Here is a 57393-nt window from a genome sequence, read left to right on the forward strand (position 1 = left end):
TGATGTTGCGCGACGCCACCTCCTTGGCCAGCGACTTGGTGAAGCCGATGATGCCCGCTTTCGCCGCCGCATAGTTGGCTACGCCGGGACCGCCCATCTGTCCCATCACCGAGGTCATGTTGATGATCCGTCCGTAGCGCGCCCGAAGCATGTAAGGCAGCACCGCCTGGGTACACAGCAAGACGCTCGTCAGGTTCGTCGCAATCACATCGTCCCAATCCTCTCGCTTCATTCGCAGGACCAGGGCATCGCGGGTGATGCCGGCGTTGTTCACCAGAATATCAATGTGGCCGAAGGTCTCCAGCGTTCGACTCACCGCCGCCTTGATCTGTTCGGCGTCTGTGACATCGGTCGGGGCGACGAGGGCCTGACGCCCCATCTGTCGAATCTCATCGGCGACCGCTTCGAGTTTCTCCCGGTTTCGCGCCAGCAGGGAGACATTGGCTCCCGCCATCGCCAGCGCCCGCGCGCACTCCCGCCCGATGCCCTGCGAGGCTCCCGTGACAATCGCCACGCGACCATCGAGAGTGATCATTGCCCTAACCTCGCGAGCGTTTCCCGCAAACTCGCCGGATCCTCGACCGACAGCGTTTCAACCGTCCGATCAATGTTTTTGACCAGGCCGGTGAGAACCCGACCGGGACCCACTTCGACAAACGTGGTGACTCCTTCGGCTACCAGCCGACGAATGGAGTCCTCCCAGCGAACGGGCCGGGAGACCTGACGTATCAGCGCATCACGCGCCCGCTCGCCAGAAGTGATGATCTCCGCATCAACATTCGTGACCAGAGGGATCTGCAAATCCCGGAGAGGAAGACGACGGAGATCATCGGCCAATCTCTCTTCGGCGGGTTTCATGAGGGCGCAGTGAAAAGGGGCACTGACCGATAACATAACAACCCGTCGTGCTCCCCGCTCGCGCAGACGCTCGGCCGCCCGCTGCACGGCTTCCGCATGACCGGCGATGACGATCTGCTGCGGCGAATTGAAATTGGCCGGGGAACACACCCAGTCCGGATGGTCACGGCAGACTTCTCGACAGGCTTCCTCGACGACGTCTCGCGGAGCACCGAGGATGGCCGCCATCGCTCCCACGCCGACTTCCACCGCTTCCTGCATGTAGCGACCGCGATTCCGAACAGTCCTCACGGCGTCCTCCAGCGAGAGGGCTCGCGCGGCGACCAACGCCGAATATTCGCCGAGGCTGTGCCCGGCGACGAAATCCGGCTTCAGCCCGGCTTCCTCCAGGACTCGATGACAGGCCACCGACACGGCCAGCAGCGCCGGTTGCGTGTTCACCGTGAGCGTCAGCTCCTCGGCGGGGCCTTCAAAACAGAGTCGGCTGAGCGGCAGCCCCAGGACCTCATCAGCACGGGCGAAGACATCCGCCGCACTCGCGTAAGCTTCAGCCATCAATTTCCCCATCCCCGGTTGCTGAGACCCTTGACCGGGAAAAATGAAGGCGATCTTGCCCATGGCCACCGACTCACCTTTCACCAGCGAAGGACTGCCGCTCCGTAGGTCACACCGGCACCAAAGCTCGTCATCATGATCACGTCCCCGCCCTTAATCCGACCCGACCGGACGCATTCGTCCAGCGCGATCGGGATCGAAGCCGACGACGTGTTCCCCACTCGATCAATGTTCGAATAGACCTTGGCCGCCGGGATTCCCAGGCGATCGGCCACCGCATCGGTGATCCGCTGATTGGCCTGATGCGGGATGAGAAGATCAATATCACTGGGCGACATGCGCAGATCATCGAGAACGCGACGGGAAATCTCCTCCATGCTCCGCACGGCAACTTTGAACAGCTCGTTCCCCCTCATCTTGATGTAATGAAGACGATTGGCCACCGTCTCCGGTGATGCCGGGAATCGCGTGCCCCCGCCGGGAATGTAGAGGTAATCGGCATACTCTCCGTCACTTTGAATCCTCACGCCGAGAATTCCTCGACGGTCATCCACCGGTTGAAGGATCGCCGCCCCCGCCCCATCCCCGAAGAGGACGCAGGTGGCGCGGTCCGTATAGTCCACGTAGCGGGTCAGCAGTTCCGCGCCGATGAGAAGCACGGTTTGTGCTCGACCTGTCGCGATGGCTCCCTCAGCCAGCGCGAGGCCGTAAATAAATCCCGAACAAGCTGCCGCCATATCGAAAGCGGCGGCCCTCTTGGCTCCCAGCATCGCCTGAATCAAGCAGGCCGTCGAGGGCAACGCCATATCGGGGCAAACCGTCGCACAGATGATCAGATCAATGTCGGTAGCCTCAACACCCGCCATCGCCATCGCCTGACGGGCGGCCTGGCAGGCAATTGTCGAGGTGAACTCTTCCGGGCCCGCCTTGCGACGCTGGCGAATGCCGGTGCGCGTCGAGATCCACTCATCGCTTGTATCAACCATCTGTTCCAGGTCCGGATTGGTGATCACCCCGGAAGGTAAAGCGTGGCCTGTTCCCGTGATGCCGACGTTCACTTTCCCCATCGTTCCCCCCTTCGCATGGATGTTCCTTGAGCCATGGCAGAGCTCTCTTGTACGCCAGGAGCCATATTCAATGAGCGGCCTTCACCTGCTGCCGCTCAAATTTGGCGACTTCTTGTTCGATCTTTTCCACCACGCGGCGCTCGCACAGCTCCTTCGCCACGCGAATCGCATTGCGAATGGCGCGAGCGTTCGATCGTCCGTGACAGATGACACACACCTCCTTGACCCCGAGCAGAGGCGCCCCTCCAAATTCCGACCAATCAAACCGACGACGAAAGTTCTCGAACGCCGGCCGAGAGAGAAACGCCCCCACTTTCGTCTGGACCGAACGCATCAACTCCTGGCGGATGCCAGCGACGAGCATCTCGAAGACCCCCTCGCTCGTTTTCAAAATGACATTTCCGGTGAACCCATCGCAGACGATGACATCCACTTCGCCGGTGTAGATGTTCCGGCCCTCAATATTGCCGACGAAATTGAGATCGGAGCGCTCCAGCAGCTTATAGGCTTCGCGAGTGAGATCATTCCCCTTGACTTCTTCCTCGCCGATGGACATGAGAGCGACCCGGGGAGATCGAAGCCCGAGGATCGTGCGAGCATAGAGATTACCCATGATGGCGAACTGCAAGAGGTGAATCGGGCGGCACTCGGCGTTGGCCCCCACATCAACCAGGACAACTCCTCGACCGGTGAGCGTGGGTAGAATCGTCGCCAGCGCCGGACGGTCAATGGAGGGAGGCGTTTTGAGGATCATCTTGGCCGCCGCCATCACCGCTCCCGTATTGCCCGCGCTAACGAACGCTTGAGCGTTCCCCTCCTGAACATACCGCAGTCCCACGACGATGCTCGAGTTGCGTTTGCGGCGGATCGCCGGAATGACCGGATCATCCATCGTGATCACCTCCGGCGCATGAAGGACGTCAATTCGTCGGTTCGACCGCTGGCCTCGACGCCGCAACTCCTCCCGGATCCGCGACTCCGGTCCGATTAACGTCAGCTCCACATCCAGTTCGGAAACAGCCAGAAGCGCTCCGTCAATTTCAGTGAGCGGAGCCCGATCACCACCCATCACGTCGAGGGCAATTCGGATCATAAGAGCCGAGGCTACTCCTTCACCGGAAGGACCTCACGTCCTTTATAATAGCCGCACTTGGGACAGGCCCGATGCATGGCCATCGGCTCCCGACACTGCGGACAGGTTGTCAACGACGGCAACGCCAGCGCATCGTGCGCCCGACGACGTCCCCGTCGCGATTTCGAATGTCGGCGTTTGGGATTCGGCATCGTCTCATCCTCCCACATCGGTCAGGTGCTTCCTCAGTTCGGCCAAAGCGGCCCACCGCGCATCAATCTCCTCGCTGCGACAGCCGCAGTCACCTTCGTTCAAGTCGGCTCCACAGCGCGGACATAATCCCCGGCAGTCCTCACGACACAGAAGACGGAAAGGCAATGCCAGGCGAATCTGCTCGCGAACGAGCCCCGTGAGATCAATGAGGTCGTTCCGGTAAAAGCCAAACGTGAGATCGCGCTCGGTCAGCTCCACTTCCTCCTCCGGGGTCAACACCTCAATCGGAGCATAGAAGACGTCAAAACTCGTTTCCACCGGCAACCGGAAAACGGTCAGACAGCGATCGCAGGAAACCATTAGCTCGGCCGTCACATTCCCCTGAACGCGAATCTCTCGCCCCAGCCTTCGGAGGTGAAAGAAAACATGAGGAGGTTCACTGACCATGAGCTGGTCGTCAGCCATATCAAACTGGTCCGGCAGATAGTGATGCTCCAGACGCAGTTCCTCTTCCGTCCATTGTGTGAGATCAACGAACATTTCAAAGTTGCACAATTATACGGTCGTTCATCGCCTTGTCAACGCGAGCGAAGTTGCCTCTCGCCCATGGCACGTTTTTCAGATCATTCGCCTCCGACAGCCGGCCTTGGGGATCGCTGCATGATCCGTCCGCCCCGGCGGCTCCCCGAATGATCGTCGTTCGTTGAGGAGTCACCCACCTCCCTGCGTGATTTGCTGCTGTGACCAAGCATCCCGTCGAGACAGCCGTAAAGGTAGCAGAAAATCGGTCTGACTTCAACATGCTGAAATGCTGAGGTTGACCATGCCCAAGGGGGACTCGTAAGATTACCGCTCGATGAAACTGGTCATTCGCTCAGGACTGATAGTTGATCCCTCGCAATCCATTGAATCTGTCGGTGACCTCCTGATCACCGATGGGACGGTCACAGACATCGCTCCCCGCATTGAGGTTCCCGATGCGCTTGTGCTCGAGGCCAAGGGCTGCATCGTCGCCCCTGGTTTCATTGACCTGCACACTCATTTGCGGGAGCCCGGCGGCGAAGATGCCGAAACAATTGAGACGGGAACACGAGCTGCTGCCGCCGGAGGTTTCACCTCTGTCTGCGCCATGGCCAACACCAACCCAGTGAACGATAATGCCGCCGTCACCCGGTTTGTGCTGGACCGCGCCCGGAGCCGTGGCGTCGTTAACGTCTTCCCCATCGGAGCCGTCACTCAAGGTCTGCGCGGCGAAACTCTGGCGGAAATTGGAGAAATGCGCGAGGCGGGCATCGTCGCCATCAGCGATGATGGACAGCCGGTCATGAACGGTCAGATTATGCGCCGGGCCATGGAATACGCCAAGCAATTCGGTCTTCCCGTGATTGACCACTGCGAGGACAAGAACATCTCAGCCGCCGGAGTGATGAACGAGGGATACTGGTCAACCCTTCTCGGGTTGAGAGGAATAAGCTGGGTCGCCGAGGCCGTTCACGTCGCTCGGGACATCCTGCTGGCCGAACTGACCGACGCCCACATCCACATCGCCCACGTGAGTACCGCCGCCTCGGTTCACCTCATTCGACAGGCCAAGCGTCGGGGAATTCGCATCACCTGCGAGGTCACCCCTCACCACTTCACCCTCACCGAGGAAGCAGTTCGGACGTACAATCCCAATACGAAAATGAATCCCCCGCTGCGTACCCCAGAGGACGTGGCTGCCCTGCTCGAAGGATTGGCCGACGGGACCATAGATGCTATAGCGACCGATCATGCCCCTCACCCCATTGATGAGAAGATGAGGGAGTTCGATCTCGCCCCCTTTGGAGTGGTGGGGCTGGAAACGGCCGTCAGCCTGGCTCTGGATCGGCTCGTTCACTCAGGGCGCATCGGCTGGCGTCGCCTGGTGGAACTTTTCTCGACGACACCAGCATCAATTCTGAATCTCAACCGCGGAACCCTGAGGCCCGGAGCAATCGCTGATATCACGATCCTCGATCCCCATCGCACGGTGGTCGTTGATGCCGGGAAGTTCCAATCAAAAAGCCGGAATACACCGTTCGATGGCTGGCGTCTGACAGGAGCGGTCAAGGCCACGCTCGTGGCAGGGAGGGTGGTGTACCCCCCGGATAGCCTGTCTCTATCGCCGGCGACGTAAGAGCCGTCGGACCTTGAGCCGCGCTTTGTGTAATTGTGATTTGGTTGTCCCGATGGTGATTCCCAGCATCCGCGCAATCTCTTCGTGCCCATACCCTTCAATGTCGTGGAGAACGAGAATCGTTCGATAACCAGCGGGAAGTTGCCGAATGGCGCGTTCCAGAGCGATTCTCTCAACACACAGCGACATGTCAGTATGAGGGTTTTGTTTCTCAAGGTAGTCGCGGAGCTGATCGCTATCCATCGGCTCAAAGGTCGGCCGGCGCTTTCTCAAATGCATCAGGACAAGGTTCACCGTCAGCCGATGAAGCCAAGTGGTGAAGGCCGATTCCCCGCGAAAGCTCGAAATCTTGCGGTAAAGATGAATGAACACCTCCTGAGTCAAATCTTCGGCATCGGTGGCATTGCCGACAAGACGCAGACACAGAGAGTAAACCCGGCGGTAATGCGAGAGATACAATTGCTCGAAAGCCTCTGTGCCTCCAAGCGCTGAGGCGCGAGCCAGATCATAATCAGATGTCAGGTTTTTCACGGCGGCGACCATTTTTTTCCTCCTTCCGGTACGGGTGAGACCGGGCCCGTGGCTGAGCGGGCCCGGTGGGATGGTCTATGAAGAAGCTCTTTGCGCTGAGTTAACTTGACTTACTGGCTGATGCCGGGAATCGGACAAGATCCGCTGGTGATCAGCGGGATCAAGGCCAACAGCGCCAGCAAAAGCACAGCCAGATCGAGTTGCCCATGTTGTGTCCTCATCGTAGCGTCCTCCTTTCTGTGAGTTTAGGGAATTCAAGAGCTTGTGAGCTTACTGGCTGATACCAGGGATGGGGCATGAACCCGATCCCAAAAGTGGAATCAGCACAAGGAATGCGGCAATAAGTGAAGCCAGATCAAGCTGCCCGTTGTGTCGTCGAGTCATCGTACGATCCCTCCTTATCGAGTTAATTAATTGATTTCGCGTAGCTTACTGGCTTATACCGGGGATGGGACAGGAACCCGAGCCAATCGTCTGAAGTGCAGCCAGTAAGGCCAGCACGATTGAAGCAAGATCAATTTGCCCACGGCTTTTTCTCATTTCTACCTCCCGTTTGTTCATGATTTCAAACACGCCTATAGTATAGCATCATTTTCCAAAATGTCAAGAAGAAAATTTAATCACAGAAAATTTTTAAAAAGTAAACAGATTTGAACTATTTGTCTGCTTAAAGTAAAACTCCCTTGACATTGTCCGGGAGTTTCGCTATAGTGGGGGCTGCATGAAGACGGATGGTTGACGTCGGCGGAGGCGTCGAATGATGAAGGCGACAAAAGTCAAAGAGATACGGCAGGAAAAAGCGTCCACCGTGTTGGAAGAGTTGGTCCTTTCGGGCCACTTTGGGGAAGCCGAAAGGCTGAGCGAAACTCTTCCGGCGGCATCTGTGCGGGTCGCTGCCCTGAAGGCGCAGGTTCTGATTTATAAGGGACAACTGGAGGAAGCGGCCGAGGTTTTGGCTCCCTTCGAGAACAAGCTCACGGAAGCCAGCCTCAGTGATGCAGCAGAATTTGGTCTGGCCAGAGCCGAGCTTGCCTATTGGCGTGGGGAATATGAGGAAGCGGAGAGGCACGCGCAGGTTGTCTATGGGATCTTCAGCCTCAATAATGATCCGGTGGGGTTGGCCCGCTCGCTCTATATGCTCGGCCGTATTAAACGGCGCGGGGGGGACTTTGATCGGGCTAAGCAATACATGCTCCAGGCCCTTGACTACACCTCGTCGCTACGCGGCGATCAAGCTGATTTCCTCATCGGATTAATCTTCTTCAATCTCGGAGCGATAAATCACATTCTCGGTGACTTCAGGGAGGCGGAGGCTGACTTCCTCAGGGCAATAGAGTTGCTCAAGAGGGTGGAAGGTGGTCGCTATTACGGCCTGGCGTTGAGCAGTTACGGAGCGCTCCTCAATAGTAAGGGCCACTATGAACAAGCCGCGCAAATGCTTCAAAGTGCCTACAACTGCTTCACGGTAAATGCTTGTTTTGATGACCTCGCGCACACGACTAACAATCTGGCCTATTCTTATATCAGAATGGGCCAGTTCGATAAAGCAACCAAACTGCTCGACGAAAGTCTTGAACTGCGCCGTCGTTCCAAAGACATTGCTGGAGAAGCTGCTACTCTGGAACTCATTGGCAGATTAAGATTCGAACAAGGGAAGCTTGAGGACGCAGAGAAGGCACTCAAGCAGGCCATTGAAGTAGCTGAACTGGCAGACAATCCGAGCGAGAAGGCGGTGGCCCTCATTACACTGGGGAGGGTGGTGATGGCGAAACGTCTTTTCGACGACAGTCAGCAAGCCCTTGAGGAAGCGCTTAAACTGGCCATTGAGCTCAAAAACAAATCGCTTCAGGCCGAAGCCCATACCTATTTAGCGGAGCTGAGCGTGCTCAGGGGCAACGGCATGCAAGCCCTTGATCATCTCAAGCGGGCGAAAAATTTGATCAACGGCTATAGCGATGCTTATCTACTTGAGCAGATTGACCGAATCGAAAAGCTTGTACAGGCAGAGAAGGTGAGAACAGAAGAAGGGATCTTCATCATCAAGGGGAGCTTCTTACCGACATGGCGAGAAGCTCACGAATCTCTCGGCAGGTTCTTGCTCACTGAGGCACTTAAACATGCCGGAGAGAACCAAACTCGCGCCGCCGAACTGCTCGGCGTCACTAAGGCCTATATCACTATGCTTCGAAAGAAGTATGGCGTGTGACTGAATAAGGAGGACACACAGTATGCGGAAAGCAATAGCCGTATCCATCTTGTTCGTCCTTACCGCTTGTTTTCTCCCTGTCAGGGCTGGCCAGACGCATGGAGGGAGACCTTTTCTTCCGGGAGACGATTTGGTCTTTGGAGGGCAGACTCACGGGGGAAGACCGTTCATCGCCACGGCTGTCACCTTAAATGAAGCGAGCGCATCTGCTGCTGAAGGCAGCGTGTATTCCATGCCGGTGTATTACGATCCTTTTATCCCACAGCCGCTATGGGGCGAACTCAGTTTTCTCGATATTGTGGATTTTCTCTTCAACATCCACCTTCTTCTTTTCTACTGAGCAAGCTACAGAGCCAATCTTTTATCTCCGCTACGGAAGGGGTGGGGAATAAGAAAGGGGCGTGCTCCTGCTCATGCACGTCTTGATCCCCGCCCCCGCGAAAAGGAGCCGTGAAAGGCTCTCTCCTACACAGCAGCGAAGGTGCACCTCCTTAGGAGGGTACGCCAACATGTTGCACTCACGCTGAGTGTGCGAGAACCATTTCAAAACTCTCCTCAGCTTGAGAACATTGCTGCAAGGCCCGTAAATCAAGATCCCCCCAACGGTCGCCCTCTCAGGCCGAGCACTCACGGCTGGTTTCTGAACAGGGGGATCAGACATCATCTGCCAGGGCGGTTATTCCTTTAAGACTTACGCAATACACGAGGGTAGTCTGAATGAGATCGCTCAGGTAGGATGAACGTCACCCTTGGGGTCAGAAAATTTCTGGCCGCGTAATACCAATTGCCTTTTGAAGAACCCTCATGAATTGCCCATAACTGGTTACGGGAACGGGATCTATAAATCCGAAATCCACCCCTCCGCAATCTGCAATTGGTATAAGTCTGTCAGAGCGTCAATTTTCTGATGGCGTAAGAACGATGCCATTGAAACGGCCACAAGCTCCTCTCCATGTTGGCAGAACAGTCCAGCTATGAGTATAATAGCCACTTGTTGCAACCGGTGGCGGTCATGTCCATCGAAGAAATACTGCGTCGGGCGCAGGTGACTGAGCTGATTCTCTCGCCCTGTGTGTGCGTGTCTCGGGCAACACCGCTCGGACAGGTATTGGAGAGAATGCGGCAGGAGCGTCTCGGCTGTGTGGTTGTGTGTGAGGAGGATCGCGTGGTCGGGATCTTTACCGACCGTGATGTGTTGATGAAAGTTGTCGGAGCGGACGTTGATCGAACCTCTCCAATCGAGGCGTTCATGACGCCCGATCCGACGATCGTTCGCGCTAGGGATCGGATCTGGGAAGCGATGCGGTTGATGGACGAAGGAGGGTATCGCAACCTTCCCCTTGTGGATGACAACGGGCGCTGCCGCGGGATCGTCTCCGTTGGCAGTATCATAGACTTTCTCGCTGCCCACTTCCCGACCGAGGTCTACAACCTGCCCCCGCGCGCCGATCAGACGTTTGCTGCCCCGGATGGGGCTTGAAGGGTACCTCGCCAGCACGGGAGCCCGGTACGAGGCAGCATCAGCATGGGGAAGCATCATCTCAAAGAAAACAATAATCAGTGAGGCAAGGATGGATATGGAAAGGGTTGGTCTTGCAGAGGCAGAAGTCAAGCACCGTATCGAAGAGCTGGAAACCGTGACGGTCCGTTTCGCTGGAGACTCCGGCGATGGAATGCAACTGACGGGAACTCAGTTCAGCAATACGACGGCCATCGTGGGGAACGATCTTGGTACGTTTCCTGACTTCCCCGCAGAGATTCGTGCGCCCGCCGGAACGCTGCCGGGCGTGAGCGCCTATCAAATTTGTTTTAGCAGCCGGGATATTCGCACGCCGGGCGATCAACCGGACGTGCTGGTTGCGATGAATCCGGCGGCCCTCAAAGTTCATCTCCCTGACCTCCCTGAAGGAGGAATGATTATCGTCAACACGGATGCTTTCACCGAGCAGAATTTGAAGAAGGCCGGATATTCCTCAAATCCCCTAGAAGACGGATCGCTGGCGAAGTATCGGGTATTTAAGATCCCCATCACCACGGTCAACATGAGCGCCCTGCGCGAGATCAATCTTCCGGCCAAAGACAAAGAACGATGCAAGAATTTTTGGGCTCTGGGATTGATGTACTGGCTCTTCGATCGTCCCCTTGAGCCGACCCTCCGCTGGATCGAGGAGAAATTCAAGAAGAATCCCGAACTGGCCAAAGCGAATGCAACGGCGCTGCGGGCCGGCTACGCCTATGCTGACGCCAGCGAGATTTTCACCACTCACTATCGGGTGAAGAAGGCCCAGATAGCGCCTGGAGTCTATCGAAAGATCACCGGCAATGAAGCTCTCGCTCTCGGTTTGATTGCGGCATCGGAGCTGGCCGGGCATCCGCTCTTCTATGCGAGTTATCCCATCACGCCCGCCAGTGATATTCTCCACGAACTGGCCGTGCACAAGAATTTCGGTGTGCGCACGTTCCAGGCGGAGGACGAGATCGCAGCCATGTGTGCCGCCATCGGCGCGAGTTTCGTCGGGTATCTGGGAGCGACGGGAACAAGCGGTCCGGGGATGTGCCTTAAGTCGGAGGCCATCAATCTCGCCGTCATGACCGAGCTACCGGTGGTGATCTTGGATATTCAACGGGCCGGACCGAGTACGGGGATGCCCACGAAAACAGAGCAGGGCGATCTCCTCCAAGCCTTGTTCGGTCGCAACAGCGATAGCCCATTGGTCGTCCTGGCTCCGGCGACACCCTCGGATTGCTTCTATATGGCCATCGAAGCCTTCCGCCTGGCGACGAAATACATGACGCCGGTGATCGTGCTTTCGGACGGTTATCTCGCCAATGGAGCGGAGCCGTGGAAGCTGCCCTCGCTGGAGGAATTGCCCAAGATCGAAATCAAATTCCGTACCGATCCCAACGGGTTCTATCCCTACCAGCGTGACCCGGAAACTCTGGCGCGACCGTGGGCGATACCGGGAACGCCGGGGCTGGAACACCGCATTGGGGGGTTGGAGAAGCAGCATATCACTGGCAACGTCAGCTATGATCCTGAGAACCATCAACTGATGACTCACCTCCGGGCCGAGAAGATCGCGCGCGTGGCGCAGGACATCCCCGATGTCGAAGTCTTCGGGGACACAGAGGGCGAACTCCTTGTCGTCGGCTGGGGCGGAACCTACGGCGCCATCACCTCGGCTGTCGAACAGGTTCAGGCGAAAGGTCTACCGGTCTCCAGCATTCATCTCCGGTATCTCAATCCCCTTCCTCGCAATCTCGGCCAGGTTCTATCACGCTTCCGCAAAGTCCTCGTCCCGGAACTCAATATGGGACAACTCGTATTTCTACTACGGGCCAAATATTTGGTGGATGCGATTCCCTTCAACAAGGTCAAGGGAAGGCCCTTTAAGATCTCCGAATTAGTGATGAAAATCGAGGAACTGCTATGACGATCAAGGACAATGGAGGCAGCCAATCGCCAGTGGTCACGCTCACGAAAAAGGATTTTGTTTCCGACCAGGAAGTCCGGTGGTGCCCTGGCTGCGGTGATTACGCCATTCTCGCTCAAGTGCAAAAGGTTCTGCCGAACCTTGGCATCCCGAAGGAGAAGTTCGTGTTCGTCTCCGGCATCGGATGCAGCAGTCGTTTCCCCTACTATATGAACACCTATGGCTTCCACGGTATTCACGGCCGGGCTCCGGCCATCGCCACCGGGATAAAGATCAGCAACCCCGACCTCTCCGTGTGGGTCGTCACCGGGGATGGAGATGGGTTGAGCATCGGCGGCAATCACCTCATTCACGCCATGCGTCGGAACGTGGATATTAAGATCATCCTCTTCAACAACCGGATCTACGGGTTGACCAAGGGGCAGTATTCTCCGACATCGGAATTCGGCAAGAAGACCAAGTCATCCCCCTTTGGCGTCGTTGATTCTCCCATCAATCCCATCTGCATCGCTCTGGCGGCGGAAGCGACCTTCGTGGCTCGCTCGGTTGATCGTCACACTGATCATCTGGCCTATATCATCGAACGCGCTGCTCGCCATCGGGGTGTAGCGTTTGTGGAAGTCTTCCAGAACTGCAATATCTTCAACGATGGAGCCTTTGAACATTTTGCCGATCGCACGGTCAAGGATGATCGAATGGTCAACCTTGAGCACGGCAAACCGCTCGTCTTCGGGAAAAATCACGAGAAAGGGATTCGCCTTCGCGGGACCCAACTGGAAGTGGTGACTTTAGGTGGGGGAATCACTGAAGATGATCTGCTCATCTGGGATGAAACACTTCCCGATTCGGCTCTGGCCTACATGATCGCGCGTATGGACTACCCGGCGTTCCCCGTACCGGTGGGAGTCTTCCGTGATGTCGCCAAGCCCACTTATGACGAACTGGTCAATCAACAGATCGAATTCGCCGTGCAGAAGATGGGTCGAGGTAATCTCGAACAGCTCCTCAAAAGTGGCGATACATGGGTGGTGGAGTGACTTTAAGTCTCGGGAGCGCCCGATAGGTAAACGCGGCCAAAGGCGTTCGGCCGGAGCTGATCGCTTCACAGGATATCACAAGCATGATCTGTCCAGCCTGCGGTCACGACAATCTTCCCGGCGCGGAGACATGCGAGGTATGCCTATGGGATTTAATGGATTTGGATTTACCAGCTCCCCGCGCGGGCTTGCAAAAGCACTTGCTGGAGGATACGCTGAGCCGTCTCCCCCTGGCTCATCCCGTGAGCGTTTCCCGGCACGATCCGGTTTCGACGGCAATTGCTGCGATGAAGCAGCATCGGGTCGGCTGTGCTTTGGTCGTTGAGGGGGAGAAGCTCGTCGGCATTTTAACCGAGCGCGATGTGTTGCTGAAACTCACCGAGCCCGGCCTTGATCTTCACCGGATTCCCGTGGATCGGGTGATGACACACGATCCGGTCACCCTGAGCGAGCAGGATACACTGGCGGTGACTCTCCATCAGATGTCCCTCGGAGGATTTCGCCATCTCCCGGTTGTGACCGGGGATGGCCGACCTCGCGGCGTCGTTTCGGTCAAGGACATTTTTCGCTATATCTTCTCGCTCTGCCGCTAAGATTCGTGAGACCGATTGCCTCGGGGGAATGGCTCTCTCCGATTCGCGATAGCATCCCAACTAGGACTCCCAACAGGCGGATGCTTATCCGAGATCTGCCCCTGGTCTTCAACTCGCACCTGAGACCCCTTCGCCCAAAAGATTACGTCGAAATTCCGACCAGCTCAGGGTTCAAAATTTCCTGAACACCCCCTGAGGGGCAGAGGACCTAGAGGCGAGGGTACTTGGTGCGTCAGCAGTTGAGTTAGAGTGCCGGGCTATCCCAGGTTCGGTATTATCCTCGTACGGCAGGAGCCTCACCGGGTCAACATGTATCCTTAGCTCCCGCGATGGATGGCGGATCTCCAGTCCATTGGGAGGTGCTCATCTTTATCACCGCGCCGCAACACGTCGGTCCCAAAGTCCCACCAGTTTAAAGCAAAGCGGACCGTTATTCAGAGCTCTGCCAGAAGCATATGGGTGATCGCCAGAGAGCGTGTCCCTGGCCTTCCATTCAAAAGCTATGAATGGTCGGTTTCCTTGCGGAGCCGGCAATCTTCCCTTATCGCTCGCGCTTCTGTTGTTGCATCTGCCCAAGTTGCTGGCGCAGCTCCTGGGCCACATCGGGATGGCCCGCCTGCTCCGCCGCCTGGATCTTTTGTTTCAACAGATCGTACTTCACTGGCCAGTCAGGCGTTTCCGCGAAGACGCTCTCAGGAGGCTCTCCCAACTGAATCTTTGTCGGCTCGATAACTTCTACTCCCCGATCCCAGACCATAACGACCTTAATCGGTATACCCTGAAGGGCAGGAGCAACGTAGACCTCTGTGTATCCCACACCGTTCTGCTTGGGGAAGCGCAACACATACGTCTTATAGCCCAGAACAGAATCCACGCGCACAAGATGGGGATCCTTCGCTAGAGCATCTTCGGACAATTTCGGCCTCTTGGCCTGCATGGCTGAGAGGTAGTCGAGCACCTGATTCTCTCGACCAACCCGGAAAACGCCACGTCCCGGCATCCCGAAGACGACATCCTCACGATCAACCGTGCCATCGTCCCGATAGTAGGTGGCAACCTCCTTAAAGGCCCCATTCGATCGCTGATATCTTACGTGGATGGCGCGAAGTGACGATTTACTGTTACCGGTTAAGGTGAAGGTCTGCGTTGCAATCAGAGTGAACCCCATCGGAGGCGTCTGTTCCCTTGCGTGCCTTATCGAATAAGCCAGGCCGACAGTGACCCCGCTTAAGAGAAGCAAGCTGAGAGACAGTTTCATTATCTTGCTCCTGGGAAATGCTTGTCTCATCCATTTTCCCCTATGAGCGATTCTCGTTTCCGTAGTGAGATGACTAGGGGTAGCAACCATAACAGCAACCCTCCCAGTGTTCAAAGGAATCGGTATCGGCGCACCGCCCAAATTCATGATAGCAGCAATCTCGGCGCGTCCCACACTCGCATTCAGGGCTACACCAGACGGCCATTACCTCAATAGTGCACTGCAACGGGTTACCACAAGTGAAGGTCAGGCCGCAGCCTGACGACTGAGCGCCGACTTTGGTAGGCTGCGACATTACTGATAGCCCCACTACAAGTAACAGGACTGCGATAGTCATCGCACAAAGGACGGCCCTATACGGACCTTCGGCCTTCCTCATTGTGACCTCCTTGCTTCTGTTCTTACAAAAGACGAAAGTGACTGTCAAGCATCTTAATCAAATTTTAATGCCTTCCCGCCAATAATAACGCGAGGGCTTGCGCCAATATCTTTGCCGCAAGATTGGGAGTCCTTCTCTCTTCGGTGTTGCCGTAACAAGTTAAGAGGGATATCTTGCGATAGGGAAAGGGTAGGTAGAACGGGCTTCCTGAGGCGAAAATCCTATGGGAGCACAAACTCACCGGCACTGGACGTTAGGTCTACACCCTGGAACAATCACGCCGGGGAGCCTCTTGAACAATCGGAGAGGGGCCGGGAATTCACCCCTCTCCGGCTTCAAAGGAGGAATGAGCTACTGGAGAAATTCTGCCGGATTGACGAGTTCGACTGTCCCCAGCATTCGTCCCGCAGCGCCGGCCGTACTGCTCGATGTAGAGGTCGTACGGTCCGCCCGAATGGCCTTAGGCAAACGGCGATTGATGAAGACGCCGTAGACGCGGCTGCCGCTCACACTAGCGATGAAAAAGCTGCCGATATTGGCCACGCGAAATGTCGTGCGTCCATTGCCGGGAGGAGCAGTTGGATCAAACAGCGCGATCGGGACGATGCGCGGGCTCTCATTGGGCGGATAGCGATCGCTCCAGACGTACTTCCGACCGTTGGGACCCGTCACCAATCGGGCTCCAGGATCGAGGCTCATGAGGTAGTCAACCCCCTGCTTGGTCGGCCCGGTCATATTGCCGGTCTCGGTCGTGAGGATGTCGCCGACACGAATCGTTCCATCCCAGCCGTGACGAATGTTGTACTCATAGTTACTCGCGCCAGTTCCGCCCAATGCAACGGGGTAGAAATTCCCCGGTGAACCATCACCGGCATTGCCGCCGGCGCCGAGTTTCAACTCCACGAGCCGTCCGTCTACATCGCGAGGAGCAATAAATCCCGTAGGAGCGCCTCCGCTACAATCGGTAAAGGTGCTGGCATCCGTATCCGCCAGGTTCGGATCGTAGGGGGAACGATAGTAATCGGCTGCTTCAATTCCATTCCAGGTATGCAAATTAGGATTGAAGGGTCCATGATCGCCATCAAGCGGCGTCACACACTGGCTTCCGTGGGCGAATTGATCGGGGGCCGAGAACGGCCGCCAGCCTCCGCTGCCACCGACGACCGGGGCGGCCGTAGCGGCTGCTGCCACGCGAACCGGTACCGACCGCAACCCCACAATCATAGAGAAGAAGGTCCTGACGGGTCGGCGGATATCAATGAGGATGACATCCGGTTTAGGAAACGAGATTTCGTTCGTGGCCAGGATCACCGGCTGGCCGTCGGCACGGTTAGCCGCCGCATACTGCTTGGCCCAGCGCACGGCGGCTCCGTCTTCGGTGTAGTTGCCCGGCTGTGCCATGAGTCCCTGGGCGCCGGCGAGGGCCGCCGCATCGGCGGCGTTCTGAAGTTGATTGCGCACGACCATGAGGTAACCCACATCAACCGACAACGCTACCGCACCCAGAAAAGCAATGATGCCGGCAGTCACCAAGACGAAGATTGATCCTTTCTCCCGTTTGACACGTGTCATAGATGGCATCCTCCTGCGCCAGGAACTCTAGCATGATGGACGATCCATGCAATCGGGCAAGTGGCGTATTTTTCTCCGTCTCGATGCCCGATTTATCGGCAGATGGTGGGGGCTTCTCGGCGGTGCACCGTCACACATCCAAAGAGGCCGCACCTCTGCCACGACGGAGCCAACTATTTGGAACAGCCTTCTCCGTCGAGAAGATGAGTGGCCCGCTCGACCGAAACCATCTTAACCTCTGGAAACTCTGAGGGAATCAGGGTATCGTATTGCTTGCTGTGAACACGTACGAACTGGTCAACACCGGTGCCGATCTGGAGCGAATCAGCCGCGAACTGGCGACCCATCCGCATATCGGCGTGGACACCGAGACAACGGCGCTTGATCCCTATCGAGGCCAGATCCGACTCTTGCAACTGGCGACCCCGACCAAAGTGTATATCCTCGACCTGTTCAATCTGCCCGGCGACGCTCTGACCCCGATCAAGGATGTTTTGCAGGCCGATCGGCCGGTGAAGGTCCTCCACAATGCCAAGTTCGACGCCAAGATGCTCCTGCATCACTTTGGGATTGAGCTGGGGCGGCTGTTCGATACGATGCTGGCCTCGCAATTGATCGCTGCCGGAGATACGAGTCAGAAGCATAGTCTCGTTGAAGTCGTGCGGCGGTATCTGGGGCAAACGGTGGATAAGACGCAGCGCACGAGCGATTGGTCTCGGTTGGAGTTAACACCGGCTCAGCTCGCATATGCCGCCGAAGATGTAAGCGTGTTGCTCGCGCTCCGTCGGGTGATGGTGGAGAAACTCAAGCAACTCCGGTTGGTCGAAGCGGCCCGGCTGGAATTCGAGGCGGTCGTGCCCACGGCGGCGATGGAACTGGCGGGCATGCCGCTTGATCGCGAAGCCTGGCAGGCGCTGGTCAAGGACCTGGAGTCGCGACGGACAGTATTGGAGGATCGTTTGCAAGAACTCCTGGCTGAATTACTTCCCGCGACTGATCTCTTCGGTCGGGCCGAAATCAACTTCAACAGTCCGCCACAGGTTCTCGAGCTACTCCAGCGGCTGGGTCTGCCGGTGACGGGGACGACGGAAGCGGAACTTTTGCCCTTCAAAAATCATCCGATTGTGGCCACACTGCTGGAGTATCGCAGCGTGCAGAAGTTGCTCAGCACCTACGGCCGCAGCCTGCTCGATCATCTCCATCCGGTGACCGGACGCCTACACGGTGATTTTCACCAGATCGGGACGCCGACCGGGCGCTACAGTTGCAGCGATCCCAATCTTCAGCAAGTCCCCAACCTGCCCGAGGTGCGCCGCGCGTTCGCCGCCCCGCCGGGACGCATGCTCATCGTCGCCGATTACTCGCAGATTGAGTTGAGGATTCTGGCCGATTTCTCTCAGGACCAGCGGTTGCTGGAAGCTTTCTTGAACAACATTGACCTGCATCGTCTGACGGCGAGTTTGATGTTCAAAGTTCCGCTGGATGCCGTAACCAAGGAGCAACGGGCGATTGCCAAGACGATCAATTACGGATTGGCCTACGGCATGGGGGCAGCCGGCCTTGCGGCCCGCATTGAGACATCGGTGGCCGAAGCCGAGCGACTCATGGCCACCTACTTTGACATCTATCGCAAGGTCGCGGAATGGCTGCGGGCTGCCGGCGATACAGCAGTTGCTGTTGGTCACAGTCGTAGCCAGTCGGGCCGGTTGTGGAATTTCCGCTTCGATCCCTTTGATCGAGAGCAGGTGGCGACCATCCAACGGTTGGGTAAGAACGCGCCCATTCAAGGAACGAGCGCCGACATTCTCAAACGAGCGATGCGCCTCGTCCATGATGGGCTGAAACCCTATGACGCCCGAATCGTCAACTCCATCCACGACGAGATCGTCGTCGAAGTAGCCGCGTCTCAGGCCGAGGAGGCGGCCGCCGTCGTACGCCAGCAGATGGTGGCTGCCGGGCAAGAGTTCATCAAGACGGTCCCCGTGGAGGTGGATGTGACGATCTCCCCGGCCTGGCTCAAGTAGCGCGAACCTCCACGTCTGCGACAGAGTACACGCGCTACTTTCTTTGATGCCAGACGCAACAACATCAAAAAATCCGGAAGACCACGCGCAGACTGACGGATTCGCTGATGCCACCTGCTCATCAGCTTCTCTGCGCCCGATGCTCCGTGGATGATGGGGGGATGAGCGTATTCCGACAAAGCATCTCCTGCCGGTTCCTCTCCTCAGTGGGATCGTTTATGATATAGCCGTCGTATCTGACGGTAAGAGGATGTTATGAAGAGATGCCACAACTGCCAGGCCCCCGTTGGTGACGATTGGCGGTTTTGCCGTCATTGTGGAACTCCGCTTTTCGCAGTCGGGGCTGATGATGTTCCCACGCAGATCATCGAGCCGAAGCCGGACACGGTCGCCGACCGCAGTCGGCCTACCGGCCCGGCCTACGTCGGTCCCGAACCGGGTGTGACGTCCTTTCCAGTTCCCTCGCCGAAAAAGGGCAGACGACTCTGGATCGCAGGGATCGTGCTCGTTGGTCTTTTCGTCATAAGTCTCGGTGTGGGAGCGGGTCTTTTTTGGTTGCGGGAACGCCCGCGCCATCGCCCTGCCCTCATCGAACCTCCGGAGCCGCCGCAGCCGGTGGAAAGTCTTGTGGGAGACCAGCCCATCCTCAAACGCCTTGTTGATTTTCCTCCGGATGGAATCCTCACGGTGAAAAACATTAACGGTGGCATCGCGATTACGACCTGGGATGAAGCAAAAGCCCAGATCACGGCCCGCATCGAAGGGTCACTCTCACCGGGGCTCGTGCCGCCGATTTCGATCATTTCCCGCGGACGCGAGTTGATTGTCGAGACGCAACCGGAAAAGGGCGAGTCGCCTGAAATTCACTATGAGATCGTGCTCCCGCACGACGCCAACCTCCGCCGAGTGGTAACGGTCAACGGGACCATTCGAATCGAGGGCGTGCGCGGGCGCATTGATGCTGCCACCGTCAATGGAGGGATCGAACTTCTCGATGTCGGAGGCGATCTCTCGACGGAAACGGTCAACGGTGAAACGCGCGTGGAAGTTGCATCGGGCGCGACCGTGAAGCAGATCGCCGCCAAAACGCTCAACGGGGATATTCACATCACCCTCCCGGAACCGGCGTCGGCTGATCTTGTGCTTCAGACGATGCACGGCGAGATCGAGGCCGATCCGAGCTTCCCGCTGACGGTCACGAAAATCCCGCTCATCGGAGGGAAGAAGGCGGTGGGAAGGATCGGTGAGGGGAACGCCTCGATCAAAATCGAAACGGTCAACGGCACCATCACGCTTTCACGATAAGAAAATGGAATCATCTCCGTCGTCAACGCTCAACTGGCAAATCGAGACAGCCCGCCGGTATCACGAGGCGACCAAACACTCGTACTGGAGCGTTCGGCTGAGCGCGCACTTTCTCGATTGGGAGAATCAACCCTTCCCCTTCAAGGTCTATCGTGATCTGGAACCGCTTCTTCTGCCCCGAGACGTTCGCCCCACGGGCGTGTCGGCTCTTGAGGCTCTTCGGGCGGAAGCGGACGAAGGTACGTCCGCCGGACTCGATCAAACGGTCCGGTGTCCGGATCTAACGACGCTGGCCCACCTGCTCTTTTATTCCGCCGGTGTGACGAAGAAGAAGAGCTATCCGGGGGGAGAGATTTACTTTCGCGCGGCGGCGTGTGCGGGGGCGCTTTATCCGATTGAGGTCTATCTTGTCTGCGGTGAACTGCCCGGGCTGGAGGCCGGCGTCTATCATTTCAGCCCGCTTGACTTCGCCCTCCGGAGACTTCGAGCCGGCGATTACCGCTCGGTGCTCGTTGACGCAACAGCCGAAGAGCCCTCCGTTGCCCGCGCGCCAGTGATCGTCGTTTTGACGGCCATCACCTGGCGGAGTGCCTGGAAGTATCGTGATCGGTCCTATCGGTATCACTATTGGGATGCCGGAATGATTCTGGCCAATCTGGGCGCAACAGCACGGGCGCATCGCCTTCCCTACCGGATTGTTCTCGGATTTGCCGACCCGGTGGTGAATCATCTGCTCGGACTCGACGGGCAGCAGGAGAAGGCCCTGGCACTGGTGCCGATTGGTCGGGACTCCACTGCTGTCCCGGCTTCGGAGAGACCGGTCGTCTCCGATCTCTCGGCGGCCGTTATGCCTCTGTCACGGCAACAGGTGGATTACCCGCTGATTCGGGAGATGCACGAGGCATCATCGCTCCGGTCGCCGGAGGATGTGGCCGCCTGGCGAGAGGGAGATTTTTCTCCCCCGACGGCAGAGCCTCACCAATCGCTCCTTCCCCTTCAGCCGCTGGATCGGTCGAGCTTTCCCACCGAGGAACTGGAGTCGGTCATCATGCGACGCGCCTCAACTCGACGATTCGCCCACCGAGCGATCACCTGGAGGGAGCTGTCAACGATCCTCGCCCTGAGCACGGCGGCCATCCCCTGTGATTTTCTGCCCTCGCTGGCCTGGACGAATGACCTGTATCTGAGCGTTCACGCCGTCGAGACAATCCCACCGGGAGCCTATTATCTCCATAGGGACAGAAGCGCCGTTGAATGTCTTCGCGAAGGCAATTTTCGCCGGGACGCGCGCTATCTTTGTTTGGAGCAGGACCTGGGCGGTGACTCGAGCGCGACGATCTTTTTTCTCACGGATCTCTCGCGGATTCTTGAGCGATACGGGAACCGGGGCTATCGCATCGCTCAGCTCGAATCCGGACTCATCGGGGGGCGAATCTATCTGGCGGCCTACGCTCTCGGACGGGGAGCAACGGGATTGACCTTCTACGATGATGATGTCACCCACTTCTTCTCCCCTCACGCCGCCAACAAGAGCGCGCTCTTCGTCATGGCTGTGGGCGTGCCGGGGCGCATCGGATTGCGATGATTTGCTCCGGGAGCGAGCGTGTGATAATTTCCTCCGGTAAAGGTGAACGCTCCCGGTTGCACCCATTGCCTCTGGACCGGACAGCGTCTGATGGGCGCTGACGGGGAGCCTTTTTCATCTCGCATCAGGAAGGAGTGAATTCGGTTATGTCACCAACCATTGTGATTCTGGCGGCAGGGTTGGGGACGCGGATGCGGTCCCGCCGAGCCAAAGTGTTGCATCCGCTGGCCGGGCGTCCGATGATCTCCTATGTCGTGCGCACGGCTCTGGCGGCGAAGCCCTCGGAGGTGATCGTCATCATCGGCTATCAGGCTGATGAGGTTCGGGCTGCTGTCGAGCGCGAGGTTCAGCGGTGGGAGCGCGCTCAGGCAACGAGGCCGGAAGAGCGGCCGCAGATCGAATTCGTCCTCCAGCCGGAGCCGCAAGGCACGGGTCATGCCCTCATGGTTGCTCGTGATGCGCTGGCCCGTGGGGAGGGTCCGCTCGTCGTTTTGTCGGGCGATATGCCGCTCGTGCGGGCGGAGACAGTGACGGAACTCGTCGAATATCACCAGAAGGCGCGTCAGGTGGCAACAATCGTCACCATGCACCTGCCCGATCCGAGCGGCTATGGACGCATCCTCCGCACACCGGATGGCGACTTCGTCCGCATTGTGGAAGACCGCGACGCCAGCGAGGAAGAACGGGCGATCCAGGAGGTGAATTCCGGCCTCTATTGTTTCGACCGCAAGCCGCTCATCGGCTCACTGGATCGGCTGACGCCGGACAATCGCCAGGGCGAGTACTATCTCACCGATGTCCCCCTCATCCTCACGAGTTTGGGCTATCGCGTGGGGACGTGGGAGTGTCACGCGGCTGACCAACTGGTGGGCATCAACTCGCGCCGTGATCTGGCCGAGGTCGAAGCCCGTTTGCGGAAGGAGATCGCGCACCGCTGGCTGGAGAGCGGCGTCACACTTCATGACCCCGCGACGATCTATATTGATGACACCGTCGAGATCGGTCAGGATACGGTCATTTATCCCCACGTCATCCTCGAAGGAGAAACAGTCATTGGCCAGGAATGCACGATTCATTCCTGGACGCGCATCAGCAATTCCCGCGTCGGGGATCGCGTGACGATTCACAATAGTTCGGTCGTGATCGAGAGCCGCATCGGCGATGACGCGAGCATCGGCCCGTTCGCGCACCTGCGGGGCGAGGCCGAGATTGCCAATCAGGTCGTGATCGGCAATTTCGTCGAGGTGAAGAAATCGGTCGTGGGGCGAGGATCGAAGGCGCGTCATCTGGCCTATCTCGGCGATGCCACCATCGGCGAGCGCGTCAACATCGGAGCAGGAACGATCACCTGTAACTTCGATGGCAAGAGGAAGCATCGGACGATCATCGAGGACGACGTTCATATCGGCAGTGATACCATGCTGGTGGCTCCGGTGCGCGTCGGTCGCGGGGCGGTCACCGGAGCCGGCGCCGTCGTCATCCGCGACGTGCCGGAGAAGACGCTCGTCGTCGGCGTTCCCGCCGTGGAGAAGAAAAAAGTCGAGCCCTGACGACGCTCCTTATCGGCGAAAGAATCCGGAGAAGCTTGAGCACCATTGCGAGAGACTTTGGTCGTGAGGGGAAGCCATGTCGGGTATCATCGGGTATGTCGGGAATAGAGATATCGTCCCGTTGCTTTTGGGTGGACTGCGGCGATTAGAGTATCGAGGGTACGACTCCGCCGGGATCGCCGTCGGTGGTGGGGGGCGACTGGAGGTCCGACGCGCGGCAGGGAAACTGCGAAATCTCGAGGAGGTCGTGCGACTGCATCCGCTCGACGGCACCTACGGCATCGGTCATACCCGCTGGGCGACTCACGGCCGTCCGACCGAACAGAACGCTCACCCGCACTGCGATTGCACCGGGCGCATCGCCGTTGTGCACAACGGCATCATCGAAAACTATCTCACGCTGAAGAACACCCTGGCTGCCGAAGGCCACGTCTTCAAAACGGATACCGATACGGAAGTCATCGCCCATCTCATCGAGAAATACAGTGCCGACGGATCGCCGCTGGAGGCGGCGGTGCGACGAACCGTCCGCGAACTTGAGGGCATCTTCGCCCTCGTCATCATCTCCGCCGATCTGCCGGACACACTGATTGTCGTGCGGGAGGGATCACCCGTGGTGATCGGCGTCGGGCGCGATGAATATTTCGTCGCGTCGGATGCTCCGGCCATACTCTACCACACGCGGGATGTGGTTTTTTTGGGCGATCATCATCTGGGCGTCATCACTCGCGAGGGCGTGCGCATCAGCGACTTCGACGGGAACACGGTGACGCTGCCGGTCGAGCGCATCGGCTGGGATCCGATTTCAGTGGAAAAGGGAGGATTCCCCCACTTCATGCTCAAGGAGATTTTCGAGCAGCCTCGCGCCGTTCGCGAGACGCTCGCGCGCTACATCTCTTCGGATCGGCGGAGCGTCGTGCTGGATGACCTCGATGTGTCAGAAGATCACCTGCGACAGCTCCGGAGCATTCGCCTGGTGGCCTGCGGCGGGAGCTGGCATGCAGCCCTCTGCGGCAAGTTCATGATCGAAGCACTGGCGCGCATCCCCGTGGAGGTGGATTATTCGAGCGAATTTCGCTATCGCGATCCGATCCTGGACGATCGCACGCTGGTTCTCGCCGTGAGTCAGTCGGGGGAGACGGCCGATACCCTGGCCGCCGTCCGGGAAGCTCGAGGAAAAGGAGCGCGCGTACTGGCCATCTGCAATGTTCGTGGCTCGACCATCACGCGCGAAGTGGACGGGACGATCTACACCTACGCCGGACCGGAAATCGGCGTCGCCTCCACCAAGGCGTTCACCACCCAGCTTGTCGCGCTGCTGCTGTTCTCGCTCTCTCTGGGACGGCTCCGGGAGGAAATCAGCCACGAACACGCCCAACGCCTCCTCGCGGCTCTCTTGACCGTCCCCTCGCATCTCGAACGATTGTTGACCAAGGATGATCGTATCATGGCACTCGCCCGCGAGTTCTTCCGCGCCTCAGGATTCTTCTTTCTCGGTCGCGGGATCAATTACCCCATCGCCCTCGAAGGAGCCCTGAAGTTGAAGGAGTTGAGTTATGTTTATGCCGAAGGCTATCCGGCGGGCGAGATGAAGCACGGTCCTAATGCTCTCATTGACGAACATCTCCCGGTCGTCGCCATCAATCCTCGTGATCCCGAGTCCACCGCTTCGCGCGTGCTCTATGAGAAGACGCTCGCCAACATCGTTGAAGTGAAAGCACGCGATGGGATCGTCATCGGGGTTGTGAGCGAGGGCGATGAGGACGTCCGTCAAGTCGCCGACCGCATCATCGAAATCCCGACGGTGCCGCACCTCCTCCTGCCCATCCTGGCGATCGTTCCCCTGCAACTTTTGGCCTATCATATCGCGGTGTTGCGCGGCTGCGATGTGGATCAGCCGAGAAACCTGGCCAAGTCAGTGACGGTGGAATAACCTCCTTACGAAAGCCACCACGAGCGGACGCGGATGAACGCGGGTCGTCTCATCAATCCGCGTTGATCTGAGGTGAGATTCTCATCGTTTCTGGGCGACAGGCTGCGTTCCGCGAATAATTCTCCCGAAAAATGCCACAGATCGCACAATCTCTCAGCGATTGGTCTGTCCCAGTGAAAATCGGTGAAATCTGTGGCCTCCTCCGGAGATCGTGACGGATTTGCGCAGATGAGAAGCCTTCTCCTTGCTCCTTCGCGACGATCGGTGGGGAAATTCTCGCGGGAATCACTCATGAACCGGACGTTCGCCATGAACGAGGAAAATCTGAGAGCGCCCGTGGGGAGCCCGCTCACCGAGCACGCCGGAGGCGTGCGCTCCCAAGGGATTTTCAAGGGAGGAACTCAGGGTCTGGGTCCCTTACGGGGAAGGCGTTTTCTTCTCGCCTCCGATCAGGAGATAGAGAACGGCCATGCGCACGGCCACACCGTAGGCGACCTGATCGAGGATGAGCGAGGCGGGACCGTCGGCCACTTCGGAGGAGATTTCGACGCCCCGATTGATCGGCCCCGGATGAAGGATGATGACATCCTCCTTGGCCAGCCGGAGGCGTTCCGGCGTCAGACCGAAGCGAACGGCATATTCTTTGAGCGAGGGGAAGAAACATTCCTGCTGCCGCTCTCGCTGAATGCGCAGTGCCATAACGACATCGGCTCCCTCGAGGGCTTCCTCCAGGCGGGGGGTGACCGTCAATCCTTCCTCGACCAATCGCTCATAGGCGGGAGGGATGAGCGTCAACGGTCCGGTGACGAAGACGCGCGCTCCCAGTTTCGTCAGCAGGTAGGTATTGGAGCGAGCGACACGACTATGCAGGATGTCGCCGACGATGGCTACCTTCAGTCCCGCGATCCTCCCCTTGCGCTGACGGATGGTGAAGGCATCGAGCAACGCTTGCGTGGGGTGTTCGTGAGCCCCATCGCCGGCATTGATGACGGGAATGGCCAACCGCTCGGCCAGTTGATGGGGCACGCCCGCGCTCTGGTGACGAATGATGAGGGCATCGGGAGCCATGGCTTCGAGCGTGCGGGCCGTATCAATGAGCGTTTCCCCCTTGACCACGCTGCTTGTGGCCACCGAAATGGTCACGGTGTCGGCCGACAATCGCTTGGCCGCAATCTCGAAACTCGTGCGCGTGCGGGTCGAGGGCTCAAAAAACAGATGCACCACCGTCTTGCCCCGCAAAGTGGGAACCTTCTTGATCTCGCGGAGCGAGACCTCGTGAAACGCTTCTGCCGTATCGAGAATGAGGGTGATCTCCTCGGGCGTCAGCTCCCGAATTCCCAGCAAATCCTTATGGCGAAAGGTGGGAACGGGATCAGGAGAAACCGGTCTGTCTCCCATCGCAGTCACCTCTCACCGATGAAGCCGTGTTTCTCCCCCTGCCGGACGAGCACGACCTGATCCACGCCGTCAGATTCCGCGAGCATGACATGCACGATGTCGCCTTTCTCGGTCGTGATCGTTTTCCCCACATAATCGGGGCAGATGGGCAATTCGCGGTGCCCCCGATCTACGAGCACGACCAGTCGCACCCGCTGGGGTCGCCCGTAGTCCATCAGATGATCCAAAGCGGCACGAATCGTCCGTCCGGTGTAGAGAACATCATCCACCAGGATGACGGTTCGATCTGTGATGTCAAGCGGCAGGTCCGTTTTCTTAACGATCGGATGGGGAGCAATGCGACTCAGATCATCCCGATAGAACGTGATGTCCAGAGCCCCGACCGGGACATGAACTCCATGCGACTCGGCCATTTTTCGAGCGAGCCGTTCGGCCAGAGGAACGCCCCGTGTGCGAATACCGAGCAGGATGATCTCGTCGTTTCGGGGATGATCAGCGATGATCCGCGATGCCAGCCGGGAAATGACCCGACGAATATCGGTCGCCGTCATGAGGATGGTTTTCTCTTTCACTGTCCCACCTGCAGTCCTCCGACGATGTCGCGCAACCTTTCGCGCCGGCGCGGGTGGAGATCGAAATATCTCCGCTCTTTTTGTCGCACGGTGAACATCTGTCCGATCCCCTATGGGGAAACGGGTCACCGACTCTCCCCGGCAACCGTTGAGATATCTGTTAGCTCGGCGCGAACGTCTCCGTATTCGAGGCGACCGCTGATGCGGACGGGCAGCCTCCGGTCATCACGCGACAGCCACATTCGGAGGCGATAGGCATCGCTCACCTGACCCGGTGTGTCTTCAATCATGAGGATCACCTCGGTCGCCTCAAAACGTCCCGCCGGGACCGTCACCTCCGTCGTTTGCGCCGCACGGACGTGGACGAAAAAGCGATCCTTCCCGTGAAGAACCGGCAGGCGATAGCTCTTGCCCTCGGTCAGATCGAGCGTGCGCAGGTAGTAAAGGAGAGCCACGAGATCGCGCGTCTCCGGATGGATCGGCACGGTTCGACCGGGACTCAACCGGGCCAGCCGTCTTTTTCCATCCAGAAAGGTGACGCGCTCGGTTTTTCGTTTCCCCTCGCGGATGAACAGTTCCGTGCGATAAGGAAGAAGGGTCGCCGGATCCACATAGGAAGCGAACCGATCTTCGACCAGGAAGAAGACCTTGACCAGGCCGACGGATTCGGCAGTCAACGTCAGGTGCAGTCCCTCGCGATTAAAAAACCGTCCGCGTTGTTTGATTTCGGTCGTGAGCTGACCGGCTGTCAGGAAGTTCGCCCAGGAGACCGAGTAACTCAGCTTCTCACCGATCGGCAGAATGATGCGTGAGTCTCCTGTCACCTCCGGCGGAAAATGGCTCACCCTCCCGGAAGTGCGACAGAGACTCCCGACTCCAAGCCCGGGGCCGAGCAGGAACAGGCTCACAATCGCAGTGCCGATGGACCTGATCACCGGTGCCGCCCGCACACTAGCGCCGAGATCGTCGCGCCCGATCATCCACCCGACGCCGGGGAGCTTGCTCGTGACGCTCGCGCTCGTCCTTGAGCAGCGCCTTGCGGCTGAGGCGAATCTTCCCCTGACCATCGTTGGCGATGCATTTCACCTTGATGATCTGACCTTCTTTGAGGACATCCCGAATATCTTTCACCCGATAGTCAGCGACCTCCGAGATATGGAGCAGGGCTTCCGTTCCCGGAGTGATCTCCACGAAGGCGCCGAATTCGGTGAGGCGGGAGACCTTCCCCATGTAGACCTTCCCCACCTCGATCTCCATGGTGAGGTCCTTGATCATCTGAATGGCCTGATCGGCGGCCTCCTTATTAGTAGAGGCAATATGGACCTGGCCGTCCTCCAGAATATCAATCTTGCAGCCGGTCTTATCAACGATGCCGCGAATGACCTTCCCGCTCGGCCCGATAACGTCCCGAATCTTCTCCGGCGGAATCTGAATGGTGAAGATGCGAGGCGCGTAGGGGCTGATGTCGGGACGCGGCTGAGCGATGGTTTGCTCGAGTTTGTCGAGGATGATCATGCGGGCCTCTTTGGCCTGCTCCAGCGCCTGGTACATGATCTCGGCATCCACGCCGCTGATCTTAATATCCATCTGCAAAGCGGTGATGCCCTGGCGCGTTCCCGCGACTTTGAAATCCATATCGCCGAAGTGGTCTTCTGCTCCAGCGATGTCGGTGAGAATGGCATAGCTGTCATTCTCCATGACCAGGCCCATGGCAATGCCGCCCACATGCGCCTTAATGGGGACGCCTGCATCCATGAGCGCGAGACTCCCTCCGCAAACCGTCGCCATCGAGGAGGATCCATTGGATTCTGTGATCTCGGAGACGACGCGAATGATGTACGGCCAGACGTCCTCGGAGGGAAGGACGGGATCAAGGGCGCGATGCGCCAGGGCCCCGTGTCCGATCTCCCGTCGGCCCGGTGCCCCCAAACGAGCGACCTCGCCCACGGAGAAGGGGGGGAAATTGTAATTGAGCATGAACCGGCGCTGGACCTCGCCCTGTTCGAGATCATCCAGGTATTGAATATCTTCACGCGTCCCCAGGGTCGTCGTGACGAGCGCCTGGGTCTCGCCCCGCGTGAACAGGGCACTGCCGTGAGTTCGGGGCAGGACCCCGACTTCGCATTCAATCGGACGAATCTCGGTGAAACGCCGACCATCAGGCCGACGCCGGAGGTTCAAGATGCTGTCGCGGAAGATTCGCTCCTGAAGATACTCCAGCGCCCGCACCGCCATCTGCCGTTTCTCCGGCTGATCTTCCGGGAAGCTCTCGATGACGCGCTTCGTCAAGTCCTCGACGGCCCGCTGGCTTTCCCGTTTGGTCTTGGTGCTGACATCGAGCGCCTGTCGCAGTTCCGCCGACCAGCGGTCTTCGACTATTTGCAGAACCTCCTGGTCCAGCGGCGTGACCGTCACTTCCCGTTTCGTGATGCCGAGCTTTTCGCCAAGCTCCCGTTGCCAGGCGCACACTTTCCGAATCTCGTTATGGGCGAAGACCAGAGCCTCGACAATGACCTCTTCCGACACCTCTTTGGCTCCGGCCTCGACCATCACGATTGCGTCTTCGGTTCCGGCGACGACCAGATTGAGCAACGATTGACGCATCTGTTCGTACGTCGGATTGAGCACGTAGCGATTGTCAACCAATCCGACGCGCACGCCGGCCACCGGTCGGTCAAACGGGATGTCGGAGAAATAGAGGGCCGCCGACGCTCCGGTAATGCCCAGAATGTCGGGCTCATTCTCCATATCCGCCGAGACAACCATGGCGATGATCTGCGTCTCGCAGGTAAACCCCTTGGGGAAGAGTGGCCGCAAGGGCCGATCAATCAACCGGCTGGTGAGGATCTCTTTTTCAGTGGGTTTGCCCTCCCGCCGGAAGTAATTGCCGGGGATGCGCCCGGCGGCATAATTATTCTCCCGGTAATCCACCGTGAGCGGGAGAAAATCAACTCCCGCGCGGGGCTCCCGCTGAGCCACAGCCGTGACCAGAACCATCGAATCGCCATAGCTGATGAGAACCGCTCCATCGGCCTGCTTGGCGATGCGTCCGGTTTCAATCTTGAGCTGTCGGCCTCCTAATTCTAATGCCTCTCGTAATACCATACTTTGTGTGTCCTTCTCTCAATGTGGAATAAATGTGACAAAGCCACGACCTACTGTGCGGAGCGGTCGTGGCCTCATCCTAACGTCCTGAGCCGAATGACGAAAAGTTGAGTCTGACGCAACCCTTGCTTGCCCGTGACCGTTGTCACCAGGCTGAGAACATCCGTGCGTTCCTTTCCGCGTCGTTACGGTCGTAATCAACCCTACCTTCGTAAGCCCAAACGGTCAATCAATTGGAAGTACCGCTGGCTATCAACGCGCTTTAAGTAATTGAGAAGTCGCCGTCGCTTGCTCACCAGCTTCAATAGTCCCCGCCGCGAGTGATGATCCTTCTTATGCGTCTTAAAGTGCTCGGTCAATTGAGCAATCCGCTCGGTCAAAAGAGCCACCTGTACTTCCGGCGAACCGGTATCGGTCTCATGGACCTTGTATTTATCAATCAATTCACGCTTGAGTTGGCTGGTCAATGCCACTGTTGGTGCTGCCTCCCACGGACTCAAATTTTTCATCCTGCTCAGGTTAGGAAACATTAGCACAGACCGGAGCAGATGTAAAGCTCCCACCCGTCAGCCCGCGCCGACCCCCACCCCCTTGAAGATCCGAACAAAGAGGGCAAAATTCCCCACACGCTTTTGGTCGGAAGGCAGACTACGATGCATCGGGGAGCCAGCGAAAGAACGCCGGTTTTGGAGCCTGTGTTTTTTCGCCGACGAGAAAAAGGCGGCGCGCCCCCTCCCGAACTCACTGCTTCGCCGGAGCGGGACGAATCACCGTCAGGACGGGGACGGGAGAATGCCGGGTCACGCGCACCGTCGTCGTTCCAATGACGGTGGCATCGAAGAATCGTCGGTGCTGAGCACCGAGCACGATGAGATCGCAGCCGAGCGACTCGGCCGTGGTGATGATCTGCTGAGCGGCATCGCCCTGGCGCACCATCTCCTGAAGCTGGCAGCGAGCGCGCACATCCGGGGGGACCCAGCCACAGAGCCTCTCGCGCGCGGTCTCTTCGGCCCCTACGGAGTCCGCCGATTCGAGAACGTGGAGAACGAACAGCTCGGCTCCAAAACACTGAGCGACGGCAGCCGCGTGACGGAGCGCGACCTCCGCCACGTCGGTAAAATTCACCGGACAGAGCACGCGCCGCACCGGAAGCGGTGCCCCGATCGTCGCTCCCGGTCGCGGACGGACGGTCAGCACAGGGCGACTTGTCTCTCGCAACACGCGTTCGGTGACCGATCCCAGCATGAGTCGCCCGACGCCACTCCGCCCATGCGTCCCCATGACGATGAGATCCACCGGCTCCCGCTCGGCCGTGGTAACAATAGCCGAAACCGGATGATCCTCGACGACCCGCGTCTCCACCTCCACCGTTTCGCCCACCTGCTCGCGCACATACCGCTGCAGATGCTCCCGCGCCGCCTGACGGGATCGGTCCATCGCCCGGGTGACATCAGCTAACTGTTCCATCGTGAAGTAGGGCGGAGGCAGAAACGGATCGGCGTAAATCACCAACAGTCGTGCGCCAAAGCAAGCGGCGACATCCCGTCCGTAGCGGAGCGCCGCCGTCGCTAGCTCGCTGAAGTCGGTGGGACAAAGAATCAGGCGCGGCTGAAATGTCTCCATGAGCATTCCTCCTGTATCGAGCGGATTATACCGAATTTCGTCCTCGCGGGGCCCCTCGCGGTAGGGGAGAATGCGAGCGGACCCCTCTCACGTTCAGGCCGGTCGTCGCTCATCTCTCATCTCCGCGTCAGGGGAAGTGGCTGCGCGAAGAAGCTGATGGTCCTTGGAGAGGTTTCGGCTCAGGTAATAGAGGATCGGCACCGCCAGGCGCGACAGCAACAGCGATGCCACCTCTCCGGCCATGAGCGAAATGGCCAATCCCTGAAAGATCGGATCGAACAAGATCACGCCGGCACCAACAATCACCGCCGCTGCCGTCAGCATCATCGGACGGAACCGCACGGCGCCGGCGTCAATGACGGCCTCGGCCAGCGGCATCCCCTGCCGGAGTCGCAACTCGATGAAATCCACCAGAATGATCGAGTTGCGCACGACAATACCCGCCCCGGCGATGAACCCGATCATCGAGGTGGCGGTGAAGAATGCCCCCATCAACCCGTGCGCCGGCAGGATGCCCACCAGCGAAAACGGAATCGCGGCCATGATGACCAGCGGCGTTTTGAACGATTGAAACCAACCGACGACCAGGATGTAAATCAGCACGAGAACGGCGGCAAAGGCGATGCCGAGATCGCGGAACACCTCGTAGGTGATGTGCCATTCACCGTCCCATTTCATGGCGAAGCGATCGGCGAGGAACGGTTGACGGGCGACGTATCGCTGGAGCTGATACCCTTCGGGCAGTCGCAGACGATCAATCGCTTCGTTGAGTTTCAGAATGGCATAGACCGGACTTTCTTCTTCACCGGCCACGTCGCCGGTCACATAGACGACCGGCATGAGGTTCTTGTGATAAATGCTTTTGTCGGCCACCTGCTCCTCGATGCGCACCAGCTCGCCGAGCGATACGAGATTCCCCCGCTCGCCCATGACTTTGATCCGTCTCAAGTCCTCGACGCTCGATCGCTCGGCACGTGGCACCTCAAGCACAATGGGCACGTCTTCTTTCTCCTGCGGTTGGTGCAGCAATCCGACCGTCATCCCTTCGACGGCGATGCGCAGTGTGGCTGCCACCTGCTCCGCCGAGACTCCGTTCAGCGCGGCTTTCTCCTTGTCTACCACGAAGCGATATTTGGGTTGATCGTCCTCGACGTACCAATCCACGTCCACGACGCCGTCGGTTTGGTCGAAGATCTCCCGGATCTGGCGGGCGATCTCGATCTGGCGGTTGTAATCGGGACCGTAGACCTCGGCCACAAGCGTTTGCAGAACGGGCGGGCCGGGGGGGACCTCGGCCACCTTCACGCGGGCGTTGTAGCGGCGAGCAATTTCCTGAATCCGAGGGCGCACGCGGCGGGCGATGTCGTGACTCTGCGCGTCGCGTTCACCCTTGGGCACGAGGTTGACCTGAATGTCGGCGACGTTCGGACCCCGTCGCAAAAAGTAATGACGCACGAGACCGTTGAAGTTGTAAGGAGACGCCGTGCCCACGTACATCTGAAGATCGGTGACCTCCGGCACCGTGCGCAGATAATCGGCGATCTCGCGCGTCACGGCGGCCGTGTGCTCCAACGTCGTCCCCTCGGGCATATCAATCACCACCTGAAACTCGCTCTTGTTGTCAAACGGCAGCATCTTGACGCGCACGGCTTTGACGGCAAAAAGTGAAAGCGACAGAAGCAGAAGCACCACCACCGCGGCGAGGAATCCGTAGCGCCATCGAGGATGATGAATGAGCGGTGTCATCGCCCGACGATAGAGCCGCGTCGTCCAGCCTTCTTCGATATGTGCCGTTCCGGCTTCCCGCCGGAGCAGCCGCACGCTCGCCCAGGGCGTCACGATGAACGCCACCAGGAGCGAGAACAACATCGCCGCCGACGCTCCCACCGGAATCGGGCGCATGTACGGTCCCATCAATCCGCTCACGAAGGCCATCGGGATAATGGCCGCAATGACGGTGAACGTCGCCAGAATAGTCGGATTGCCCACTTCGTCTACGGCCTCGACGGCGATCTCCATAATCGGGCGACCCCGGTTCTCCGGCAGCCGATAGTGACGGACAATGTTCTCCACCACGACGATGGCATCATCCACCAGAATACCGATGGAGAAAATCAGCGCAAACAACGTGACGCGATTGAGCGTGTAGCCATAGAGGTAGAAAACAGCCAGCGTGAGCGCCAGCGTCACAGGAATAGCGATGGCGACAATGCCCGATTCTCGAAAGCCGAGCGTCAGCCAGATCAACGCCGACACCGAGACGATGGCAATCATCATGTGAAAGAGCAGTTCGTTCGATTTCTCGGTGGCCGTCTCGCCGTAGTTGCGCGTGATGGTGACATGCACATCGCCGGGGATGAGCGTCCCCTGTAACTGGCTGACCTTTGCGATGACCCGGTCGGCGATCTCAATGGCATTCGTGCCCTTCCGTTTGGCGACCGAAATGGTGACGGCGGGGAGAGGACCTCTCGATAGGTCACTGCCGTCCGAAGTTTGTGGGGCGCGGGAGAGCGAGTGGCTATAGTGGGCTGCCGGTCCGTGAGCAAAGAGCACGTAATCGGCAGGCTCTTCCGGACCATCCTCGATGACGGCCACATCACGAAGGTAGACGGGCCGGTTGTTGTACACGCCGACGACCACGCGGCCGACCTCCTCCGCCGTGTGCAGGAAGCCTCCGGTTTCGACCAGAAATTCTCGATTGCCCGATGCGAAACTTCCCGCCTGCACCTGACGATTGGCCTGCTCCAGCATTCGGGCGAGTGTGGCCGGAGCCACGTTGTAGGCTGCCATCCGGGCCGGATCGAGCAGCACACGAACCTGCCGCCGTTGCCCGCCGATGATTTTGACTTCGGAGACGTCGGCGATCTCCTTGATCTGATCGTGAACCTGAGCGGCAATGCGCCGCAGCGTGAAGTGATCGTAACGATCGCTCCAGAAGGTAAGCGCCAGAATCGGCACATCATCAATCGAACGCGGCTTGATGAGCGGCGGACTGGCCCCGGGCGGGATGAGATCAAAATTGGCGAACATCTTTTGATTCAGCCGCACGATGCTCTTCTCCTCATCCTCGCCGACGTAAAACCGAACGATGGCCATCGCGTAGCCCGGCGCTGATGTCGAATAGATGTACTCGACACCGGGAATCTCCCAGAGCAGTTTCTCCATGGGCTTGGTGACGCGCTCTTCGACTTCGCGGGCCGACGCGCCGGGCATCTGAACGAAGATGTCAATCATCGGCACGACGATCTGCGGCTCCTCCTCGCGCGGCAAAAGCAGCACCGCTCCCACACCCAGCAGAATCGAAGCCGTGATGATCAGTGGCGTCAGCTTGGAATCAATAAAGGTGTGCGCGAGTTTCCCAGCCAGGCCCCGTTTCTCTCTCATACTCGATGCCCCCTCAAACCTCTCATTCCCGCAGATGAAAAGTTTCCACGCCTGCCGTTAGTGTCAGGAAAGGAGAATGATCTTGCCCGAGAGCGTGCGCATTCCCGGCCTGTCGGGTAGGGCGAGCAACAGCCCCCGGCGGGCGCTCCCGGGAATGCCGAACACGCACGTTCCCACGGATAAACCATCGGCCGGCATTTTTCATCCGTGGGCGCAGGTCATTGACCGATCCTCGTCCCATCGCTGATCGCGCCGACGTTTTCAATGACGATGCGCTCTCCGTCGCTCAATCCGGCGATCACTTCGATGCGATCACCATAGGGCTTGCCCGTTTGAATCAACCGCAGCCGGGCGATGGCGGACTCATCAACGACATAGACGCCGATCAACTGTCCACGTTCAACAATCGCCCGCCGGGGAATGAGAAGCGCCTGCTTCTGACCGATCGTGAAGCGAGCCTTGCCGTAAAGTCCTGAGCGAAGGAGAGACCCATCCTTTTCCCCTTCTTTCGGGAGATCAATCTTCACCGTGTAGCTCCGGCTGGCCGGATCGGCGGCGGGCACAATCTCGGCCACGCGGCCGGTGAGTTCCCTCCCTCCGAGAGCGTCAATCACCACCCGTGCGGGATCACCCGGATGGATTTTTCCGATGTACGACTCTTCCACCGTGACCTCCAGCCGGTAGTGCGCATCGTCTTCGACGGTGACAAGCGGCACGCCGGGCGCCGCGAGCATTCCCACCTCCGCCTGCTTGGCCGTCACAATGCCGTTGAGGGGTGAAACCACGCGAGCATAGCCGACCATGACCTGTGCGGCAGCGATGTCGGCACGGGCTTGATCAATTCGGGCGAGCACCTGATTCTTCTTCGCCTGCAATGAAGCGAGCATCTGACCGGCTCGTTCGGCCTCGGCGGTGGCCGCCTTGTACCGGGCCTGCACCTCGTCGAATTCCTGCTGGCTGACCGACCGGCGTTCGCGCAGGGCGCGGTAGCGAGTGAAGGTAGAATGTGCCAGGGCCTGATTCGCTTCGGCGGCCGCTTTGGCCGATTCGGCGGCGGCGATGGCTCTCTCGACTTCGTCCAGCGCATTCTCCGCCTCGCGCAATCCGGCCTGCGCCTTCCGCAACTGGGCGGCAATGTCACGATCATCAATCTCGACGAGCACCTGACCGGCGCGCACACGGTCGCCCTCACGAACATGGACGGCTCGCACCGTTCCCATGACCCTGGATGAGAGCACACTTGTTGTCCGCGACCGCACGGTGCCCGCCGCTTCGTAAAAATCCTCAACCGGCGCCGTCTTCACGGTCAGAAGTTTCACGCCGGTGACGGTGGGAAACTTCTCGGCCGCCGCCTCGTCTTTGCCTCCGCACGAAGCGGCGACCATGGCGATCACGCTGATGGTGATGATGGCCCATTTCCTTCTCATATCCGCCTCACAGTGGCACAAGGTGACCTCATGCGCTATGACACAAATGGCTGAACGTCGGTCAGTCGCCCGCTGGCCAGCAAGACCTGGGCGTAGCCGACATAGTAGTCATATCGAGCGGCCAGCAGGTTCAACCGCGCCCGGAGCAGAGCCGTCTCGGCCCGCAGCATCTCAGTAATCGTCGTCAGTCCCTCCTGATAGCGATCCTGGACGATGCGCAGCGTTTCTTCGGCCTGCGCCACCGCTCGTGCTGCCACCCTCAGCCGATCTTGAGCCGATACGTAGTGCTGATAGGCGCGAATGACTTCAAAGCGAATTTGATCGGCCAGATGATCCTGCTCCGCGGCCGCTCGTGTTTCTGCTGCGCGCGCCTGCTTGAGTCGGGCGTTGCGACTCCAATCGAAGATGTTGACCGTCAGGCTCGCGCCGACGGTGTAATCGGCGCTGCCGCTCATCAGCCCTCGACCGCTTCCGCCAAAAGTGGCGAAGACATCGAGGCGAGGGAGGAACTCGCCCAGCGCCCGCCGCACGCCCTGCTCGGACGAACGAAGCGCCAGACGCACCCGCGCATAATCAGGCCGATGAAGTAGCGCCAGGCGAATGAGTTCGTCCTGGCTCTCCATGTCAAAGGCTCTTTCCAGAAGTTGACCCTCCAGCTTATGAGGGGTATCTACAGCAAGTCCGAGCGCCGTGTTGAGCGCCGCCCGGGCCACAACGACTTCGCCTGCTGCTTGAATTTGCTGCTGATGAAACTCGGCCAGTTGCACTTCGGCGGCGAGCAGATCCGATTGGACCACGAGCCCCGTTTCAAACAGGTCGCGAATGCGCTTGACATCCGCTTCAGCCGTTTTGACGGCTTCGTCAGCGACCTCTTTCCGGGCCTGCGCCACAAGCACACCGTAGTAAGCCCGGATCACCTCGAAGCGAATCTGTTGCTCGACCCAGTCCCTCTGCCGCTCGGCTTGCTCCTGTGCGAGTTGTGCTTGCCGGATGCGCGTGTCCGTCTGGAGCTGATCGAAGAGCGGCAGCCGCAGCGTCACCGCCGTCCGAAAATTATTGATCGAAGGCGGCGCATTCAAGAAGCGGGGATCAAAGTGTTGCGGCCCGAACCGTCCTTGCTCCAGCAACGAGCCGAATACGAACACGGGATTGTTGCCGGTCATAAACGTCTCGCTGAACTGCAACAGAGGCAGCCGCCCGGCCCGCGCTTCATGAAGCTGCGCCGCCGCTAACTCCCGACCCGACGCCGCCGCGCGCACAAGCGGATTCGTGCGCAGTGCGATCTCAACAGCCAACGGTAGCGTCAGGCCCTCCCCGGATTGAGCCCAAGCGGGAGAAAGGCGTCCTCCCCCCGTCAAAACCGAGACTCCGACCAGAGAAAGTGCGAGCATTCGCTTCCTCAGAAGATCGCCCTTCATGCATCCTCCTCTGCTTCAAATGCGTCCCCCATGCCGTCTGTTATGATCCAGCCCGCGGGCAAAGGATTCAAAAAAACTTCTGTCCCCCGGTGACGACGTTCGACAGGACCTGAGCACGTGTCGAGGAGACTTGCCCAATGGAGGTCCGCACGGCTCTGGGCTGGACGATCTTCCCCTCGCCCTCAGCTGGACCGATGGCCGGAGGCCAGACCAGCGGTCGCGTCAGATGACCCGTACCATCTTCAGGTGAACCAATGGGCAGAGGCCGGGGCCGGAGGTTCTTCCGCGTTGCTCGCTTGGGTGCTATCGTCTACAATTGCCTGCTATGCGATGCGAGCCGGTTTTCATGCGGCACCGTAGCGCAAACGTTCCAGTCTGCGAAAACCCGCTGGCTTGAAAGCCGGCACCGTTGCACAGACTTTTCAGTCTGCCAAGCGAAGGAGAAGCTATGTTGAAGTTTTTGAGCAAACAGCAACGCGCGCGAAATCTTTTCCTCATTTTTGTGGCCTTCATGATGGTCGTCGGCCTGGTCTTCCTTTATACGCCGATAGGGCAAGACCTGGTGAACTGGGTGGGAGCCACCACGAACACCGACGATTCGGCCGTCGTCGCGCAAGTCGAAGACGAAAAGATCACCCTTGGCGAGTATCGCAAGGCGCTTCAACGGCTCACTCAAGGACGCTTCGGTCAAGAGTTCGGCGATGCTCCCTTTGCCGAAGCAGGCCGGACTCAGGTACTCCAACAACTGATTGAAGAACGCCTGCAACTGGTCGAAGCTCGACGGCTCAAGCTCTGGGGAACGGACGAGGAGGTCTACAAGGCGCTCCTGCCGATGTTCCGCGATGCCAGCGGGAAATTCATCCCCAAGGACCGCTATTTCCGGGCCATCGAGCAATCCGGCCAAACGGTGGAGGAATTCGAGGAGGGGCTCCGCCGCTCCATCATCCAGGACAAAGTCCGAACCTACATTACGGCGGCGCTCGATGTGAGTCCCCGGGAGATCGAAGATGAGTACATCCGCACCAACACCTCGGCTAAGCTCGTCTACGCCGTCATCAAACCGAAGGACCTGCTGGACCGCGTCACCGCCGATGAGACCGAAGCGCGCTCCTACTTCAACGACCACAAGGATGAATTTCTCATCAAGGAGGTCGAACGGCAGGTTGATTATCTTCACATTCCACTGAACAAAATGGCGGTGACCGTCAGCCCGAAGGAGCTTGAGGAGGAGTACGACAGGCTCAAGAGCGATTACACGCTGGGAGCGTGGGTCAGCCAGATCGAACTCCCCTTCACCGAGACCAACGAGGACGACGTGAGGAAGAAGGCCGACGACCTCGTCAAGCGGGCGCGCGGCGATGACAAGACGCCGGCCGAAGATTTCCAGGCGCTCGGCGGCAAAAGCATCGGTTACGTGAAGAAAGACTCCAAAGACACCTCCTACAAACAGCGCGTCTTCACGCTCTTTGACAGTCAGAAGAACGTCACCGAACCGATCCGCGAAGAGAAGGACAAGAAGTTCTACATCCTCAAGGTGACGCGCTGGGATCGCAAGCCCCTCAGCCGCGTGCGCGAGGATGTGATGAAGAAAGTCCGCGAGCGCAAGCAGCGCGATGCCGCCTCCGCTCTGGCCGATGATATCAAAAAGCGCCTGGATGAGATCAAAGATCTGCGCAAAGTGGCCGAGGAATTCCGGGCGAAGCTGGGGAACCTCCCGGTGGATCAACTGATCCGCCGCACGGACTTCTTCTCCACCCAGGATGAATTGCCGGAGTTCGGCGATTACTCCTCCAGTTTCACCAGCTCGGCGGCCTCCCTCGATGAGATCGGCCAGGTGAGCAGCAAAATCTATCTGAGCGATGGATACGCACTGGCGCAACTTGTGGCCAAGCGAGAACCCCATCCGCCTCAGTTCGAGGAAGTTCGCACCCGCGTCATCCGCGCCGTCAAGTTGAAGAAAGCAAGGGATCTGGCCCGTCAGCAAGCGGAGCGGCTCATCGCCCTTTCGCCGACGCCCGAGGCATTGAAGAAGAACGCCGCCGCCCTCAAGCTTGAGGTCAAGACTCAGGATGAGTTCAAGGTGGGGACCTGGCTGCCCGATCTCGACTCCTCGAAGGAACTGGAGGGCCTGGCCCTGACTCTGGAAGCCCAGAAGGTTTGCCCGCGCCCGGTCACCGTGGGCGATGCCATCGTCGTCTTCGGCGTCGTCGAGCGAAAGCCGCCGGATATGGCCAAGCTCGCCAGCGAGCGCGAGTCCATCCGCGACCGCTTGCTCTCGTCCAAACGCGATCGCTTCTTCCGCGACTATCTGGAGAAGCTCAAGAAGAAGCTCACCGACGAAGGGCGCATCGTCATCCACCAGGATGTCATTGATGCTTACTTCAATCCCGGCGAGAAGAAGAAATCCTGACGCCGCACGAATCCGATGAACAACAGCAGGAAGAACCTCCCACTCTCTGACGGGGTGGCCCGTTCTTTCGATACGAAAGAGGATAGCCGGGAGGTCATCCTCCAGGGGACTGCTTCTCATCCTCTTTGATGGGACCGATGAGTGAGCCCACGACTCTCATGGTCCTTGCCGGGGAAGCGTCGGGTGACCGACGCGCCGCCGAACTCGTTCGCGCGTTGCGGCAGTGTGCCCCCGAGCGCCGATTCGTCTTCTTCGGGTCGGGCGGTCCGGCGCTGAGAGCGGAAGGCGTCCAGACGCTCGCCGACATCGGCGACACGGCCATCATCGGTCCCCTGGAGATTGCCCGGTCGCTGAGGACATTCCTCGATCTCTCCCGCGAACTCGTCCGGGCCGCCCGCGAGCATCGGCCTCGCGCCGTCATCCTGGTGGACTGGCCCGAGTTCAATCTCCGCATCGTCAAAAAGCTCAAACGCCTCGGCCTGACGACGATCTATTACATCAGTCCGCAGGTGTGGGCCTGGCGCCGGTATCGCGTCCGGACGATCCGTCGCTATGTTGATCGGATGATCGTCATCCTCCCGTTCGAGGTCGAATTCTACCGGAGGGAGGGAATTTCGGTTGACTACGTCGGCCATCCTCTGGTGGATTCGGTTCGAGCGACGCTCGATCGCCATACCTTCTGTCAGAAATACGGGCTCGCGGCCGACCGGCCCATTGTGAGTCTGCTGCCCGGAAGCCGCCGCACCGAAGTCGAGCATATTCTGCCCGTCATGATCAAAGCCGCCGACCACCTCAGCCGGAAGGTAGACGCCCAATGGGTCGTCGCCCTGGCTCCCACCATCACGCCGGAGTTCGTTCGAAACGTTCTGGAGCGATCCTCTATCGAAAATCACGCGGCGCGCGAAGGATTCCCATCCGAGACGATGTCGCTCGCATCGGCGGGAGGCATGCGCGTTCTTTTTCTTCCCAACGACACCTATAATGCGCTGGCGCATTCCGAGCTGGCCATCGTCACCAGCGGAACGGCCACGCTGGAATCGGCCTTGCTCGGAACCCCATTGGTCGTCGTCTATCGCACCCGCCCCGTCAACTACTGGTTGATTCGCCCGCTGCTGCGACTGGACACGTTCGGCATGGTCAACCTGATTGCCGGGCAGCGCATCGCCCCGGAACTGATCCAGAGAGACCTGACGGTGGAGAAACTGACGAGCGTCGTCGGCGAACTTCTGGAGGACGACGCCCGACGCGCGGCCATGAAGGAAAAGCTCGTCCGCTTGAGAGAACGACTGGGCGACGGTCGTGCGGCTGAACGTGCCGCCCGGGTCGTGCTCAGCGCGATTGGCGGAGAGGGCAATCCTCCGCCTTACCTGAAGTCAGACGAAACAGTATCGGGGTGAAGGACATGACCGCGATCACATTTGATTCTCTCGTTGAGCTGGTGGAAAAACTCCGGGGGCCGAACGGCTGTCCCTGGGACAAGGAACAAACTTACGAGACGCTCGGCCCGATGACCATCGAAGAAGCCTACGAACTCCTCGAAGCCATCGAAGAGAAAAACCCCGAGCAGATGAAGAGAGAACTCGGCGACCTTCTCTTCCAGGTCGTTTTCTATTCCCGCGTGGCCAGCGAGCGGGGCGAATTCACCATCGAGGATGTCATCGCCCACGTTCACGAGAAGATGGTTCGCCGCCATCCTCACGTCTTCGGGGATGCCCCGGCTTCGACCAGCGACGAAGTCCTCCGTCGCTGGGAAAAGATCAAGCTGGAGGAAAAAGCCAATGCGGGCTCTGATACGCCGTCGGTCCTCGATGGTGTGTCGAGCCGGATTCCCGCCCTGATCGAGGCGTACCAGTTAGCCGAGCGGGCCTCCCGCATCGGCTTCGACTGGGAGAGCGCCCCGAGCGCCCTGGAGAAACTCGACGAAGAAGTGCGCGAATTACGGGACGCCGTCGCCGCCTCCCCCGACGATAAAGACCGCCTCCGGGAGGAAATCGGCGATCTCCTCTTCATGACGGTCAATGTCGCCCGGCTGCTCGGCCTGGATGCGGAGACCGCTCTGAAGGCGGCCAATCGAAAATTCAAAGAGCGATTTCGCTGGATGGAGCAGGAGGTCCGCCGTCAGGGCCGCTCGCTCGACGAGCTGACGCTCGATGAGCTGGAGATGCTCTGGCAGCAAGCCAAGCAGAAGCCGCAATACTGAGATTCAGGCGGATGCGGAGGGAATCCGCTGGTAATCGTCGGCCAGCCGGACGATGTCATCTTCGCCGAGGTACGTTCCGTACTGCACCTCGATGAAGACGAGGGGCTCGGTGCCCGTGTTCTCGATGCGATGTTTCGCTCCCGCCGGGATGTGCACGCTTTGATTGGCCCTCACTGGGATAACTTCGTCGTCGCGGATCACCACGCCGGAACCGGCCACGATGACCCAGTGCTCGCTCCGATGGTGGTGATACTGATAGCTCAAGCGATGACCGGGATTCACGGTGATCCGCTTCACCTTGTGCGTATCGGCTTCGGTGAGAACCTCAAACCGTCCCCAGGGACGCTCCTCAACGTAGATGGTCATCGGATTCCAACCTCCTTGAGAAAATCCACGTAGGCCTCCGGCCAGGGGCGCAACGGGCTCCAGCCCAGATCCTCGCTGAGCAGGCAGCGCAGGGCCGTCGCCGCCGGACGCGGTGCCGGACGGCCAAGGTCGTCGCTGCGGACGGGCTCGATGGGAATGTCCTGCCGCCCGAGAAGTCGAACGACTTCGCAGGCGAATTCGTACCAGGAGCAGGCTCCACCGTTGGTGACGTGGTAAATCCCCGGCGGTCCTTCTTCGACGATGCGGATGATCCGCTCGGCCAGATCGCGGGCGTAGGTCGGCGACCCCACTTCATCCACGATGGCGCGAATCGGTTGCCGAGCGGCAATGAGGTCCAGAATTTTCGTGGCAAAGTTTCGCCCCCCGCGACCGAAGATACGCGCCGGCCGAACGATATAAAACCGGTCGAGCGCGCGCCGGACGGCCTGCTCCCCCGCCAGCTTCGATTCGCCGTAGAGATTGATCGGATGAGGGACATCCGTCAGAGTGTACGGCGCTCCCTTCCGGCCATCGAAGACGTAGTCGGTGCTGATCTGAACGAGATCCGCTCCGATCCGCCCGCAGGCCCGCGCGAGATGCCCCGGACCGTGGGCATTCACGGCGAACGCCCGATCGGGCTCCCGCTGGCACTGGTCCACGTTGGAGAGAGCCGCGCAGTTGATCACAACCTGGGGGCGGAGACGCTCGAGGGCCTCGTTCACCGCCGCCGGATCGCAGATGTCGAGGTCCGCATGCGTCAGCGCGTGAACGTCCCATCGGGACGCCCCGCACTCGGCGAGAGCCCGTCCGAGCAATCCTCCCGCTCCGGTGATCACGACCTTTCGCCTCATCCGATCACTTTCCGTCGGCCGTAGTGGCGTTCATAGTAGTGGAGATAGTCCCCGCTGCGGACGTTCTCCACCCAGGATGAATGAGTTTGATACCAGGCGACGGTTTTCCTCAAGCCGCTATCGAACGTCTCCTGAGGCCGCCACCCCAGTTCTCGTTCGACCTTGGTCGGATCAATAGCATAGCGCCGATCATGTCCCGGACGATCTTCGACAAAGCGGATGAGGGACCGGGGTTTGCCCAGCAGGGCGAGGATCTTCTCCACCACCTCCAGATTCGTCCTCTCCGATCGCGCCCCCACGCAATAGATTTCTCCCGCGCGACCTTGATGAATGATCAGATCCAGAGCGCGACAGTAATCCTCCACGTAAATCCAGTCCCGCACATTCTGGCCATCGCCGTAGACGGGCAGCGGCATGTCGGCCAGCGCGTTGGTGATCATCAAGGGGATCAATTTCTCGGGGAATTGATAGGGGCCATAGTTGTTTCCCGCTCGAACGATGATTGTGTCCAGGCCGAAGGTGTGACGCGCCGCCCGGACGAGCATTTCCGCTGCCGCCTTGCTCGCCGCATACGGGCTGTTGGGCTGGAGAGGACTCTCCTCGGTGAAGTACCCCGTCGGTCCGAGACTTCCCATCACCTCATCGGTGGAGATCTGAACGAATCGTCCGACGCGCCGCTGGCGCACGGCATCGAGCAACACCTGAACGCCCACGATGTTGGTGAGGACAAATCGCTCGGGATCCTCGATGCTTCGATCCACGTGCGTCTCCGCGGCGAAATTCACCACGACATCGGTCTCCGACTCCAGCGCCTCCAGGACCTGAGACCGATGACAAATATCTCCCCGCACGAACCGGTATCGAGGATCGCCCGCCACATCGGTGAGATTGTCGAGATTCCCCGCATAGGTGAGGGCATCGAAATTGACGATATCACAGTCGGGATGCTCTCGGAGCAGATGACGGATGAAGTTGGACCCGATGAATCCCGCTCCTCCGGTGATGAAAAACTTCACCTGCGTTCCCTCCCGCGTCTCTTCATCACGAACGACGCTCAATTCTATCTGACCGAGGGGAAAAAGAAAAAGTCTCCTTCACGGAGTGGTCTACGAGATGCGGCGGAGCAGCTCCGCCACTCCCGGGCGCCGCGCCTCCTTTCTGTCTCCCCACCCCGCAGGGGAAAACAAAAGCAACCCGTCGGAGATAAAAAAAGGGATGGCTGCCCATCCCTTAAAGGAAAGCCGCTGATCAACGAGAATTCGGAGCCCCCGCGCTCGCTCCCGTCAGCCGCCAATCATACACAACCTACTTACTTCTTGCCCTTCTTCTTCGCCGGTGCTTTCTTCTTAGCTGCCATGGTGCCTACCTCCTGAAGAGATCTTGGCGGCTCTGCTGGGCGCGGGGGATATGCTTGCGCGGTAGCGAATCATCGGAGCGGCTTTCGTGAGTTGCATCGGCGCGGCCTTCGCTGGGGCTGCGCCCGGTCGTTTGGCTGTCTTCAGTGCCATCGTTTGTACTCTCCCTGCACAGTGGGCCGGACCACAAGATCGTGTGGTCAGTGGCTCATTGTGCACAATCAAAGATCAAACACAAGATGTTGTCTATCTTATAATCATTTTCGCGCCACTTGTCAACAATTATTTTCTCCCGGAAGAGGCGGCGTCGCGTCATCGAGAATCGGGAACGCCTCCGGAGGAACGTCGGAGCTTCTCACCTAGCGCGTCAGGCGGCGATAGATGGCGGGCAGTCGTTCGGGCAAACTGAGGACATCATCAATGATGGTGTAGCCGACCTCACCGTACATATCGCGCAGATGGGGCTCGGACTCGCGATCAATCGTGATGCAGAAGGGAATGACGCCGGCCATGCGCGCCTGACGCAGGGCGACTTTGGTGTCCTCGCGGGCATAGCGCGAATCGCCGTAGTCATGGTCGTAAGGACGTCCATCGCTCAGCACGATGAGCAGCCGCGTTCGCGCGTCCTGGCGAAGCAGACGCTCGGTCGTATGGCGGATGGCGGCCCCGAGCCGGGTGTTATTGTAATAGGTGATCCCGCCGATGCGCGCCTCCACCTCCGGCGAGGGGGCATCATCGAAATCTTTAATGACGAAAAACTTGACGTTGTGTCGTCCCTCGCTGGTGAATCCTTGAATCGAGTAGGAATCGCCGACGGCTTCCAGCGCCTCGCTCATGAGCACGAGCCCCTCTTTCTCGATGTCAATGATGCGTTTGCCCGGTCGCAAAGGAGCGCCCGGTCGCGCCACGCGCGGTGAAACCGTTCGCGCCGTCGAACTCGACATGTCGAGCAGGAATGACACCGAGACATCACGGCACCGACGCAGCCGCCGCGAGTACAACCGATCCGACACGCGCCCGGACGTGCGCCGATCCAGGGCATAATCAATCACCGCTTGCAGATCGAAATCCTCGCCATCCACTTCGCCCTTGATCTTCACCAGCGCCTCCGGGCGAAGCAACTGGAACTGATGACGGATGGCGCTGATGAGCGGGGCATATTGAGCGCGCACCTGTTCGACGAACTGCCGACCCCCACGACGCGCGGGCTTCTCAATGACCCGACACCAGGCGGCGCGAAAATCCAGCAGTTCGTGATCCCACTCGTCATAGTAATAGACGCGATCTCCCGGTTCGATCTCCTGCTGGCCAACGTCACCGTCTCCCTCGAACTCCTCATAATGGTCGGCTTCCGCAAGAGGCGATGACGCATTTTTCACCCAGAAGGTGAAAAGGTCTGATCGCGTCCGTCGGCGCTCGTCCCTGGAGGCGGACGTGTCGGCTTCTCCCTCGGTCCCGTCGGAGGGAGATTCCGTCTGGCGAAGCTCCCCGTCACCCTCGGGGGCCGAGTCGGACGACATCATCTGCTTGTCCGGGCGGATGGCGGCCCTGGGCGAGAGAACCGAGTAAAGCTGGTACGTCGCCCGCAGCGAGTCGCCCACCGTGGCCCCCTCGCGCCGGATCATCTCCGTGAGAATCGTCTCAACGAGTCGCACCAGATGAGGATAGTTCGCCCGCGTCGCCTCATCCACACCACCGAGAAGGGCCGCCCGCAGCAAGATCTCGTGAAAGACGGCCTCCGGCGGATATTCCGTGATGGGTGGACGTTTCTCTCTCAGGTGGGACTGGACGAAATCGAGATCACGGCGGAGTCCTCGATAGGTCGCCCGCAGGAAATAGTCAATGCGGGCGTTCTCCAGGGTGGTGAAGATCTGCTCGGCCAGCTCCCGATGGGGGAAGAGAGCAAGAATGGATGAAAAGGTCAGGGGCTTCTCCTCTCCGTCCTCATCCGTTCCAGATGCAGCAGATCCTGCGCCGACCGAATCCGCTGATCCAAAGGCCGCGCGCAGATCGCGGGAAAGCTCCTTGAGGTCGGGCGAGTCGCTGGCGTAGGTGCCGAACTCGATGTGACCGGCGCCGAACGCCGCCAGCACCTTGTAGAGGCGGAAATCGGCGGCTTCATCAACAAACTCAGCCACGGCCGCCGGGAGATAAATCGTCTTGCCATCGTGAATCGTCATCTCATCGGGGACGTGGCTCAAGGGTTTGATCACGACGCTCCGACCGGTCAGACCTTCGATGTAGAGTTTGAGCATCGGCCCCACTCGTTCCAGAGAGAGACCCTGTCCGGATCGAACAAGCGCCTGCTGACTGGCGCGCGTCTCCAGCGCATAGTAGGCGTGAGCGCGACGGCTATCTCCTCGGTGGGCATCAATGCCCGCGCGAGCCCATGTCTCAAACTGATCGAGCGTGGCCGTTGTCAGAGCCTGGGGCGATGATTTGAAACACTCGATGCCGAGGAAGACATTGTGCTGGCACACCGTGTGAACGATACCGATGACACGGTGGACGAACTCGTCCGCCTGCCGTCCTCCGAGACGGGCCAGCGCCGTCACGACCGTCGGAGTGACTTTGAGAAAATTGTAGACGGCGGCATTATCGTGCGCCGCGATGAGATGGGCGAGCGCCGTCCAGGCGTCACAGGCACGCGGCCCGGCGATGGTCAACACCCGACCCGCGACGCGAAAATAATGTAGGGCCACTCCCCCTCCCCGCTCGAGGAATTGCCGGGTGTGATCCAGCAAACCCAAAGCATCCGCCGGGCGCACGGACGGCAGAAGCGCGGGAAAGACCGAGAGGAATTCCGTCGCCAGTCCTCCTGCCCGTTGAGCGAAGAGCGAAGCCACATCGAGGATGGCATCAATCAACCGGGTCATTTCGGCGGATCGTGCCGGAGAACGCTCGGACATCGCCGAGGATGGCGCTGGTGATTCGGAGCCGCCGGAAACGTGCGCCCGCCGGTGAAGAGCCGACAGCACGTCCGGAGCTTTGGCCAGAAATTCCATGCTCTGTGTGGCGCTCCGTTTGGCGATCTCGCTGGCCACCATGTAGACGCGCGTGGCAATGACTTCGTTCTCAATGGCGGCGACGACGTGAGGACTGGAGCGGAAACACTCCACGGCAATGCTGCTCGAGATCATTGACTGGCGATCACACACCATCAACACCGGCAAGCGCAACGGCGAGGGAAGGGAGCGAATCACCTCGAGGCTCGCCTGGAAAAACATCATGGCCCCATCGGGACTGACTCCGGCGAGCCGCTTGCCGATGTCGGCCCAGAGCTTCAACTCCTCTACGCTCAACAAGGGCGAGACATCGGGCGCCATCCGCAGGAATTCCACCGCGACGCGCAGACTCGAACCGGCCAGACCGACGCCCAGGTCGAGGATCACCATCAGGCGTCCGGGCGGGAGCTTCATCAGCTTCCCGGTGACGCTCTCGACCTGACCCGGCGGTAAGCCTTTGAGGTGAGCACCGAGCTTCTTTGTGATCGGATCGTCCATCTGTGATCCCATCGTCGGTCGCCCGCGAGAGAAGCAGCATCGCGCGGCAGGCTGTGACGCCGACGCTCACAGAATGCTGGTCATGATCTCATAGATGCTCCGCTGCATCTCCGGATCATCGGTGATGGTATTGATGATGGCCGCCTGAACCGCTTCATAAGGGGAGATGCCCCCGGAGATGAGCTGCGCGGCATAGACGAGCAGCCGGGTGGAGACGCCTTCTTCCAGCCCATGCCCTTTCAAATTTCGCGCCTTCTGGCCGATCTTCACCAGATCGCGCGCCATCTCCTCGTCCACTCCGCCCTCGTGCATGACGATCTGCACTTCGGTCTCGAACGCCGGATAGGTGAATTCCAGACTGACGAATCGCTGGCGCGTTGATTGTTTGAGATCCTTGAGCACGCTCTGATAGCCGGGATTGTAGGAGATGACGAGCATGAACTCATCGGGCGCTTCGATGAGCGTACCCAGTTTTTCCACCGGCAAAATGCGTCGGTCATCGGTCAGGGGATGGATGAGGACGATCGTATCCTTTCTCGCCTCGACGATCTCATCGAGATAGCATATTCCCCCGATCTTCACCGCTGTGGTCAACGGGCCATCGTGCCACACCGTTTGCTCGCCCTCGAGCAGAAAGCGACCGACGAGATCCGTCGCCGAGAGGTCCTCATGACAGGCGACAGTGATGAGCGGTCGCCCCAATCGCCAGCTCATGTACTCGACAAATCGCGTCTTGCCACAGCCGGTCGGACCTTTGAGCATCACGGGAAGTCGCTGCTCATAGGCCGCCGTGAACAACGCGACCTCGTTGTTGGTGGGGATGTAAAAAGGTTCCGTTTTGATTCTGTACTTCTCAACTGCCGCTTCTCTCATAGTCGCTGCTATAATAGCATCTTTGCGAAAAACGCGCCACGACTGACATGGAGCGCCAACCGAGCGACCGGCTGGAAATGGGGATGCCCGAGAGCGAGAGGGGGCGACGGGGTGCTCAGCGCCTCGCGGGATGACACTACTTGGGCGACGACGCACGATGATAACACTCCAGCACCGAGGAGAGAACATGAGAATTGCCGTGGCCATGAGCGGCGGTGTGGATAGTTCGACGGCGGCGGCCTTGCTCAAGCGCGAAGGGCACGAGATCGTCGGCTTCGCGCTCCAACTGTGGAACCAGCGGCGGGCCGTGGGGCCGGATGGAGAACCCCTCCCGTCGCGCTGTTGCTCGCTCGATGACATTTACGACGCCCGTCGCGTGGCCGCTCAGCTCGGCATCCCCTTCTACGTCCTCAACCTCGAGGAGGAGTTCGAGCGAAAGATCGTCCTTCCCTTCGTCCGCGACTACCTGCTCGGACGGACGCCCAATCCCTGCGTCCCCTGCAATTCGCAGATCAAGTTCAGCCGGCTTCTGGGATATGCCTCCCGGCTGGGATTCGAGCGGGTCGCCACCGGCCATTACGCTCGCGTCCAGAGGGACGAGCAGACCGGACGCTATCTTCTCTATCGGGGCATTGACCGGCGGAAGGACCAGTCCTATTTCCTCTTTGAGCTGACGCAGGAGCAACTGGCACGGGTGGTTTTCCCTCTGGGGCACCGGACCAAGGAGGAGGTCCGGCAATTGGCAGCGGAATTCGGATTGCCGGTGGCGGAGAAACCAGAGAGCCAGGACCTGTCGTTCATCCCTGACGGAGATTATGCGCGATTCGTCGAGGAGTATGTGCGAACCGGCTTGCCGGTCGAGGGAAGGGATGTTATCCCCGACATGGAGCGAGCGTCTCTGCCCCGGCCGCGTCCGGGTCCGATCGTCACGACCGACGGTCGCGTCGTCGGCACTCACGAGGGGATTCATCGCTACACCATCGGTCAGCGACGCGGATTGAACGTCGCCCTGGGCAAGCCCGTCTACGTCATCGGCCTCGATCCGGTGCACAATCGGATCATCGTCGGCGAGGAACGCGAGCTGTTTACCGAGCAACTCCGGGCCGTACGCCCCAACTGGATCGCCATCCCTCGGTTGACCGGGCCCCGCACCGTCCGCACGAAGATTCGTTACCGTCATGAGGAAGCTCCGGCAGTGATTGAACCCCTGGAGGATGGGAGCGTGCTCGTGCGCTTCGATGAGCCGCAGCGGGCGATCACACCCGGTCAGGCAGTTGTTTTTTACGACGGAGACCTGGTCGTCGGCGGCGGCTGGATCGCGTGAACGGACCCGGATGCGATTAGATTCGCAGGGTCGCTCCTGGGAAAAGCTGATGCTATTGTGACGTCCTCAACAGTGCCCTGGACAGAATTTTTCAGGGCAGGCAAGGACCCCCAATTCCATCACTGCTGAACCTCAATGCCTGCCGGTCCACAAAGGAGCGATTGCCCGGAAAGGACTGCTCAGAACGATCAAGGCGAGGATCGCGGCACGCCGACGAAGGCGACGGGCTCGCCCCGACTGATGGGGGGAGTCGTAACAATGTAGAGCACGACCCCATCAAACGGTGCTCGCACATCGCCGATGGTGGCGCCGAAGAAATCGGTGATTGTGGCCAAGACTGTCCCTTTGGCGACGAACTGACCGCGCTCGACGCGAGGATAGAGGATGCCGGTGGCGGGACTGGTGAGCACCTGCGCCGGATCGTAAAAGACCGGATGCTCGGCTCGCCGGGGTTCTCCGTCGAGCATCTTCAGATGGCGCATGAGGCTGAGCACTCCCTGCACGTGACGCTCAATGGAGGCATTGTCTCGCTGGCCGAGCGCTCCCGATTCCGCCGTGAATGCCGGCTTGCCTCGCGTCACTGCGGTCGTCGAGCAATAGACGGAAGCAGCCGGATCTTTAGGCCGATCTCGATCAATGACGATATGGTCAATGCCATAAGCGAGGACGATGTCCCGCAGCCGCGCATCCATCTTCTCATCGCCCGTCACCGGCAAATAGACATAAGGTCGCAGCCATTCATTGCCGTCGCCGCAATGAAGATCAACGAGATAATCACACCGTTCGATGACTTCCGTGGTGATCGCACAGGCGATGCGCTCCGAGAGCGAGCCGTCTCTTTTGCCCGGATAGACGCGATTCAGATTCTTGCGGTCAACCGGACTGTAATAGATCGTGCGACCGAGAAACGAGGGCATGTTCGCCACGTGAACCATGATGACGGTGCCGCGCAGCCGCTGAGGATCAATCCGCCCGCGAAGCCGTTGCAGCGCCAGAATCGGCGCGTATTCATAGCCGTGATTCCCGGCAATGAGCGCCAGGACCGGTCCCGGCTGAGTCCCGTGAATAACGGTGATGGGAATACGGCTGCCCTCATCTCCATGAGCGGCGGGGACCTCGAGGAATCCGGATACCCGTTGACCGGGCGAGGCGGTGATCGAACCCACGCGGAACGAACCGACTTGCCCATTCCCATGCGTCATGAGAGCAACACTGCTGAGAATCAGAAAAATCGCACGACAAGCGATCATCGCTCCCTCCCACGATCACCCCGCGCAGGCTGAATCCGCCCGCGCGGGGGAAGACGGTTTTTTCCATCATCTGGCCGACGGATCCCGCTCTCGGCGAGCGCCCCCTGAAATATCCGGTGCTTTCTTCCTTTCGTCCTGACGTCGCCCAGTCCGAGGAGTTCATCGTCGCTCCGAAGCAGCAGGTTGCACCTCCGCCTTCTTCAAGAACCGCCGGAAGAAATCATCCATAGCCTGGAAGGCGATGAGCCAGTGGCGATGAATCAGGAAGTCGTGAACCTCATCGGGGAAGACGATCAGTTCGTGATAGACGCCGTGAGCCCGCAGCAATTGGACGAGGCCGGTCGTCTGCCAGAAGGCGACGTTTCGATCGTCATCTCCATGAATGAGCAAGACGGGCGATTTCCACTTTCCGATCTGAGAAATCGGCGACGATTGATAGGAAACGCTCTGAGGATCGAGCGAATTTCCCCACAGGTGAACGCCAGCCATATCCACGCCGGCAGCGAAGATGTCGGAATTTCGCGCCAGCGCCTGGGCCGTTAACAGGCCGCCGTAAGAAAGCCCCCAGATGCCGATGCGCTTGGGATCAACATCAGGGCGGCTTTGCAGATATTTTCCGGCAGCCACCACGTCTTGATATTCGGAGTTGCCGCGCGCGCCGCGACGCTCGGCCTCGCGGAAGGATTTGCCGTAGCCGATCCCGCTGCGGAAGTTGACCGAGAGAACGATATATCCCTGGTGGGCGAGATACTGGTTGATCGCGTAAGCCATGTGATAGAAGTGGCGATAATGATAGCCGAGCAGCATCTGTCGCTGCGGTCCCCCGTGCACGAAAACAATGGCCGGACGCCGCTCGCCGGGTTTGAGATCTTTTGGCAGAAAGAGCTGGTTATGAAACTTCACCCCATCGTCAGCCGTGAGCACGACGTTTTGCGGGATGACATGATCATCCGCCGGGAACTCGCTTCCCAACCGGGGGAAAATGACCTCGGGCGTTCCCCCCGTTGCGGGCACGAGCGCCACCGATTGCGGCTGCCGGGCTCCGGCGCTCAAAAGTGCAATCCGCGTCCCCGACGCGAGGACGGCCGGATAGGTCTCGATTCCTTCGCCCCTGGTCACCTGCACCGCTTCTCCACCGGATGTGGGAACTTTCCAGAGGTGACGCCGATCAATATCCCCGGCGTTGGTGGCGTAATAGAGAAATCGTCCATCGGCTGAGAGCGAGATCATCTCCACCATTCCCTCACCGGGCGTGAGGAGAATCGGCTCGGTCACACCTCCAGTGACCGGGACGGCAAAGTAGCGGATCCACTCGTCGGGCTCAGCGCTGAAAATGACATGATCGGCGGCCCATTGAATGCTGGTGATCGAGGCGAAACGGCTATCGTTCGGAGCATTGTGCCAGAACTCCCGCGCCTCGCCGGTCGTGACATCGGCGACCCAGAACGAGATCGTATATCCACCGGCGAAGGTCGCACGCGCCAGACCGGGGACGGACGGAGGTTGCGCCTGACTTCCCCTGGCGCCGGGTTCACCTGTCACCGGTGCCGGTGCTCCCGGAGGGCGTCCCGCCGGAGTGGGGAACGGCGGTCGGCCTGCCGGTCCCGAAGTTGCCGCCTGTTGAAGCTGAACGGCAAAAGGCGTGCCCGGACGACGAATGAAGGCAATGCGCCGACCATCCGGAGACCAGGTGGGACTCGTGTCATGATCCACGCTCGGCGCCAGGTAGGTGATCTTTCGTGTGCGGAGGTCGTAGACGCCAATGAACGAATGATCCTGACGATTGCTGACAAAAGCAATCTTCGTCCCATCAGGTGACCATCGGGGAGAAGTGTTGGTGCCGAAGGCTTTGAATAACGGCTCCTGTCCTTTATCAACGGGCGTTGCTGCCGCCTGCGGATGAACGGCTGCGCGGTAGATCTGTCCGTCTTTGGTGAAGAGGACCCACCGTCCGTCCGGCGACAGAACCGGTGGACTCGTGGCCTCGACCACCTTCCAGGGAGGACCGCCGCTTGTGCGAGCCGCCCAGATCGCCCGCTGAGCCCCCTGGGGATGCGACGACGGGTTGGCGATCCATCCCTCCCGGTTCGGCGTATGCCCCCGCACAAAGACAACAACCGACCCATCCTCAGACATGCTGAGCGAGGAGAGATCGGTTCCATCATCCTCAAGGAACTGAGTCAGGCGAAGCGGTGTGAACCGAGGAGCCGCCGCCGTGTAGACATTGCGCATCCCGCGCTCATAGGCCAGCCACGCGATGCGATCCGTCCGCCGAGCCGAAACCAGCTCGTAAGGATAGGCGGGGCTGAGCACAGCTTCGATGGTGAACCTCGTCGCCGAGGCCCTCCGCTGCTCAGAGCGAGCACCTCGGGGTACCATCACCGTGAGGAGGACGATCATCCAAACAACAAGGACTCTTTTGGCCAACATCTTCCGAATACCTCCTGATCGTAACGTTTCGTCTGGCTCATACGCCCCCCGCCTGAGGGGTGGTTACAGCAGGTCTCACCCCAGCGACGGGGAGAGGATTCTCTTCCTCAACGGCTTCCGACGACGCAGATTCCCGGGTGACAATCGCCGTCATCTGCCATTCTGATCGGTCGGGAGTGTGATCCATGCCCAATCCCATCCCTCAAGGCCCCGGGCATTGACCGCCTTCACCGAGACCTTTCCCCCGGTGACGTTCCGGAGAACCACGCGCGGGGCGGTTACACGGAGCCGCTGAGGCGATCCCCTCGATGGTTCGTATTCAACCAGGTACATCCGCACATCCTGTTCGGGTGACGGTGACCATGTGACTTCGGCTCGCGTCGCGTCGAGGCGAACGACGCGCAGGTCCTTCACCGGCGAAGGGCTTGACGCAAGCAGCATGATCGCGGCCACCGTCGCCTTACACGTCTCGGCGATCAGCCGGTGATTGATCGTCTCCAGTACATCGCTCGCCGTGTGATAGTGAGGACTCCCGAGAATCGGATGAGAGCCAAACCCTCCCACAATCTGGCCATAAGCCTCGACAAACGAGGTCGCGTCGGTGGATTGATGGTAGCGCGAGTCATAAGTGATGAGCCGGGTGAAGAGCAACGCCGCGCCGTGTTGAACATCACGAATGCCCGCACTCGTGTAGCGAATCGTGTTATCGAGACGCGCATCGTTGGTCCAGCCAATGGTGTCATTGTTGAGGACGGCCATGATCTTCGCCCTCCCCTCACGAGCCCGTCGCACGAACTCCCGGCTCCCCAGCAATCCCGATTCCTCACCGGTGAAGGCCGCGAAGACGACGGTCGCGGGCAACGGTCTTCCCGCCAGCACGCGGGCAGCCTCCAGCAATGCCGCCGTGCCCGAACTATTGTCATCGGCTCCCGGTCCGGCAGCGACCGAATCGTAGTGACTGCTGATGACGTAGATGAGATCGGGATTTTCCGTCCCTCTCAGCGTGGCAATGACATTAGCTGCTCGACCTCCATAGGCTCCTCGCGGCTCGAACCACTGATACTCCGGCTGGTAGCCAAACGCGCTGAACATCCGATGAAGATACTCAGCGGCTTTTTGATGGCCCGGTTGAGAAATGTGCTTGGAGTCGAAATCGAAAAGGGCCTTCTCGTACTCGTAGATGCGCGCCACGGATACTTGAGCAACAGCACGACGGATCTCCTCGGCCAGGGGCCGATACATCTCCTCAGCTCGATTCCGGAGAGCCGTTTCTGAGGCGAGGTTTCGTTCGAGTCGAGCAATGAGATCAGCTTTCGTCACTCTATGATCGAGGTCAACGAGATAGACGCCGTGCTCAGGCGAAACCGTATCCCCATCACGATCGGCTTCGATCAGAATCTTCTTCCCGTCCGGGCTCACGGCCCAGGCATATTCCGGCGAGATCGTTCGGACCGTGTTATTGTGGAAAAGGCGGGTGCGCCGACCCGTTGAGAGGTCATAGAGGTATGAGCGGCGGTGTCGCGGTTCGCCGACCATGGCCAGCACTCGATCTGGCGCGATGAACCGGGGGAGCACATCGTGCTGAATCTCGCGCGTCAAGCGCGTTTCTTGTCCCCCGTCGCGCTGGACAAGATAAATCTCCCAGTCGTCCCGCGTCATCTTCTGGTACGCCAGGCGCCGTCCGTCGGGAGAGAATGTCGGCGCGGCCAACCGATCCTGCGTCCGCAGAAGGACCGTCGCCGATCCTCCGAGAGGCATGAGCATGAGCCGATTCTCCGTCCCCGACCGCGCCAAATAGGCGATCGTCTGACCATCGGTGGAGAACGTCGGCGACGTTCCCTCAACCAGTGTCACCGTGCGCGTCGTGGCATCCACAATTCCGAACCGGGTCGGTTGATCGCCTCCTCCACGCGGCGGCCCACCGAGCGAGTCACGCTCACCTGTTCGTACGGCATCCGGTGGAGGCGGAAGCGGGTCTCGCGCGGTCAGCGTGAAGAGAAAGGTGCCCCCGGAGGGAGACGCCACCGGCGACGTCTTGAATCCTTCAACGGTGCTGACGATCACCGGCTCGCGGGCCGTCACGGTAACTTCGTAGATGTCCGTGCGGGTGCGCCGACCCTCCGCCCCACCGAGGAAATAGACCGTGCCGTCCTCCGCGAGAGAGACAAGCGAAGCGACGAGCAGTCCTTGCGCTTGAACCTCATGCTCCCGGCGCGTCGAGAGATCATGCACCACGACTCTCGCCGATTTCATGCGCAGCCAGGCGAGACGTAGCCGCGCAGCCACTTGAGCTTGTCCCTGCGCCCGCGCGACGGCGGCCTCAGCCTGAGTGATCTCCTCGGTCACGGGCACTCGCACAAGAGCCAGGAACCGCCCCGACGGAGAAAAGACCGCTCCCGATCCCGCCAGTTCTGCCACCACTGACCGAGAATCATCCGCGCGGATCAGGCGCGTGACCGGCGCCGATCTGGGACCGGTCTCGTAGACGATGAGAGTTCCATCGGGACTGAACCGGGGAGCGCGTCCGTCGGCGGTGATCTCGGCGGTGCGATACAGCTCGCCCGTTTGCTCTGC

General features: G+C 59.4%; 43 protein-coding genes. 16 read left to right on the forward strand and 27 right to left on the reverse strand.

Annotated elements, in window-relative coordinates; translation table 11 throughout:
* From VNM72_03950 to VNM72_03975, 6 genes are all read right to left on the reverse strand, one after another.
* The coding region (locus tag VNM72_03950) for an SDR family NAD(P)-dependent oxidoreductase (GenBank protein ID HXF04550.1) at positions 1 to 535 on the reverse strand (535 nt) is incomplete at its 3' end.
* Positions 532 to 1476 carry an ACP S-malonyltransferase gene (gene fabD, locus VNM72_03955; protein ID HXF04551.1) on the reverse strand — a complete coding sequence of 315 codons (945 nt, stop codon included), beginning with the start codon at positions 1474 to 1476 and terminating at the stop codon, positions 532 to 534. The genes fabD and VNM72_03950, both read right to left, overlap by 4 nt.
* 17 nt (positions 1477 to 1493) lie before the next feature.
* Positions 1494 to 2480 (reverse strand): beta-ketoacyl-ACP synthase III, encoded by a 987-nt coding sequence (locus VNM72_03960; protein ID HXF04552.1) that lies wholly within the window; start codon positions 2478 to 2480, stop codon positions 1494 to 1496.
* A gap of 67 nt (positions 2481 to 2547) precedes the next feature.
* The gene (gene plsX / locus VNM72_03965) at positions 2548 to 3573 is read right to left on the reverse strand and encodes a phosphate acyltransferase PlsX (protein HXF04553.1); all 1026 of its coding nucleotides are present in this window, start codon (positions 3571 to 3573) and stop codon (positions 2548 to 2550) included.
* A gap of 11 nt (positions 3574 to 3584) precedes the next feature.
* A complete protein-coding gene (rpmF, locus tag VNM72_03970) occupies positions 3585 to 3764 on the reverse strand; it encodes a 50S ribosomal protein L32 (protein ID HXF04554.1) in 180 nt (59 codons plus the stop codon).
* A 4-nt stretch (positions 3765 to 3768) separates the two neighbouring features.
* On the reverse strand, positions 3769 to 4305 hold the full coding sequence (locus VNM72_03975; protein HXF04555.1) for a DUF177 domain-containing protein: 537 nt from the start codon (positions 4303 to 4305) through the stop codon (positions 3769 to 3771).
* Positions 4306 to 4621: 316 nt separating this feature from the next.
* Between VNM72_03975 and VNM72_03980 the strand changes: the two genes are divergently transcribed.
* The gene (locus VNM72_03980) at positions 4622 to 5923 is read left to right on the forward strand and encodes a dihydroorotase (GenBank protein ID HXF04556.1); all 1302 of its coding nucleotides are present in this window, start codon (positions 4622 to 4624) and stop codon (positions 5921 to 5923) included.
* On the opposite strand, the gene VNM72_03985 is transcribed toward VNM72_03980, so the two are convergent.
* Positions 5906 to 6466: an RNA polymerase sigma factor gene (locus VNM72_03985; protein ID HXF04557.1), complete on the reverse strand. Its 561-nt coding sequence runs from the start codon at positions 6464 to 6466 to the stop codon at positions 5906 to 5908. The genes VNM72_03980 and VNM72_03985 overlap by 18 nt on opposite strands.
* Before the next feature lie 745 nt (positions 6467 to 7211).
* Between VNM72_03985 and VNM72_03990 the strand changes: the two genes are divergently transcribed.
* The 6 genes from VNM72_03990 to VNM72_04015 all read left to right on the forward strand — a co-directional run bounded on the left by VNM72_03990 (position 7212) and on the right by VNM72_04015 (position 13724).
* Positions 7212 to 8660 carry a tetratricopeptide repeat protein gene (locus tag VNM72_03990; protein ID HXF04558.1) on the forward strand — a complete coding sequence of 483 codons (1449 nt, stop codon included), beginning with the start codon at positions 7212 to 7214 and terminating at the stop codon, positions 8658 to 8660.
* Positions 8661 to 8682: 22 nt separating this feature from the next.
* A complete protein-coding gene (locus VNM72_03995) occupies positions 8683 to 9000 on the forward strand; it encodes a hypothetical protein (GenBank protein HXF04559.1) in 318 nt (105 codons plus the stop codon).
* Positions 9001 to 9612: 612 nt separating this feature from the next.
* On the forward strand, positions 9613 to 10140 hold the full coding sequence (locus VNM72_04000) for a CBS domain-containing protein (protein HXF04560.1): 528 nt from the start codon (positions 9613 to 9615) through the stop codon (positions 10138 to 10140).
* A 91-nt stretch (positions 10141 to 10231) separates the two neighbouring features.
* Complete coding sequence (locus VNM72_04005; protein ID HXF04561.1) at positions 10232 to 12094, forward strand: 2-oxoacid:acceptor oxidoreductase subunit alpha; 1863 nt, start codon at positions 10232 to 10234, stop codon at positions 12092 to 12094.
* On the forward strand, positions 12091 to 13131 hold the full coding sequence (locus VNM72_04010) for a 2-oxoacid:ferredoxin oxidoreductase subunit beta (protein ID HXF04562.1): 1041 nt from the start codon (positions 12091 to 12093) through the stop codon (positions 13129 to 13131). Before VNM72_04005 ends, VNM72_04010 begins: the two co-directional genes overlap by 4 nt.
* Before the next feature lie 155 nt (positions 13132 to 13286).
* On the forward strand, positions 13287 to 13724 hold the full coding sequence (locus VNM72_04015; protein ID HXF04563.1) for a CBS domain-containing protein: 438 nt from the start codon (positions 13287 to 13289) through the stop codon (positions 13722 to 13724).
* 541 nt (positions 13725 to 14265) lie between these two features.
* Here VNM72_04015 and VNM72_04020 read toward each other — a convergent pair.
* Together VNM72_04020 and VNM72_04025 are read right to left on the reverse strand one after the other, a co-directional pair.
* On the reverse strand, positions 14266 to 14982 hold the full coding sequence (locus VNM72_04020) for a hypothetical protein (GenBank protein HXF04564.1): 717 nt from the start codon (positions 14980 to 14982) through the stop codon (positions 14266 to 14268).
* Positions 14983 to 15712: 730 nt separating this feature from the next.
* Positions 15713 to 16933, reverse strand: a complete 1221-nt coding sequence (locus tag VNM72_04025; protein ID HXF04565.1) for a pilus assembly protein TadG-related protein — start codon at positions 16931 to 16933, stop codon at positions 15713 to 15715.
* A 278-nt stretch (positions 16934 to 17211) separates the two neighbouring features.
* On the opposite strand from VNM72_04025, the gene VNM72_04030 reads away from it, so the two are divergent.
* The 5 genes from VNM72_04030 to glmS all read left to right on the forward strand — a co-directional run bounded on the left by VNM72_04030 (position 17212) and on the right by glmS (position 25330).
* Positions 17212 to 18957: a DNA polymerase gene (locus VNM72_04030; GenBank protein ID HXF04566.1), complete on the forward strand. Its 1746-nt coding sequence runs from the start codon at positions 17212 to 17214 to the stop codon at positions 18955 to 18957.
* A gap of 255 nt (positions 18958 to 19212) precedes the next feature.
* Positions 19213 to 20262, forward strand: coding sequence for a zinc-ribbon domain-containing protein (locus VNM72_04035; protein HXF04567.1), 1050 nt, complete (start codon positions 19213 to 19215; stop codon positions 20260 to 20262).
* 4 nt (positions 20263 to 20266) lie between these two features.
* Positions 20267 to 21847, forward strand: coding sequence for a SagB/ThcOx family dehydrogenase (locus VNM72_04040; protein HXF04568.1), 1581 nt, complete (start codon positions 20267 to 20269; stop codon positions 21845 to 21847).
* Between the two features lie 146 nt (positions 21848 to 21993).
* Positions 21994 to 23397, forward strand: a complete 1404-nt coding sequence (glmU, locus tag VNM72_04045) for a bifunctional UDP-N-acetylglucosamine diphosphorylase/glucosamine-1-phosphate N-acetyltransferase GlmU (GenBank protein HXF04569.1) — start codon at positions 21994 to 21996, stop codon at positions 23395 to 23397.
* 76 nt (positions 23398 to 23473) lie between these two features.
* Positions 23474 to 25330 carry a glutamine--fructose-6-phosphate transaminase (isomerizing) gene (glmS, locus tag VNM72_04050; GenBank protein HXF04570.1) on the forward strand — a complete coding sequence of 619 codons (1857 nt, stop codon included), beginning with the start codon at positions 23474 to 23476 and terminating at the stop codon, positions 25328 to 25330.
* Positions 25331 to 25747: 417 nt separating this feature from the next.
* On the opposite strand, the gene VNM72_04055 is transcribed toward glmS, so the two are convergent.
* From VNM72_04055 to VNM72_04100, 10 genes are all read right to left on the reverse strand, one after another.
* Positions 25748 to 26728: an aspartate carbamoyltransferase catalytic subunit gene (locus VNM72_04055; GenBank protein ID HXF04571.1), complete on the reverse strand. Its 981-nt coding sequence runs from the start codon at positions 26726 to 26728 to the stop codon at positions 25748 to 25750.
* 5 nt (positions 26729 to 26733) lie between these two features.
* Positions 26734 to 27300, reverse strand: coding sequence for a bifunctional pyr operon transcriptional regulator/uracil phosphoribosyltransferase PyrR (pyrR, locus tag VNM72_04060; protein HXF04572.1), 567 nt, complete (start codon positions 27298 to 27300; stop codon positions 26734 to 26736).
* A gap of 125 nt (positions 27301 to 27425) precedes the next feature.
* On the reverse strand, positions 27426 to 28145 hold the full coding sequence (locus VNM72_04065; protein ID HXF04573.1) for a DUF3108 domain-containing protein: 720 nt from the start codon (positions 28143 to 28145) through the stop codon (positions 27426 to 27428).
* A 106-nt stretch (positions 28146 to 28251) separates the two neighbouring features.
* Entirely contained in the window at positions 28252 to 30405 is a 2154-nt protein-coding gene (gene pnp / locus VNM72_04070) for a polyribonucleotide nucleotidyltransferase (protein HXF04574.1), read from the reverse strand.
* Positions 30406 to 30608: 203 nt separating this feature from the next.
* Complete coding sequence (rpsO, locus tag VNM72_04075) at positions 30609 to 30878, reverse strand: 30S ribosomal protein S15 (protein HXF04575.1); 270 nt, start codon at positions 30876 to 30878, stop codon at positions 30609 to 30611.
* A 268-nt stretch (positions 30879 to 31146) separates the two neighbouring features.
* On the reverse strand, positions 31147 to 32028 hold the full coding sequence (locus VNM72_04080; GenBank protein HXF04576.1) for a universal stress protein: 882 nt from the start codon (positions 32026 to 32028) through the stop codon (positions 31147 to 31149).
* A gap of 93 nt (positions 32029 to 32121) precedes the next feature.
* Positions 32122 to 35412 (reverse strand): efflux RND transporter permease subunit, encoded by a 3291-nt coding sequence (locus VNM72_04085; GenBank protein HXF04577.1) that lies wholly within the window; start codon positions 35410 to 35412, stop codon positions 32122 to 32124.
* Positions 35413 to 35475: 63 nt separating this feature from the next.
* Positions 35476 to 35610: a hypothetical protein gene (locus VNM72_04090; GenBank protein HXF04578.1), complete on the reverse strand. Its 135-nt coding sequence runs from the start codon at positions 35608 to 35610 to the stop codon at positions 35476 to 35478.
* Positions 35611 to 35630: 20 nt separating this feature from the next.
* Positions 35631 to 36839, reverse strand: coding sequence for an efflux RND transporter periplasmic adaptor subunit (locus VNM72_04095; GenBank protein ID HXF04579.1), 1209 nt, complete (start codon positions 36837 to 36839; stop codon positions 35631 to 35633).
* A 35-nt stretch (positions 36840 to 36874) separates the two neighbouring features.
* Positions 36875 to 38257, reverse strand: coding sequence for a TolC family protein (locus VNM72_04100; GenBank protein HXF04580.1), 1383 nt, complete (start codon positions 38255 to 38257; stop codon positions 36875 to 36877).
* A gap of 448 nt (positions 38258 to 38705) precedes the next feature.
* On the opposite strand from VNM72_04100, the gene VNM72_04105 reads away from it, so the two are divergent.
* The 3 genes from VNM72_04105 (at position 38706) to mazG (ending at position 42867) form a co-directional block, all read left to right on the forward strand.
* Positions 38706 to 40667 carry a SurA N-terminal domain-containing protein gene (locus VNM72_04105; protein ID HXF04581.1) on the forward strand — a complete coding sequence of 654 codons (1962 nt, stop codon included), beginning with the start codon at positions 38706 to 38708 and terminating at the stop codon, positions 40665 to 40667.
* 137 nt (positions 40668 to 40804) lie between these two features.
* Positions 40805 to 42064, forward strand: coding sequence for a lipid-A-disaccharide synthase (gene lpxB, locus VNM72_04110; protein ID HXF04582.1), 1260 nt, complete (start codon positions 40805 to 40807; stop codon positions 42062 to 42064).
* 5 nt (positions 42065 to 42069) lie between these two features.
* Complete coding sequence (gene mazG, locus VNM72_04115) at positions 42070 to 42867, forward strand: nucleoside triphosphate pyrophosphohydrolase (GenBank protein HXF04583.1); 798 nt, start codon at positions 42070 to 42072, stop codon at positions 42865 to 42867.
* A gap of 3 nt (positions 42868 to 42870) precedes the next feature.
* Here the strand turns inward: mazG and VNM72_04120 are convergent, their stop codons facing one another.
* The 5 genes from VNM72_04120 to VNM72_04140 form a co-directional block, all read right to left on the reverse strand.
* Positions 42871 to 43233, reverse strand: a complete 363-nt coding sequence (locus tag VNM72_04120; protein HXF04584.1) for a phosphomannose isomerase type II C-terminal cupin domain — start codon at positions 43231 to 43233, stop codon at positions 42871 to 42873.
* A complete protein-coding gene (rfbD, locus tag VNM72_04125; GenBank protein ID HXF04585.1) occupies positions 43230 to 44084 on the reverse strand; it encodes a dTDP-4-dehydrorhamnose reductase in 855 nt (284 codons plus the stop codon). The genes VNM72_04120 and rfbD overlap by 4 nt, the downstream gene beginning before the upstream one ends.
* The gene (gene rfbB, locus VNM72_04130) at positions 44081 to 45100 is read right to left on the reverse strand and encodes a dTDP-glucose 4,6-dehydratase (GenBank protein HXF04586.1); all 1020 of its coding nucleotides are present in this window, start codon (positions 45098 to 45100) and stop codon (positions 44081 to 44083) included. The genes rfbD and rfbB overlap by 4 nt, the downstream gene beginning before the upstream one ends.
* 698 nt (positions 45101 to 45798) lie before the next feature.
* Positions 45799 to 48954: a VWA domain-containing protein gene (locus tag VNM72_04135; GenBank protein ID HXF04587.1), complete on the reverse strand. Its 3156-nt coding sequence runs from the start codon at positions 48952 to 48954 to the stop codon at positions 45799 to 45801.
* Positions 48955 to 49008: 54 nt separating this feature from the next.
* A complete protein-coding gene (locus VNM72_04140) occupies positions 49009 to 49815 on the reverse strand; it encodes a CbbQ/NirQ/NorQ/GpvN family protein (protein HXF04588.1) in 807 nt (268 codons plus the stop codon).
* Between the two features lie 187 nt (positions 49816 to 50002).
* On the opposite strand from VNM72_04140, the gene mnmA reads away from it, so the two are divergent.
* Positions 50003 to 51139 carry a tRNA 2-thiouridine(34) synthase MnmA gene (gene mnmA, locus VNM72_04145; protein HXF04589.1) on the forward strand — a complete coding sequence of 379 codons (1137 nt, stop codon included), beginning with the start codon at positions 50003 to 50005 and terminating at the stop codon, positions 51137 to 51139.
* A 188-nt stretch (positions 51140 to 51327) separates the two neighbouring features.
* Here the strand turns inward: mnmA and VNM72_04150 are convergent, their stop codons facing one another.
* The 3 genes from VNM72_04150 to VNM72_04160 all read right to left on the reverse strand — a co-directional run.
* The gene (locus tag VNM72_04150; protein HXF04590.1) at positions 51328 to 52389 is read right to left on the reverse strand and encodes a succinylglutamate desuccinylase/aspartoacylase family protein; all 1062 of its coding nucleotides are present in this window, start codon (positions 52387 to 52389) and stop codon (positions 51328 to 51330) included.
* 159 nt (positions 52390 to 52548) lie between these two features.
* A complete protein-coding gene (locus VNM72_04155) occupies positions 52549 to 54819 on the reverse strand; it encodes an alpha/beta fold hydrolase (protein ID HXF04591.1) in 2271 nt (756 codons plus the stop codon).
* Positions 54820 to 54969: 150 nt separating this feature from the next.
* The coding region (locus VNM72_04160) for a M20/M25/M40 family metallo-hydrolase (protein ID HXF04592.1) at positions 54970 to 57393 on the reverse strand (2424 nt) is incomplete at its 5' end.

Source organism: Blastocatellia bacterium (assembly GCA_035573895.1).
Lineage (GTDB): Bacteria > Acidobacteriota > Blastocatellia > HR10 > HR10 > DATLZR01.

Coding starts and splice junctions, on each gene's coding strand:
- VNM72_04095 (HXF04579.1), bottom strand. CDS start 36,839: ATGAGAAGGAAATGGGCCATCATCACCATCAGCGTGATCGCCATGGTC.
- VNM72_04140 (HXF04588.1), bottom strand. CDS start 49,815: ATGAGAGAAGCGGCAGTTGAGAAGTACAGAATCAAAACGGAACCTTTT.
- mnmA (HXF04589.1), top strand. CDS start 50,003: ATGAGAATTGCCGTGGCCATGAGCGGCGGTGTGGATAGTTCGACGGCG.
- VNM72_04015 (HXF04563.1), top strand. CDS start 13,287: ATGGATTTGGATTTACCAGCTCCCCGCGCGGGCTTGCAAAAGCACTTG.
- VNM72_04105 (HXF04581.1), top strand. CDS start 38,706: ATGTTGAAGTTTTTGAGCAAACAGCAACGCGCGCGAAATCTTTTCCTC.
- VNM72_03995 (HXF04559.1), top strand. CDS start 8,683: ATGCGGAAAGCAATAGCCGTATCCATCTTGTTCGTCCTTACCGCTTGT.
- VNM72_03980 (HXF04556.1), top strand. CDS start 4,622: ATGAAACTGGTCATTCGCTCAGGACTGATAGTTGATCCCTCGCAATCC.
- fabD (HXF04551.1), bottom strand. CDS start 1,476: ATGGGCAAGATCGCCTTCATTTTTCCCGGTCAAGGGTCTCAGCAACCG.
- VNM72_04010 (HXF04562.1), top strand. CDS start 12,091: ATGACGATCAAGGACAATGGAGGCAGCCAATCGCCAGTGGTCACGCTC.
- rfbD (HXF04585.1), bottom strand. CDS start 44,084: ATGAGGCGAAAGGTCGTGATCACCGGAGCGGGAGGATTGCTCGGACGG.
- VNM72_03975 (HXF04555.1), bottom strand. CDS start 4,305: ATGTTCGTTGATCTCACACAATGGACGGAAGAGGAACTGCGTCTGGAG.
- VNM72_04000 (HXF04560.1), top strand. CDS start 9,613: ATGTTGGCAGAACAGTCCAGCTATGAGTATAATAGCCACTTGTTGCAA.
- VNM72_03985 (HXF04557.1), bottom strand. CDS start 6,466: ATGGTCGCCGCCGTGAAAAACCTGACATCTGATTATGATCTGGCTCGC.
- lpxB (HXF04582.1), top strand. CDS start 40,805: ATGAGTGAGCCCACGACTCTCATGGTCCTTGCCGGGGAAGCGTCGGGT.
- VNM72_03990 (HXF04558.1), top strand. CDS start 7,212: ATGATGAAGGCGACAAAAGTCAAAGAGATACGGCAGGAAAAAGCGTCC.
- VNM72_04135 (HXF04587.1), bottom strand. CDS start 48,954: ATGGGATCACAGATGGACGATCCGATCACAAAGAAGCTCGGTGCTCAC.
- pnp (HXF04574.1), bottom strand. CDS start 30,405: ATGGTATTACGAGAGGCATTAGAATTAGGAGGCCGACAGCTCAAGATT.
- VNM72_04085 (HXF04577.1), bottom strand. CDS start 35,412: ATGAGAGAGAAACGGGGCCTGGCTGGGAAACTCGCGCACACCTTTATT.
- VNM72_04025 (HXF04565.1), bottom strand. CDS start 16,933: ATGACACGTGTCAAACGGGAGAAAGGATCAATCTTCGTCTTGGTGACT.
- VNM72_04120 (HXF04584.1), bottom strand. CDS start 43,233: ATGACCATCTACGTTGAGGAGCGTCCCTGGGGACGGTTTGAGGTTCTC.
- VNM72_04155 (HXF04591.1), bottom strand. CDS start 54,819: ATGTTGGCCAAAAGAGTCCTTGTTGTTTGGATGATCGTCCTCCTCACG.
- VNM72_04080 (HXF04576.1), bottom strand. CDS start 32,028: ATGGAGACATTTCAGCCGCGCCTGATTCTTTGTCCCACCGACTTCAGC.
- VNM72_04035 (HXF04567.1), top strand. CDS start 19,213: ATGAAGAGATGCCACAACTGCCAGGCCCCCGTTGGTGACGATTGGCGG.
- glmS (HXF04570.1), top strand. CDS start 23,474: ATGTCGGGTATCATCGGGTATGTCGGGAATAGAGATATCGTCCCGTTG.
- glmU (HXF04569.1), top strand. CDS start 21,994: ATGTCACCAACCATTGTGATTCTGGCGGCAGGGTTGGGGACGCGGATG.
- VNM72_04150 (HXF04590.1), bottom strand. CDS start 52,389: ATGATCGCTTGTCGTGCGATTTTTCTGATTCTCAGCAGTGTTGCTCTC.
- VNM72_04040 (HXF04568.1), top strand. CDS start 20,267: ATGGAATCATCTCCGTCGTCAACGCTCAACTGGCAAATCGAGACAGCC.
- VNM72_04090 (HXF04578.1), bottom strand. CDS start 35,610: ATGCCGGCCGATGGTTTATCCGTGGGAACGTGCGTGTTCGGCATTCCC.
- VNM72_04020 (HXF04564.1), bottom strand. CDS start 14,982: ATGAAACTGTCTCTCAGCTTGCTTCTCTTAAGCGGGGTCACTGTCGGC.
- VNM72_04005 (HXF04561.1), top strand. CDS start 10,232: ATGGATATGGAAAGGGTTGGTCTTGCAGAGGCAGAAGTCAAGCACCGT.
- mazG (HXF04583.1), top strand. CDS start 42,070: ATGACCGCGATCACATTTGATTCTCTCGTTGAGCTGGTGGAAAAACTC.
- VNM72_04055 (HXF04571.1), bottom strand. CDS start 26,728: ATGGGAGACAGACCGGTTTCTCCTGATCCCGTTCCCACCTTTCGCCAT.
- rpmF (HXF04554.1), bottom strand. CDS start 3,764: ATGCCGAATCCCAAACGCCGACATTCGAAATCGCGACGGGGACGTCGT.
- VNM72_04100 (HXF04580.1), bottom strand. CDS start 38,257: ATGAAGGGCGATCTTCTGAGGAAGCGAATGCTCGCACTTTCTCTGGTC.
- VNM72_03960 (HXF04552.1), bottom strand. CDS start 2,480: ATGGGGAAAGTGAACGTCGGCATCACGGGAACAGGCCACGCTTTACCT.
- plsX (HXF04553.1), bottom strand. CDS start 3,573: ATGATCCGAATTGCCCTCGACGTGATGGGTGGTGATCGGGCTCCGCTC.